Genomic DNA, 52700 nt, shown 5'->3' on the forward strand with positions numbered 1-52700 from the left:
TCACTACGTCGACCTGCACCGTCATGACCAGAAGGACGTGCAGCACTGGATGGAGAAGCAGACCTACCTGGCATTGGGTACTGCATTGCTGGGGGCTGCGGCACATGGCCTGGACGCCACGCCCATCGAGGGCTTCGACAGCAAGATCCTGGATGCCGAGCTGGGGCTGCGTGAACGTGGCTTCACCAGCGTGGTGATCCTTAGCCTGGGCTATCGTGCTGAAACGGACTTTAACGCCGGGCTGAACAAGTCACGCTTGCCGGCGTCGCAGGTGTTCACCTTCCTGTGAGGTTACCGGGCGCTGGGTGCCCCGGTGACGCCGTGCGGCAGGCCGCGCCAGGGCGCGGCTTACCACAACGCTGCGGATGCTGTTGTCAGTACCCGGGCAAATACGTCGATCGCTTTGTCCACTTCGGCCTCGGTGCTGAAGCGCCCGATGCTCAAGCGCACACTGTTGCGTGCCTGGTGCTCGTCCAGCCCCAGCGCCATCAGCACATGTGAGGCTGCATGGCTGGCCGAGTTGCAGGCCGAGGTGGTCGATAACGCCAACTCATTGGCCAGCGCCGCACTGTTGAAGCCCTTGCTGTCGATGCACAGGTTCAGGGTATGGGGAATGCGTTGGCTGGCGCAGCCGTTCAGGCTGACGCCGGGCAAGGCCAGCAGGCCTTCGCGCAGACGCTTTGCCAGTTGTTCCAGGTGCTGGTACTCACTGTCACCGGGTTGGCCGGCCAAGGCAAAAGCGCTACCCATGCCGGCGATCTGGTGGGTCGCCAGGGTGCCGGAGCGCAGGCCCTGTTCATGGCCGCCGCCGTGCATCTGCGCACGCATCAGCGCACGGGCGCGTGGCCCGACGTATAGCGCGCCGATGCCTTTTGGCCCGTAAACCTTGTGTGCCGAAAACGACATCAGGTCCACGGCCATCGTGTTCAGGTCGATGGCCAGCTTGCCCACGGCCTGCGCTGCGTCCACGTGCAGCAAGGCACCGTGGGCACGCACCTGCTCACCAATGGCGGCAAAGTCGGTGACCGTGCCCAGCTCATTGTTGACCGCCATCAACGATACCAGGCGGGTATCGGGGCGCAGTGCGGCCTGTACGCTGGCGGGCTGGATCAGGCCGGCGGCATCCGGGGCCAGGCGGGTAACGGCCCAGCCTTGGCGCTCCAGTTCGGCCACGGTGTCGAGCACGGCTTTGTGTTCAAGTTGGCTGGTGATCAGGTGCCCAGGCTGGCCGGCGCCTTGAGCAATGCCTTTTAGCGCCAGGTTGTTGGACTCGGTCGCGCCCGAGGTCCAGACCAGGCGCTCGACGTGTGCGCCGACACGCTCGGCCACTTGCTGGCGGGCTTGCTCCACGGCTTGTCGGGCAGCCTGGCCGAAGGCATGACCACTGGACGCCGGGTTGCCGAAGTTGGCTTGGCTGCCAAGGCTGGCGAGCATGGTTTCGATGACCCGGTCGTCGACTGGAGTGGTGGCGGCGTAATCAAAGTAGAGCGGGGCGCTAGGCATTGAGGCAGGTCCATGTCTGTCGCCGTGAAATCGGCGATTGATGGAGTAAGCGTATCCGCCATCCGAGAGAAATTTTTTACTTCCCACAGTGCATTTTTGGGTGCCTCCACATAGATTTCCTATTTATTTGTAGATTTGTAGGATTTTTTTCTCCTTGGTGGCCATGAGCGATCCCTTGTGCGTATCTTCAGGCGGGCTCCGAGGCTCTTTCTTCCTCAGCCACCACGCGTTCGCACAGTTCGGTGATTTGCTCACGCATCCACCGGTTGGCCGGGTCTTGGTCGGTGCTTTCATGCCAGTACAGGTGCGTTTCGAGCGCGGGTACTTCTACCGGCAGGGGGTGATAGCGCAGCTGATGGCGGCGGGCGAAGCGCTCGGGCACGGTCATCGCCATGTCGGTTTGCTGCAATACCTGCGAAGCCATCAGGTAGTGCTGCGAGCGCAAGGCCACTTTGCGCTGTACGCCCATCTTGCCCAGCGCCAGGTCGACATAGCCCAGGCCGTTACGGCGGCTGGAGATATGGATGTGGGTCATGCCCAGGTAGCTGTCGAGGGTCAGCTTGCTGTCGGCCAGCGGGTGGCCCTGGCGCAAGGCACAGACATAATGGTCTTGCATCAGCTTGACGTGGCGTACCTGCGGGTCGGTGTTCAGGGGGGCATCGATGGCGAAGTCCAGGCGGCCGGCGGCGAGCTCCTTGGTGGTTTCGCGGCGCTTGCACAGGAAACTCTCGATCAGCACCGCCGGCGCCAGGCGGCGCAGGCGCTGGAACAGTGGGGGCAGGATTACCGCCTCGGTCAGGTCGGTCATGCTGATGCGGAAGGTCTTGTTGGCTTGTTGCGGGTTGAAGATACGGCTTTCCTGCACCGACGTACGCAACAGCGCCAGGGCGTTGCGCACCGGGCCGATGATGTTCTGTGCCATGGGCGTGGGCACCATGCCCTGCGCGGTGCGCACGAACAGCGGGTCGTTGAAGGTTTCGCGCAACCGCGAAAGGGCGTTGGACACCGCTGGCTGCGTGATACCTACAATCTGCCCGGCGCGGGTCAGGTTGGCTTCGGTGTAGATCGCATCGAACACGATGAACAGGTTGAGGTCGACCTTGCTGAGGTTCATGGGCGCCGCTCTTTGTTGGAGTTATTGGCGGATCATATATCGGTTATGAATGTTTATACACGCGGAAAATAGACTAGATGGATGGGCGCATGCTGCTCTAGGCTCTGGCCCATGTACCCCGAACCGTGAAGGTAGCCCCGATGGATTTCGCCTATTCGCCCAAGGTCCAGGCACTGCGCGAGCGCGTTACTGCGTTCATGGACGCCTATGTCTACCCCGCCGAAGCGGTGTTCGAGCGCCAGGTCGCCGAGGGCGACCGCTGGCAGCCCACTGCAATCATGGAAGAGCTCAAGGCCAAGGCCCGCGCCGAAGGGCTATGGAACCTGTTCTTGCCTGAATCGGAATACGGCGCCGGCCTGAGCAACCTGGAATACGCCCCGCTGGCGGAAATCATGGGCCGCTCGTTGCTTGGCCCGGAGCCGTTCAACTGCTCGGCGCCGGATACCGGCAACATGGAAGTGCTGGTGCGTTACGGCAGTGAAGCGCAGAAACGCCAATGGCTGGAGCCGCTGCTGCGTGGCGAGATCCGCTCGGCGTTCGCCATGACCGAGCCGGACGTGGCCTCCTCGGACGCCACCAACATGGCCGCCACGGCCGTGCGTGACGGTGACGAGTGGGTGATCAACGGCCGCAAGTGGTGGACCTCCGGCGCCTGCGACCCGCGTTGCAAGGTGATGATCTTCATGGGCCTGTCCGACCCCGAAGGCCCGCGCCACCAGCAGCATTCGATGGTGCTGGTGCCCACCGATGCGCCCGGTGTGAAGATCGTCCGCCCGCTGCCGGTGTTCGGCTATGACGATGCCCCGCATGGTCACGCCGAAGTGCTCTTCGAAAACGTGCGCGTGCCGTATGAAAACGTAATCCTTGGTGAGGGCCGCGGTTTCGAGATTGCCCAGGGTCGCCTTGGCCCGGGCCGTATCCACCACTGCATGCGTTCGATCGGCATGGCCGAACGTGCGTTGGAACTGATGTGCAAGCGCTCGGTGGAACGCACCGCCTTTGGTCGGCCGCTGGCACGGCTGGGTGGCAACGTCGACAAGATTGCCGACTCGCGTATGGAGATCGACATGGCCCGGCTGCTGACGCTGAAAGCGGCCTACATGATGGACACCGTCGGCAACAAAGTGGCCCGCAGCGAGATCGCGCAGATCAAGGTGGTGGCGCCGAACGTGGCCTTGAAAGTGATCGACCGGGCGATCCAGATACATGGCGGGGCAGGGGTGAGCGGCGATTTCCCACTGGCCTACATGTACGCCATGCAACGCACCCTGCGCCTGGCTGACGGGCCGGATGAAGTGCACCGGGCGGCAATTGGCAAGTATGAGATTGGCAAGTATGTGCCGGTGGAGATGTTGCGTACCAGCGGGCGGTGACAGGCGTTGATTGTTGTTAGCCTGTACCGGCCTCTTCGCGGCTTTAGCCGCGAAGAGGCCGGTGAGGGCTTACTTGGTTTTCAGGTCAATCACCAGATCTTTGGCGGCCTTCGTAGCCAGTACACTCATGAGCTTGCTCATTTCATCCTGCCGCCCAACGCCTGATTCGGGTCCCCCCATCATCACGCTCGGCACTGGCGCCCTTGCAGCAGCCTCTGCCCAGGCCCGGTTGATCTTCACCATCGCATCCAGTTTGGTTTGCAGGGCACCATCCGCCTTGAGCGTGGCCTCACGGGCGTAGGCTTCGGCATCGGCCGTGATCTTGGTCGCTTCTGCAGTGACACGGGCCTTGTCCCGAAGCAACTCGGCCGTCTGTTTGTCGATCTCGGCGCGCCGCTTCTCCCGTTCCGCGTTGATTAGCGCAAGCTGCTTTTCGGTCTCGGCTTCGGTGGTACGTTCAATCTGCTGGCGCAGGCTTTCCTGACGTTTGGCCTCGACGTCCTTGGCACCACGAGCAGAGACCAGTTCCTTCTCTTCTTCTTCCTTGAGCCGGTTTTGACGAGCCACGGCCAGTTCGGCCAGCGCCTGTTGTACGCGGACCATACGTTGCTGATACTGCGGGTTGGGGTCGATATGAGTGACCCGCGCGTCGACTACTTCAACGCCAAACAGGCGGAATTGCTGTTGCTTGCGCAACTCCCGACCATCTTTGTCGAGCTTCTTTTCGATGACGAAACGCGTAGCGCTGTTGTCCCCAAAACTACCCTGTTCGGTGCCAGCCTGCAGAATCGCGGTTTGGGCCGGATGATTATCACGTTGAACGCGGATCTCCTTGCGGCTGGTCAAGTACAGGCCGTTGCGCAGCTGATTCTCGAACTCGGCACCGAAGTGACTACGGTTACCCGCATAGTAATCGTCGGCACTCATCAGTGAGGCCGTGGCTTGCAGTGTTTCCTTTACCGCCGGCAATAATGCACGTTGCAGGAAGTTGTCTGGCGTGCGGTATTCTTGGGCGATTTTCAAGAAGGCTTCACCCGAAGGCAGGCGAAACTGGGTACTGAATTCTGCCTTCGCATCGACATTGCCCAGAAACACGATGGGCAGATTGTCCAGTGTGATGGACGGATGGCCGCCGCGAGTGTCTTCCGGGTTGTCCATGCGCAAGGAAGATTGGACGCCGATGGTACGGCGCCAGGCTGTACTGCGGCCGAACCATTTTGTGGCGTAGCCAACGTCTTCAACCACTTTCTCTTCGCCAAAGATCGTACGTACGTGGGTCATCTGACCCGCTTCGTTATAGAAAAACACTTCATTGAACATTCCTGCGAGTACGCCAGCGGCCAGGATCGGGATGCCAACGACTGTAACCAGCTTGCGGTTGATACGAAATTGGGAAAGGTCAGGAATAGACAGCTTTTGCATGGAGCACTCCTTGTGCGGAAAGTCACCATGCTGGCGAAGCTGTGCCTGTGTTCACAATCAGACCACTCGCATACCTTGCTTAGGAAAAATCGTTGGATTGATTAGGAAAAAATCCACCCTGGTTAGGCTGCATCACAGCAACTCAGACCCGCAGTTGCGGGTCTTCGTCTTTTTCTCGTGCCATGGTCGCATTCGAAACAGGATTCGGTTGCTCAGACTCGGCCGCCACTTTCTGTCCTCTGGTCTTGACCAACGAAACCACCACCCCACCCAGCAGCAACCCGAATGTCACCCCTAACGACAGCAACGCCGGCACCTTGCCCACCATGCCGTGGTAGAAAATCTTGCAGCCAATAAAGATCAACACCAACGCCAGCGCGTACTTGAGGTAAACGAACCGGTGCATCAGCGCCGACAGCGCGAAGTACAGCGAGCGCAGCCCAAGGATGGCGAAGATGTTGGAGGTGTAGACAATGAACGGGTCCTGGGTAATGGCGAAGATCGCCGGCACGCTGTCGACGGCGAACACCAGGTCGGCCAGTTCGATCAGCACCAGCGCCAGAAACAACGGGGTGGCATAGCGCAGGGCTTTACTGTGCCCAGGCGGGGTCTTGCGCACGAAGAAGTGCGAGCCGTGGATCTGGTCGGTGACCCGCATGTGCCGGCGTACGAACTTGATGATCGGGTTGTTGGCCAGGTCCGGGCGGCTGTCTTCTTTTGACAGCGCCATCTTCACCCCGGTGAACAGCAGGAAGGCGCCGAACAGGTACAGCACCCAGGCAAAGTTCTGCACCAGCGCCGCGCCCACGCCGATCATGATCGCCCGCAGGAACACCACCCCCAGGATGCCCCAGAACAGTACGCGGTGCTGGTAGCGGCGGGGGATGGCGAAGTAGCTGAAGATCATCGCCATGACGAACACGTTGTCCATCGACAGCGACTGCTCGACCAGGAAGCCGGTGTAGAACTCCAGCGCCGACTGGGCGCCCAGCTGGTACCAGACGCCGGCGCCGAACAGTACACCGACGCTGAAATAGCCCGAATACAGCAGCAGGCTTTCGCGCATTTCGATTTCCCGGTCGTGCCGGTGCAGCACGCCCAGGTCGAGCACCAGCAAACCGATGACGATGGCCATGAACACCAGCCACAACCAGGCGCTGGTACCGAGAACGGGGGTGGTGAGGAATGCGTGCAGAGCTGTCATGAGCCCCTCCTTGAATGTCGACGTTGCAAGGCAACAGTGATCCGACATGGCGGCTTGGCAGCCGTCAGAGGGGCCCGGTATCACATGAACTTGAGCCTAGACCCGTTTGCCATGGGTGCCGAATGGGGAGCTGTTACATTTCTTTGCCAAGGCCGCAATCACACCTTCAATACACCCACACCTCTACCCGACGGTTACGCAGGCGCCCTTGCTCCAGTTCATTGCCGGCCACTGGCAGTTCATCGCCCATGCCCGTTACCTCAAGCACCTCGACACCATCGCGTGCCAGCTCGCGGCGCACGGCCTGGGCGCGAAGGCGGGAGAGCAGGGCAGCGCGCCCGGGCGTTTCCTTGGGGTCGCCAAACCCTACCAGCACGGCCTTGCTCTGCAACTTGCCGGCCTGGCGCAGGTATTCGACCACCCGCTGCACATCGCGCAGTGCCTTGTTGTCGAGGCTGGCACTGCCTTCCTGAAAGCGGAAGTTCACGCTCAGCCGCTGCGCTTTCTGGGCCAGGGTGCGATAGCGTGGCGGCATGTCGGCCAGGGGCGGAACCGGCTGAGCCTTGATCTGCTGTGACACGAAACCCTGCTGGGCAACGATCGCCTGGCCAGCCGGGCTTTGGGCGAAATCGGCCAGGGCCTTGGCCTGTGGCTTGGGGTTGGCCGGCAGGTAGAAGTACAGGCGCCGTGACAGCGGGTAGTCTTCGCTGGCCACCAGCGCGCGCTCTGGCAGCATGGCGGGTGCGTCGCCTTCGGCCACCGCTAGCACCTTGGCACCGTGCACTGCGGCCAGGCTACTGAAGCCGATGGCCTGACGGTCGGTGGCTACTTGCGAAGCCAGCTCGTCGCTGGACTCGAAGCGCCGCGCCTTGGCTGATAGTTCGTCGTGCAGCGGCTCCAGCACAAGCGCCTTGAACGTCTCGTACGTGCCGGACCGGTCGTCACGGGCATAGAGGTGGATGGCGCCGCCAGCAATGCCCAATTGTTCCCAGCGCTGGATCTGCCCGGAAAAAATCTGCGCCAGTTGCTGGGTGTTCAGTTGTGGCAGCGGGTTGTCAGGGTGGACGATGACCGCCACGCCGTCCAGGCCGATGACTTGTTCGGCGCTGGCAGCGCGCAGGTCGCCCAGAGCACGTAACTGATGCAATTCGCTGTCGTTGATCGGCCGCGAGGCGGCCGCCAGGTCGGCGTCGCCACGGCCGAGGGCGATGAAACCGGTGCTGGACCCGTGAGCGGCAACATCGATGCGTATTGGCTGGCCATGATCGTCCTGCGCGGTGATTACGGTCTCGTTGGCGACGTTGCCCGGTTGCTGTTGGATGGCGGTGGCTTGCTGCGCACGCAATTGCCCCTGCACCAGTGCCGGCAGCAAGGCGGCGCCGATGGTGTTGGAGCCCTGGACGCGCAGGTGAGCGGGCTCGGCCGGGGTCGCTAGCGGTAGCAGGGTGAGCAGCAAGACAAGCAGGCGCAGCATGCCGGGTGGCCTATGGCATAGAGTTGGCCGGCAGATTACGACAGTGGCGTGATGATAATGTGACAGTGGTAGGGGCCGCAAAGCGGCCCCCGCGATCTCAATGCGCCCCGGCCGACTTGCTCAAATCACTTTCGGCCCACTCGGTATAGATACATGCATCCGCCACCGCCCAGCGCACTTTCACGCTGTCGCCAGGTTGCATAGGCATACCCGCAGCCGACAGCGCCTTCACTGTCAGTTCGGTACCACCCGCCGTCACCACATGGCAGGTCTGGCTCTCACCCAGGAACAGCACTTCGCCAACCTTGGCACTGACTTCGTTCCAGCCCGCCGGCAGCGGCTCGCGTGCAGCCTGTTCGGCGGTCAAGGCCAGGGCTTTTTCCGGGCGCACCATGATCAGGGCATCCTGCGAGGCAGTGAGGCCCGGGGTCAGGCGAATGGCCACCGGCTGGCCCTCGAAACTGCCCGCGCCATTGCTGCTGGCCTTGATACGCAGGAAGTTGGAGTTGCCCAGGAACGACGCGACAAAGGCATTCGGCGGGTTCTGGTACAGGTCGTAACCGGTGCCCAGGCCGACGATCTTGCCATGGCTGAAAATGGCGATGCGCTGGGACAGGCGCATGGCTTCTTCCTGGTCGTGGGTGACGTAGACGATGGTGATGCCGAGCCGACGGTGCAGCTGGCGCAGCTCGTCCTGCAGGTCTTCGCGCAGTTTCTTGTCCAGCGCACCGAGCGGTTCGTCCATCAACAGGATGCGCGGCTCGTACACCAGCGCCCGGGCAATGGCCACACGCTGTTGCTGGCCTCCGGACATTTGCGAAGGCTTGCGGTGGGCGAACTTTTCCAGCTGTACCAGCTTGAGCATGGCATCGACGCGCTTGGCGGTTTCGGTCGCGTCGAGCTTGCGAATGGCCAGCGGGAAGGCAATGTTGTCGCGCACGTTCAGGTGTGGGAACAGCGAATAGCGCTGGAACACCATGCCGATATCACGCTTGTGTGGCGGCACGTTCACCAGCGACTGGCCATCGACCAGGATCTCGCCACTGCTGGGCGTTTCGAAGCCGGCCAGCATCGACAGGGTGGTGGATTTGCCCGAGCCGCTGGAGCCGAGGAAGGTCAGGAACTCGCCGTCCTGGATTTCCAGGTCGAGGTTGTCCACGGCGGTGAAATCGCCGTAGTGCTTGTTCAGGCCGCGCAGGCTGACCAGGGTCTTGCCGGGCGCGTTGTCTTTGATCACTGCACTCATTGTTGTTTTCTCCGCGCGCTCAGGCGTTTATTTCGGTGCGCCGGCGCAAGGCGGCGGCAATGAACATCACAAGCAGCGACAAGCCGATCAGCAGGGTCGAGGCCACGGCGATGACCGGGCTGAGGTCCTGGCGCAGGGTGGTCCACATCTTCACTGGCAGGGTCTGCAGGTCGGGGCTGGCCATCATCACACTCAGCACCACTTCATCCCACGACACCAGGAAGGCGAACAGGCCGCCGGCGATCATCCCCGGGCGAATGGCCGGGAAGGTGACCTTGAAGATGGCCTGCAGGCGCGAGGCGCCGCAGATCACCGCGGCATCCTCGATCGACTGGTCGAACAGTTTCAGCGAGTTGATGATCGAGATGATGGTGAAGGGCAGGGCAACGATCACATGGCTGACCACGAACGCGAACAGCGTGCCGGTGTAGCCGAGCTTGAGGAACAGGGCGTACACCGCCACGGCGATGATCACCAGTGGCACGATCATCGGCATGGTGAACAGCCCGTACAGCAGCTCGCGGCCCGGGAAGCGGCCCCGTACCAAAGCGAATGCACTGGGCAGGCCCAGCAGCACGGCGGCAATGGTGGTCAGCACGGCCACCTTGAGGCTGGCCAGCGCGGCGTCCATCCACTCCGGGTTGGAGAAGAACTGGCCGTACCACTTGAAGGTCCAGCCCGGTGGCGGAAACACCAGCCACTGGGACGAGCCGAACGACAGCAACACGATGAACACCACCGGCAGCAGCAGGAAGGCCGCAATGACCCCGGTGGTCAGGTACAGGCCCGTGCGCAGCGGGCGGCCCATGGCATTGGGAGACAGGAGCATGGCGGTTACCTCGCGTTGCCAACCGGGGATTCCGGCTGCAGCTTCAGGTACAGGTAGAAGAGCACCAGGGTGATCACCACCAGCAGTGCGGCGGCGGCGCTGGCCAGGCCCCAGTTGAGGAACGACTGCACCTGCTGGATGATGAATTCGGGCAGCATCATGTTCTGTGCCCCGCCCAGCAGCGCCGGGGTGACGTAGTAACCGAGCGACATCACGAACACCATCAGCGCCCCGGAGAACAACCCCGAGCGGCACAGCGGCAGGAACACCTTCCAGAAGTTGGTCCATGGGCTGGCGCCGCAGATGGAACCGGCCTGCAGCACCATCGGGTCGATGGCGTGCATGGTCGCCTGCAGCGGTAGCACGATGAACGGGATCATGATGTAGCTCATGCCGATCACCACGCCGGTGAGGTTGTGCACCATTTCCAGCGGGGTATCGATGATACCCATGGCCATCAACGCCTTGTTGATCACCCCCGAGCTTTGCAGCAGCACCAGCCACGAGTAGGTACGTGCCAGCAGGCTGGTCCACATCGACAGCAGCACGATGTTCAGCAACCAGCGGCCCCAGCCCTTGGGCACCAGAGTGATTGCCCAGGCCAGCGGGAAGCCCAGCAGCACGCTGATCAGGGTGACCACGCCGGCCACCGAGAAGGTGTTGAACAGCACCCGTGCGTAGGCCGAGTTGGCGAACAACTGCTCGTAGTTGCCCAGCCCCGGCGTTGGCTCCAGCACCCCGCGCAGCAACAGGCCGACCAGCGGGGCGAAGAAGAACAGGCCAAGGAACAGCAGGGCCGGCAGCAGGTTGCGGCTGCCCTTCCAGCGCTGGCTCAGGCTGGCGCGGCGTGGGGCGGTACCCGAGGCGCCGGTACCCGTGGGGGCACCTTGCGCGTTATGCAGGGCGTTGATGGCGACTTTCATTTGACCAACCACTCATTCCAGCGCGCGGCGATGGCCTGACCGTTCTTGGCCCAGTAGGCGAAGTCCAGGGTGACCTGGTCCTGGGCGTAGGCGGTCGGCAGGTTGGGTGCCAGGTCTTTGTCGAGCTTGGACACGCTGTCGACATTCACCGGTGCGTAGGCAGTCTTGTTGGCAAACTCGGCCTGGCCTTCGGCGCTGCTGGCGTTGGCCAGGAACTTCATGGCCGCGTCCTTGTTCTTGGCGCCTTTGGGGATGACCAGGAAGTCGGCCATGACCAGGTTCTGTTTCCAGCTCACGCCCACTGGCGCGCCATCTTGCTGCAGGGCGTAGACGCGGCCGTTCCAGAACTGGCCGAGCGAAGCCTCACCCGAGGCCAGCAGCTGTTGCGACTGGGCGCCACCGCCCCACCAGACGATGTCTTTCTTGATGGTGTCGAGTTTCTTGAAGGCGCGGTCCAGGTCCAGCGGGTACAGCTTGTCGGGCGCTACGCCGTCGGCCAGCAGGGCCAGTTCCAGCACGCCGGGGCTCGGCCATTTGTACAGGGCGCGTTTGCCGGGGTAGGTCTTGGTGTCGAACAGCGCGGTCCAGTCAACCGGCTTGTTGGCACCGAGCTTGCCTTCGTTGTAGCCCAGCACGAAGGAGAAGAAGAACGAGCCAACGCCGTGGTCGGAAACGAAACGCGGGTCGATCTTGTCACGTTTTATCTGGTTGAAGTCGAGGGGTTCCAGCAGGCCTTCGCTGGCGGCACGCAGGGCAAAGTCGGCTTCGACATCGACCACGTCCCACTGCACGTTGCCGCTTTCGACCATGGCCTTGAGCTTGCCGTAGTCGGTTGGGCCGTCCTGGACGACTTTGATGTCGGTGGCTTTGGTGAAGGGGACGGCCCACGCTTCTTTCTGGGCGTCCTGGGTGGTACCGCCCCAGCTGACGAAATTCAGGCTGTCAGCGGCCACGGCGGCTTGACAGGCCAGGGTCAGCAGGCTGGCGGACAGCACTGCGGTTACACGTTTGCTCAACAGCATGGTTACGCCCTCGTTGCTTTTGTTATTCGAGGCGGGGCTTGTGGTGCGCCCGCCAACAGTGTTCGGGGAGCAGCTAAAACAAAGTGTCTGGGTGGCCGTTTGTAATTGTAGGTGCCGGCCTGCAGATTCAAGGTCTACGGGATATCATATTATGGTATTCCAAACTTTTGGCAAGAGGTATGAGGCGACCGGCCATCACTCCGCCCGTTCAGAAACGCTGCGGGGCCCCGCAGGGCCCCGCCAAATCAGATGCTTATGTGTTTTCAGCCGAGCATCCCGGGCTCGAAGGGAATGCTCTGCACCACCTCCAGTTCATATCCCGCCAGCCCGGCATACTTCAGCGGAGGCCCCAGATGGCGCAGCTTGCCCACGCCCAGGTCCTGCAGAATCTGTGCCCCGGTGCCCACTTCGGAGTACACCTTCGATTGCCCGCGCTGATAAGGGCGCAACGGCTGGGTCAGCTGCGGTACGCGCTCCAGCAGGGCTTGGGAGGATTCATGGTTGGCCAGGATCACCACTACACCAGCCCCTTCCTCGGCCACCTTCTGCAAGGCCGCCCATAACGTCCAGTTGGCTGGCCCGGCGTATTCGGCACCTACGAGGTCGCGCAGCGGGTCGATCACATGCACTCGCACCAAGGTCGGCTGCTCGCGGCGGATATCACCCATGACCATGGCCATGTGCACGCCGCCTTCGATGCGGTCTTCATAGGTGACCAGGCGGAAGGTGCCATGCACGGTCGGCAGCTCGCGTTCACCGATGCGCTTGATGGTCTGCTCGGTGCTCAGGCGGTAGTGGATCAGGTCGGCGATGGTGCCGATCTTGATGCCATGCTGCGCGGCGAATACTTCAAGGTCCGGGCGGCGGGCCATGGTACCGTCGTCGTTGAGCACTTCGACAATCACCGAGGCCGGGCTGAAGCCGGCCAGGCGGGCCAGGTCGCAGCCGGCTTCGGTGTGGCCGGCACGGGTCAGCACGCCGCCTTCGCGGGCGCGCAGGGGGAAAATGTGGCCGGGTTGCACCAGGTCTTCCGGGCGAGCGTCAGGGGCCATGGCCGCGGCCACGGTGCGTGCCCGGTCGGCGGCGGAGATGCCGGTAGTGACGCCAGTGGCCGCTTCGATCGACACGGTAAACGCCGTGCTGAACACGCTGCCGTTGGCGGGCACCATCTGTTCCAGCCCCAGGCGTTGGCAATGTTCATCGGTCAGGGTGAGGCAGATCAGGCCACGCGCTTCGCGGGCCATGAAATTGATGGCCTGGGCGTCGCAACGCTCGGCGGCGATCAGCAGGTCGCCTTCGTTTTCCCGGTCCTCGTCATCCACCAGCAGGACCATCTTGCCTTGCCGGTAGTCCTCGAGAAGTTCCTCGATGGTGTTGAAAGCCATGTTGCACGCTCACTGTGGTGGGGTGATTTTTATGGTATACCATCATACACAAATATCGCCGTAACAGGAGAGCAGCGCATGAAGGCCTATTGGATCGCCCATGTGGACGTGACCGACCCCGAGCAATACCAGCAGTACACCCAGCGCGCCCCGGCTGCCTTCAAGGCGTTCGGCGGCCGCTTCCTGGCCCGTGGCGGGCGCAGCGAGGCGATGGAAGGGCGGCATACCCCTCAGCGTAGCGTGGTGATCGAGTTCGATTCGTACGAGCAGGCGGTGGCGTGCTACCGGTCTGAGCTGTATCAGGAGGCCTGCAGCCATCGCCAGGGCGTGGCCAAGGCCGAGGTGATCATTGTGGAGGGGTTCGAGGCTTGAGTTGCATTTGTCGGCCCTTTCGCAGTTTTACCCGCGAAAGGGCTGACTCGGTTCAAGGCATACCTGGCAATTCATGCGGACGCAGGTCAAACACCAGCACCTCGGCATCTACCCCATTGCCCAGCTCAAGTACCTGTTCCTGCCTGACCCGCACGCCATCCCCTTCATTCAGCAGTTGCCCATTGAGCTCGATGCTGCCCCGGGCCACATGCACATAGGCATGGCGGTTTTCCGGCAAGGTCAGCGTGGCGCGTTCGTCGCCGTCGAACAAACCGGCATACACCCGCGCATTCTGCCTGACCTGCAACGACCCCTCGGCACCGTCCGGCGAGATGATCAGGCGTAGCTTGCCGCGCTTTTCCTCCGCACTGAAATGCTGTTGCTGGTAACGCGGTGTTGCGCCTTGCACGTTCGGCACGATCCAGATCTGCAGAAAGTGCACCGGTTGCGCCTGGCTGTGGTTGAACTCGCTATGGGCCACGCCGTGGCCTGCGCTCATCAGTTGCACATCGCCCGGGCGTATCACCGAGCCGGTACCCAGCGTGTCCTTGTGCTCCAACGCGCCTTCCAGCACGTAGCTGAAAATTTCCATGTCGCGGTGAGGGTGTTGGCCAAAGCCCTTGCCAGCGATGACGCGGTCGTCGTTGATCACCAGCAGGTCGGAGAAACCTTGCTCGTCCGGGTTGCGGTAATGGCCGAACGAGAAGGTGTGGAAGGACTTCAGCCAGCCGTGGAAGGCCAGGCCACGGTCTTGGGCGTTGCGTAGGGTGAGCATGGTGATTCTCCTTGAAAGCCGGGGCCGGGAGGGCTGCCGTGCTGTTGATGGAGATAACTTTACTGTCACCTGAATGTTGGAAAAACGGTGTTGGTGTTGAATTACTGTCTCGTGACAAGTGACAGTCGGACATGGCCTTTTGTAGGACATTTCTGTTTTGGGGACTGATCGGTTCCCGTCCATTGCATGGGTGATAGCTTCCAGACTTTCCATGCAGGGAGCTACTTATGACACGTGTATCGATACACGGCAAAGGACAGGCACTCGATGGCGACCTCACCACCACCGGTGCGGTGTGCATTGCCAGCAGCACCCACTACCGCGCGAACAACCAGCGGGCGCTGAGGCTGGGAGATATCACCACTGAGTGCCCGAATTGCAAGAGGCCCGGCGTCATTGTTGAGGGAGTCCCGTTCTTCAACATCGAAGGAAAACCAGCTGTGGTAGATGGGGCGCTGGTCAAGTGTGGCTGTCCAGAGGGTAGTAACCGTGTCGTGGCCATGGGGGGACGTGGCTTGGCGGCAAGCCCCTCGGCGGCACAGCAGACAAGCCAGGCGGCAACATCAGGCCAAGCCGGCTCCACTTCCCCCTTGAAAGCTTCGCTATCAGAAGCAAAACCGCAGCCCGTAATCTGCAAACATCCTGACATGATGGAGCAGGTTGCCAGCTACATTGCTGGCGAAATGAATCGCAACATCACACACCCATCCGTGCTGAAAATGCGGAAGCTAACCAGCTTTGACGCGACAGAGGAACATGCAAAATTTCAAAAGCTGCCTTGGTATGCACGTCTTTTGCCGCCTGACTTTCAAGCAATGATGGTGGGTAACACTGCTGCCGCGATGGCGCTTTGGACAGAGAGGGTTGGTCAGAACAGGCCCTGGGATCACAAGGTGGCGATCGCACACCGGTTTGGTAGGGTTTGGCATAAACACGGTGAAGTCGACTACTACTACGACATCTGGTCGAACATCCACTATGGCTATGTAGGGCGGGCGGGGGGCCTTTCAGAAAGTGTTCTTCTGGATGGTGCCGGGCTTGAGCAGATTGCATCAGACAGCATTCGGAAGGTTCAAGATTGGGATGAACAAGATGGGCCTCGTCGCTACGCAGACATCGACGGGATGCGGGCTTGGGATGATATAGGCGATCGTGTTTCCATCAGTATTGGCATCAAACTGTATACGCAGCACCCAAACGGTGGGATTACGGCAAAGGTGCTCATGGAAGAGGTATTAGCATTGCCACTGTCAAGCTGGGGAGGTAGCGTACGTGATCATGTCTGCAACTAAACCGAAACGGCATCTCTGGCGCTGGGTGGTTGCGATAATGCTCGCCCCAATCGTCTTTTGGTATGTCGCCACACCCTGGGTAAGTTTTCATTTTTCTGACAAAGGCCAGGGTCGCCTTGGCTATATCTTGAATGTTCAGCACGACATATCAAAAGGTGAGATCTACCCAGGTGAAACCACCGGCGGCCCCGGCCACATCTTCCCGAACGACCAATTTTTCATGCAGCTCGATTGGAACAACGGTGGAAAGTGGCACTGCATTCGGGCCAAACCCAAGTGGCCCAGGATCGATATCTACATCGGGGCGGACGGTGCCATAGATAGCCGCACCGATGGCAGATTCATTGAAGCCTGCGGGCCATTTCCGCAATAGAAGCAAAAGACCCGCCTAGGCGGGTCTTTTGCTTATCGACTCACTGCAGATGCACTTTAAGTTCGGTACCCGCCTGCCTCATCGCCGCCTTCACCGCCGGCACCTGGCTCAACGGGTTCAACAGCCCATAGTCATGAATCATCCCGTTGTAGCGCACCGAAGTCACGGTCACGCCGGCCGCATTCAGCTTGCGGGCATACGCTTCACCCTCATCGCGCAGCACATCGAATTCGGCGGTCTGCACCAGTGCTGGCGGCAACCCTTTCAGCTGTTCACTGCTGGCCCGCAGCGGCGAGGCGTAGATCTGGTCCCGTGCCTTGGCATCGGTGGTGTAGTTGTCCCAGAACCACTTCATCATCCCGGTGGTCAGGAAGTGCCCTTCGGCAAACTGTTTGTACGATGCCGTCTCGAAGCTGGCATCGGTCACCGGCCACAGCAGCAACTGGAAGCGCAGGGCAGGGGTGCCGGCTTCTTTGGCCTTGAGTGCTACCACCGCGGCCATGTTGCCGCCCACGCTGTTGCCGGCCACGGCCAGGCGCTTGCCGTCAACGCCGATTTCCTTGCCATGCTCGGCCACCCAACGGGTAGCGGCATAGGCCTGGTTGATCGCCGTCGGGTAGTGCGCTTCTGGCGATGGGGTGTAGTCCACATAGACCGCCACCGCACCTGAGCCGACCACCAGGTCGCGGATCAGCCGCTGGTGGGTCGGGAAATCGCCTAGCACCCAGCCGCCGCCGTGGAAGAACATGAACACCGGCAGGTCGCCCTTGACGTTGGCCGGGCGTACCACTTGCAGCTTGATCGACTCGCCGTTGGCCTGGATGGTGCGCTCTTTTACCTCGATACCGGAAAGGTCGACTTTGACCGAAGCCTGGGCGCCGGTGAGCACTGCGCGGGCGTCTTTCGGGCTGAGTTGCTCCAGTGGCTTGCCGCCGCCTTGTTCCAGGGCCTGGAGGAAGGCCTGGGTGTGTTGCTCGACACCTGGGCTACCAGCGGCGAAGGCGCTGGAGACGGACAGGGCCAGAAGGGAAGCGGTGAGGGCTTTGTGGACAATGTTCATGAGCGAATCCTTTTCTATGCAAGTGTTGGTAATGGGCGTCTTGCCTGGCCTGCCGGGCCATCGCTGCGACTTGTGCGTAGATTAGGCAGATGCACTCGCGGGAAAAAGCCGCTATAAAGCGTTTGACTGTCACTATGAGCGAGACAATGAACCCCTACGAAGACATGCGCATTTTTGCCCAGGTCATGGAAGCCGGCAGTTTCACCGCCGCCGCCGACCGGCTGGGGATGTCCAAGCAATCGGTCAGCCGGCGCCTGATGCAGCTTGAAGAGCGCCTTGGCGTGCGCCTGCTGAACCGCTCTACCCGGCGGTTGGACGCCACGCCGCTGGGCCAGCACTACTACCAGTCGGCGCTGCGCCTGCTGGGTGAAGTGCAGCAGGTGGAGCACGACATCAGCGGCCAGGCCCAGGCTTTGCGTGGCACCTTGCGCCTGAGCGCGCCGCTGTCGTTCGCCATGGCGCACCTGGGTTGCCTGCTGACCGAGTTCCTGCAATTGCACCCTCAGGTGGATGTGGAGGTAGACCTGAGTGACCGGGCCGTGGACTTGATCGGCGAGGGTTACGACCTGGCACTGCGCATTGGCGCGCTGGAGGATTCCAGCCTGATTGCGCGGCGCATCGCCAGTGTCGAGCGGGTGTACTGCGCGAGCCCGGATTACCTGCGAGCGCGGGGCGTGCCGACAGCACCGGACGAGCTGGCAGGGCATGACTGCCTGCCTTATGGGCATTCGCGTCAGGTGCAGTGGCAGTTCCGCCAGGGCGGCAAGGCGCAGGCGATTCAGGTGGCCGGGCGGATGCGTGCGAACAACGGCGAGTTGCTCCGTGATGCAGCCATCGCCGGGATGGGGGTTACCTATCTGCCGACCTTCATCGTTGGGCAGGCGTTGGCGGACGGGCGGCTGCTCAGTGTGCTTGAAACGTGGACGCCTCCGTCATTGCAGCTGTCGGCGGTGTACCCGCAGCACCGGCAGGTGGCGCGGCCGGTGCAGGGGTTTGTCGACTTCCTGCGTGAACGGTTGGTGCAGCTTTAGGCTTGCGCCAGCACTTCGCCCAGCAACGCGCCCAACTCGATCAGCCCACCCTCGAATTCATCCATCGCATCCAGGACTGCCTCACGGAAATACGCCAACGACGCCCGGTCAAACAACAGCTGCAACCCCGGCCGCTCTTCACTCCCCACATTCACCACGATCACATTGAGCCGCGCCGCCGAGGTCTGCGCCACGGCGCCGATAGGAAATGCCTGTAAACGCAGATCAACGCCGCACAACTTGGCCATCACCGCACTGCCATGTGGCCCTGACAGCTGCAGCCAGGCATGGCTGTCCTGACGCGGCAGCAGGTAGTTGCGCTGGCCATCCTGCACCCACTCGGCCTCTATGGCAGCCACTTGCGCGCCTTCGTCAGCCAGGCTGCCCAGCAGCAGGTACTCGGTCTGCGACAACCGCGCTACCCAGCCGCCGTCGTCCTGGCGCACGGCCTGGTTCGGTTGCTGTGGCAACCGGTAGCCACGTTGCTGCAGGTAGGCGGCGCTGTCGACGCCGCGAAAGCCGACCCGCGCCACCTCGGTCAGGTCGGTCAACGCGCAGGCGTGCAACAGCTCGGCCCGCGGGCTGCGAGGGATAAACGCTTTGGCTTGCAAACGGGTCATGGTTCAGAGCTCCTGGCGCAGGTTGTCGGGGTCGTGGAACGGCAGTTGCACCACCTTGGCATGCACCGTCGCGCCGCCCTCCACGCGGATCGGGATGTGCATGCCGGGGGTGGCCTGGTGGGCGCCGGCATAGGCCAGGCCGATGATCTGTCCCAGGGTTTGCGAATACTCGCAGGAGGTGACGTTGCCGCTGATGTCCGGCCCGTCCAGCACCAGGTGCCCCTCCAGCGGCTGTGGGCTGCCTTTGGGCAGGGTGAAGCCGACCAGCTTGCGCTTGAGCGGCTGTGCTTCGAGGATTTCGATGGAGCGCTTGCCGACGAAGAACGGTTTCTTGCGGCCAATGGCCCACTGCATGTCGATCTCTGCGGGGTGGGTCATGCCGTCGGTGTCCTGGCTGATGATCACATGGCCTTTTTCCAGGCGCAGCAGGCGTTGGGTCTCGACGCCGAACGGGCGAATGCCCAGGCCCGCGCCGGCCTGCATCAGGGCGTCCCACAGGCGCTCGGCATGGCGAGCCGGCACATGCACTTCATAGCCCAGCTCACCGACGAAACCGACCCGCAGGATGCGCGCCGGGATGCCAGCCACTTTGCCCTGCCGGACGCCCAGGTACGGGAAAGCCTCGGCCGACAGCTCGACATCGTCACACACCTTGGCCAGCACCTGGCGCGATAGCGGCCCGGCCAGGTTGACGGCAGCCAGGGCGGCGGTGACGTTGGTGATGTCCACGTCCAGGCGCCACTGCGCATTCCACTTCAGCATCTGCTGGTAGATGCGGTCGACGCCGCTGGTGGTGGCGGTGACATAGAAGTGCTGCTCGCCCAGGCGCGCACAAACGCCATCGTCGATCACCACACCGTGCTCGTTGGTCATCAGCGCGTAACGGGTGCGACCGATGGGCAGCTTGGCAAAGCCAAACGTGTACAGGCGCTCCAGCAGCTCGGCGGCGTCCGGGCCGCGCACGTCCAGGCCACCCAGGGTGGACACGTCGATCAGGCCGACCTTTTCGCGCACATGGCGGGCTTCTTCCTGCATGCACCGCTCGCGGTCTTCGGGTTTGCCGTAATAAGCCGGGCGCTGCCAGATGCCGGCCGGCATCATCTTCGCCCCGGCTTGCAGGTGACGGCGGTGCATGGGCGTTTGCCGATAGGGGTCGAAGGCACGGCCGGCGACATGTGCCAGCTTTTCTGCCTGGAACGGTGGCCGGGCGGTAGTCACTCCGGTCTCGCTGATGCTGCGGCCGGTAGCCTGGGCCACCAGGCGCGCCGTGGGCAGCGCCGAGTGGCGGCCCTGGGAAGGGCCCATGCCGACCGTGGAAAAACGCTTGACCAGTTGCACGTCACGGTAGCCGCTGCGGGTAGCGTTGACGATGTCGCGCACTTGCAGGTCTTCGTCGAAGTCGACGAAATCCTTGCCTTTGGGGTGGGGGAAGATCGGCCAAGGGAAGTTGACCTTGGCTTCGGCGCCGAACGCCGACAGGGCTGGTGCTTGCAGGCCCAGCGCTGTCACTGCGTCGGCGGCCCCGCGTATGGCATCGGCCAGCACGTTGGCCAGCGCGTGGCGGCCGTTCACGGAGCCGGCGATATCCAGCCCGGCCGGCAAATGGCTGATGGCGAATTCGTCGCGGTTGACGTCATAGGCCAGCTTGCCACCGGCCTGGCACAGCAACTGGTATACCGGCATGTAGCCCGCCGACATGCACAGCAGGTCGCACGCCAGGCGCAGCCCGTGCGGGCCGACCTTGCCCTGGCCGGTGATCGGGCGAATGTCCACGCCACTGACATGGCGCATGCCCGCTTCATGCAGGGCTTCATACACGGTGCTGCCCAGGTGTACGGGGATATCGCGGCGCTTCAGCTCGGCAGCCAGTGCGTCATCGGCCGGCGCGGCGCGCATGTCGACTACGGCGGCTACGGCCACGCCTTGCTCCTGCAGGTCGAGGGCGGCGAGGTAGCCGTCATCGTGGCCGGTGAGGATGACCGCGCGCTGGCCCGGCTTGACCGCGTACAGCTTCATCAGCCGCTGGGCAGCGCTGGTCAGCATCACGCCCGGCAGGTCGTTGTTGCGAAACACCACCGGCTGTTCGAACGAGCCGGCTGCCACCAGGCAACGGGTGGCGCGCACCTTGTACAGACGCTTGTGCTGGATTATCGGCAGGTAGTTGTCGGTGAACCAGCCGTTGCAGGTAGCCTCCAGCAGCACCTGAATGTTCGGGTGGCCCTCGACGGCGGCCAGCAGCTCTTGACGCAGGTTGGCGGCGCGGGTGCCGGCGATGTCGAAGCGGGCGTAGGTGAGCGAGCCGCCAAGCACCGGTTGTTGTTCGATCAGCAGCACTTTGGCCCCGGCGTTGGCCGCGTCCAGGGCCGCACGCAGGCCAGCAGGGCCGGCGCCGATAACGGCCACGTCAACGAACAGATAGGCTTTGTCGTAGTAGTGCGGTTTGAAACCCAGGTCGAGCACGCCCAAGCCGGCTTTCTTGCGGATCAGCGGCTCCCACACTTTCCACATGCCCTTGGGCTTGTAGAACGAGCGGTAGTAGAAGCCCACCGGCATGAAGCGCGAGAACTTGCCCAGGTAGGCGTCGCGGTCATGCTGCAGGCTGCCGTTGAAGTTCTGCCCTTCGACCACCTGGCCTTCGCGGACGGCCTCCAGGTCGGCCAGTACGTTGGGTTCTTCAGGCAACTGCACCAACGTGTTGGCATCCTGCCCGGCCATGCTCAGCGGGCCGCGTGGGCGATGGTATTTGAACGAGCGCGACAGCAGCCAGCGGCCATTGCCGAGCAGGGCGCTGGCAATGGTGTCACCGGCAAAGCCCTCGCAGGCCTGGCCGTCGAACTGGAAGCGCACGGGCCGCTCGCGGTCGATCAGCAGGCCCATGGGCGCGGGGAGGCGAGTGTGGCTGTTCATCCGGTAATCTCCGGGCTGGCGGCGGGGGTGAAGTCGACGCGGCGGTCGAACAGTGCTTTCGGGTCGAAGGTGCGCAGCACCTGGTCGCTAACCGTGTGACGCTCGGCCAGGAACCAGTAGCTGGAGGCGTTGTGCAGCCACCACTCGGTCACCACCCCGGCCAGGTTGTCACTGTTGAACACATAGTCGGCCCACTCGGCATCGCTGCAACTGGCCGGGTCGGGCATGTGCTTGAACTCGCCGCCGTAGGTGAACTCGCTGATGTTGCGCGGGCCGTTCAAGGGGCAGGTCAGGATCTTCATCGTCGTGTGCTCCTAATGGCTGGCCGCCGTGGCGCCCATTTCGTTCACTTGCTGGAAGCGGCTGAAGCGCTCCAGGGCGAAGGGCGCGATCATTTCGGGTACTTTGCCGCCGCTGGCGACCAGCTCGGCCATGGTCTTGCCGCAGATGGGCGTGGCCTTGAAACCCCAGGTGCCCCAACCGGCGTCCAGGTAGTAGTTGTCGACCGGCGACAGGCCCATGATCGGGCTGTAGTCCGGGGTCATGTCGGTCATCCCGGCCCACTGGCGCATCAGCTTGGCGTTGGCCATGAACGGGAACATCTCGATGGCGTGGGCCAGCAGGCTTTCCTTGAGGTCGAGGGTGGAGCGGGTGTTGTACAGCGGGTACGGGTCGGAGCCACCGCCGAAGACGATCTCGCCACGGCTGGTCTGCTGCACGTAGCAGTGCAATGCCGAGGAGCTCACCAACGGATCGAGGAACGGCTTGAAGGGCTGGGTGACCATGGCTTGCAACGGGTAGGTGTGGATCGGTGCGCGGATGCCGGCCTTGGCCATCAACAGCGAGCTGGCGCCGGCCACGGCCTGGACCACGCAGCCGCACTGCACGGTGCCACGGTTGGTCTTCACCGCTTCGATGCGGCCATTGCGAATCAGCAGGTCCTGTACTTCGGTCAACTGGTGGATTTCCACGCCGCGCTTGGCCGCCTGCTTGGCGTAGCCCCAGGCCACCGCGTCGTGGCGTGCGGTGGCGCCGTCGATGTGCCATAGGCCCGCCAGCACCGGCAAGTGACCGGGGTCGAGGTTGAGGTTGGGCACCAGTTCACGAATCTGTTGGCGGTCGATCATTTCGGTCCGGCCGCCAAAGTGCTTGTTGACCTCGGCGCGCTGGCGGAAGGCGCGCACGGTAGCGTCGGTGTGCGCCAGGGTGAGCTGGCCGCGCTCGGAATACATGATGTTGAAATCGAACTCGTTCGACAGGTTCTGGAACATGCGCACCGATTCTGCATAAAAGCGCACGCCCTCGCTGGTGAGGTAGTTGGAGCGGATTACCGCCGTGTTGCGCGCGGTATTGCCGCCGCCCAGGTAGGCCTTTTCCAGCACGGCGACATTGGTGATGCCGTGATACTTGGCCAGGTAGTAGGCGATGGCCAGGCCGTGGCCGCCGCCGCCGATGATCACCACGTCATAGCGCGGTTTGAGTTCGCACGGTGGCGGCAGGTCGACCTCCACCGGGTAGTCGGCGCTCAGGCCGTATTTCAGCAGGGCGAAAGGCATACGGTGCGCTCCTGGTGGGCGGCCTGTTGCTGCAGGTCGAGGGCGAGCAGGGTGTTTTTCATCAAATAGGCGATGGTCATCGGGCCGACGCCACCGGGCACCGGGGTAATGCCGGCCACCTGTGGCAGGGCGGCAGCGAAGTCGACATCGCCGACCAGGCGGCTGTGGCCGCCTTCATCGATGCGGTTGATACCGACGTCGATCACCACTGCGCCGGGTTTCAGCCAGTCGGCACCGATCAAGCGCGGTTTGCCTACGGCTGCCACCAGAATGTCGGCCTGGCGGCACAGCGCTGGCAGGTCGTGGCTGCGCGAATGCACCACCGTCACCGTGCAGTCGGCCTGCAGCAGCAGGGCAGCCATGGGTTTGCCGACGATGTTCGAGCGGCCCACCACCACCGCGTGCTTGCCGCGCAGTTCGCCACAGGTGTCACGCAGCAGTCGCATGCAGCCGCTGGGTGTGCACGGGGTGAGCACATCGCGGCCCTGGGCCAGGCCACCGACGTTTTCGCTGTGGAACCCGTCCACGTCTTTCAGCGGGTTGATGGCCTGCAGCACGCGGTGCGCGTCGATGTGCGCGGGCAGCGGCAGTTGCACGAGAATGCCGTTCACCTCGGTATCGCGGTTCAGGCGATCGATCAGGGTCAGCAGTTCGCCCTGGGTGGTGTCGGCGGGCAGGCGATGCTCCAGCGAGCGGATGCCTACTTCGTCGGCGCGCAGCACTTTATTGCGCACGTACACCTGGCTGGCGGCATCGGCGCCCACCAGCACCACAGCCAAGCCGGGTTGCACGCCGCCCTGACGCAGCTCCTGCACCTGCTCGCACACCTCGGCCAGTACACGCGCGGCAGTGGCCTTGCCGTCGATCAGCTTGAGGCTGGGGATGGCGTTCATTTGAAGATCACCGTGCGGTCGTGGTTAAGGAACACCCGGTGCTCAAGGTGGTATTTCACCGCGCGGGACAGGGCAATGGTTTCGGTGTCGCGGCCGATGGCCACCAGGTCGTCCGGGGCATAGGCGTGGTCCACGCGCTGCACTTCCTGCTCGATGATCGGGCCTTCGTCCAGGTCGCTGGTCACGTAGTGGGCGGTGGCGCCGATCAGCTTGACCCCGCGCTGGTAGGCCTGGTGGTAGGGCTTGGCACCTTTGAAACCGGGCAGGAACGAGTGATGGATGTTGATCGCCCGGCCTGACAGTTGGCGGCACAGGTCGTCGGACAGAATTTGCATGTAGCGCGCCAGCACCACGAGCTCAGTGCCGGTGTCTTCGACAATGCGCAACAGTGCGGCTTCCTGTTCGGCCTTGGTTTCCTTGGTAACGGGCAGGTAGACGAAGCGGATGCCCTGGCGCTCGGCCATGGGGCGCAGGTCCAGGTGGTTGGACACCACGGCGGTGATCTGCATGTCGAGCTCGCCCTTGGCATGCCGGTACAGCAGGTCGGACAGGCAGTGGTCGAACTTGCTCACCATCAGCAGCACGCGCATCGGCCGGGCGCTGCTGTGCAGGCTCCACTGCATGTCGAAGCGTTGGGCCACGTCGGCAAAGCCCGCCTCCAACTGCGGTGTGTCCCCTGTGGTACCGGTGTTGTAGCGGAACACTGCGCGCATGAAAAAGCGCCCATTGTCCTCGTCGTCGAACTGCGCCATCTCGCTGATGTAGCAACCGTGCTCGGCCAGGTAGGTGGTCACCGCAGCGACGATGCCGGACACGGCCGGGCAACTGACGCGCAGGATGAAGTGATCGGGAGCGGGGTGCATGTCGGATAGGCCTCGTGAGTGGGGGGCAGGTCGGGCACAAGGGCAAAAGAAGCTTCGCGAGCAGGCGAAGTGGTGTTTCTTGGCAGGAATATAAATTTCCTTTAGGCGATTTATAGGCGAAGTGAGGGGTGTCGGTCTAGGGGGGTTGTGAAATTTTTTATCCTGACAGGAAAGTTTTTTGAGGGCGCTTTGTAGGTCTATGCTTGCACCATGACCACACCACCCCCCTTGCGCCAACCATGCCCCCCTGGTGCCTGCGACTGCGGCCGCGAACATCTGGGCGAGCATCCGCAGGCCGCACAGCGCATCCTGCTACTGACCCGTCAGGAAGAGAAACGCCTGCTCGAACGCCTGGAAAACCTCAAGGACCTGGAGGACCTGCAACGCCTGCAGCAACGGATGTACGACAATCTCGGCATCCGCGTGCACATCGCCCCCGGGTTCAACGAAGTGCGCACCATGCGCGGCATTGTCATCGAGCTGGATGACCAGCCAGGATTGTGCGGCAGGACCCGGCAATCGATCCCGGCGGCCATCCGGCGCGGGCTGGAGCGTAATCCGCAGGTGGCGTTCCGCCTGCTCGATGCACACGACCTGTTGCGTGATGCCTGAAACGTTAATTTTTCAGCGGCCGGTTACGTCTACTTGAAAGCCCCCCTGCGCCACGCGCATAGCGGCATTCATCATTCAAGGAGACAGGCAATGACTTCCGTATTCGACCGCGACGATATCCAGTTCCAGGTAGTGGTCAACCACGAAGAGCAATACTCGATCTGGCCCGACTACAAGGCCATCCCCAACGGTTGGCGTGCCGTGGGCAAGAGCGGCCTGAAGAAGGAATGCCTGGCCTATATCGATGAGGTCTGGACCGACATGCGCCCACTGAGCCTGCGCCAGAAAATGGCCGAAGCCGCCGCCCAGTGACCGCACTGAACCTGCTGTGCCTGCCGTATTCCGGAGCCAGCGCCATGGTCTACAGCCGCTGGCGGCGCAAGCTGCCGGCGTGGCTGCAGGTGCGCCCGGTAGAGCTGCCCGGGCGTGGCGCACGCATGGCCGAGCCGTTGCACACCGACATGCAGGCGCTGGCCCGGCAACTGGCCGCCGAGCAACGCCTGGCGGCCAATGGGCCCTATGCGTTGCTCGGCCATAGCCTGGGGGCGTTGCTGGCCTTCGAGCTGGCCCATGAACTGCAGGCGCTGGGCTGCCCGTCGCCACTGGCATTGTTTGCCTGCGGTACCGCAGCGCCAACCCGGCGCGAGGATTACGATGGCAAGGACTGGCGCGAGCCCAAAAGCGACGCCGAGCTGATCAGCGAGTTGCGCGAGCTTCAGGGCACGCCTGAAGAAGTGCTGGCCAACGCCGAGCTGATGAGCCTGACCTTGCCGACCTTGCGCGCGGATTTTCTGCTCTGTGGCACTTACGCCTACCGTCAGCGGCCGGCCCTGCAGTGCCCGCTGCACGTGCTGGGCGGCGTGGACGACCGGGCCAGCGAAGAGCAGTTGCAGGCCTGGCGCAAGGAAACCCAGGGTGACTTCTCGCTGCAGATGTTCCCGGGTGGCCACTTCTTCATCCATGAGCACGAAGACGCCGTGCTCGATGCGCTGACCGCATCATTGCAGCCGCTTCGGCTGTCTGCCTGATTGACGTCACCCCTTGCCTGAGGGAGGCTAGGCCTTTTTCCAGGCAAGGGGCAGACAATGCTGATCGATCCACACGAGGCCGCACTGCTGGTCGGTGAACAGCCCTGAACGGCCGGTTACTGGCTGTCGGGTTGATGGCGTTGGCGCTGCTGCAAGGCTGCGTCGGGCACCGTGACGAAGCACCCGAGGCGGACCCGGCCAAGGTCCGTGCGCAACTGTTGCGGCTATTGCCGGCCCAGACCAAGGACCGCGAGGGCTGGGCCAGGGACATTCAGGTGGCGTTCGAAACCCAGCGCATTACCCCAAGCAAAAGCAACCTGTGCGCGGTGCTGGCCGTGACTGAACAGGAATCCACTTTCAGCGCCGACCCGCAGGTACCCAACCTGGGGCGGATCGCCCGCGAGGAAATCGACCGGCGTGCGGCACGTCTGCATATCCCCAGGCTGTTGGTTGACGGTGCGCTGAAGACGCCTTCGGGCAACGGCCAGAGCTACCAGCAGCGCTTGCAGGCGGTGCGCAGCGAGAAGCAGTTGAGCGCGTTGTACGACGAAGTGATAGCCCGCGTGCCACTGGGCAAGACCTTGCTGGACGGGCTCAACCCGGTGCACACCGGCGGGCCGATGCAGGTCAGCATCGACTTTGCCGAAAAGCATGCGCAGGGTTACCCCTACAGCCACGATGGCAGCATTCGCCAGGAGGTATTCAGCCGGCGCGGCGGCATGTACTTCGGTATTGCCCACCTGTTGGGCTACCCGGTCAACTACGAGCGCCAGCTGTACCGCTTTGCCGATTTCAATGCTGGTTGGTACGCCAGCCGCAACGCCGCATTCCAGGCCGCACTGAACAAGGCGACTGGTGTGACGCTTGCCTTGGATGGCGACCTGATTGCACCGGGTGCGATCATGCCCGGGGCCACTGAACTGGCCGCGCGCAAGCTGGGCGGGAAGCTGGGGCTGCGTAACCCGCAGATTCGCAGCCAGCTGGAGGAGGGCGACAGTTTGGCGTTCGAGGACAGCAAGCTGTACAGCGGGGTGTTTGCCTTGGCAGATGCCAAGGCTGGCAAGCCGGTGCCACGGGCGGTGCTGCCGGGGATCGAGCTGAAGAGCCCGAAGATCACCCGAAAGCTGACCACGGCGTGGTTTGCCGGGCGGGTGGATGAGCGCTACCAGCGGTGCATGAAGCGGTAGCCGGTACAGGCAACATCAGCTTTCGCCCAAGGCCCCAACCACTTGGTCGACGCTGGCCTTCAACCCGGCAAACGCATCCTCAGGGTCGCTCTCCACCACCACCAGTTTCGCTCCGGCTGCCTTGATCACCTCGGCTACCGCCGCGTCCGGCTGCCGATGGTCCAGCACCAGTGCCACATCCTGCGCTTTCAGGTTTTCCTCCAGCGCCTTGAGCGCGGCAGCGTCCCATTCGGTCGGCAGCGGCTGCTCCACCACATCCAGGTTCAAGCCGCTGGCCAGGTAACCCAACCGCCCGGACAAGCTCACCACCGTCAGGTTGTCGACCTTGGCCAGACGTGTCTGGCTGCTGGCCGATAGCTCAAGCAACTGGCGCTTGAGCCCTGCCAGGTTGCCCTGGATCTTCGCTTTGTCATCCGGTGCCAGCCGCTCGAGATCATTGGCCACTACATCGGCCATGCGCCCGAGGTTGGTCGGGTTGAGCCAGGGGTAGGCGCCGTAGGCATCGTCACCTGTGACCGCAATGCCGGGCAGCGCGCCATCCACCGGCCGTGCGGCATCGATTTCGACGATGCGGATGTTGCTGCGTCGGGCCATCGGGTACAGCGGGTCGTCACGCCAGATCGAGCGTACACCGATCACCGCGTCGGCCTGCTGTGCGGCTTTCTCCAGGCTGGGGCCACCGCGCGAGCTGAAATACGACGGCTGGCGGCTGGCCGGCAGGTTGGCCGGTGCCGCACGTTTGAGTTGCACCGCCGTGCCGTCGAGCAGGGCGCTGGCCAGGCTGTGGGTGATGGGCAGGGTGGTCAGCACTTGCGTGGCAAAAGACAGCGACGGCAGGCCGGCCAAGGCCAGCGCCAGAGTCAGGCGTTTCAGGTTCATGCCGGGTTTCCTTGCAGGCGTGGGACGAGGGCGCGGGCCAGGGCGGCCAGGGCAAAGCAGATGCCGGCGACCAGGATGATCGCGGCGCCCGACGGCACGGGCAGGTCGAAGACGATTGGCAGCAGAATGCCAAGCAGGGTGCTCAAGGTGGCGATCAGTACCGAGACGAAGAAGAACCCCTTGAGCGACTGGCTGACCAGGCGTGCAGCCGCAGCGGGGATGACCAGTAGTGCTCCGACCAGGATGGCGCCGATTACCTTCACGGCAGCCACGGTTACCAGGGTTACCAGCACCACGAACAGGTAATCCAGGGTTTTCACGGCCACCCCGCGCACGGCTGCCAGTTGCGGGTTGAAACTGGCCAGCATGATGCGGTTGTACAGCGGCACAGCCAGGGCCAGCACCAGCACCGCGACGATACCCAGCACCACCAGGTCCTGGCCGCTGACGGTCAGCACCGAGCCGAACAGCACGTTTTCGAGGATGTGCACATTGATCTTGCCGGCCAGCATCAGCAGCAGGCTGGCACCCAGCGCCAGCGACACCGACAGGAACACGCCGATCAGCGTGTCCGGTGAAAGGCCCGTGCGGTTGCGCAGGAAGTTGAGCAAGATGCCGAACAGCAGGCAGTAGCCGAACAGGCTGCCATAAGGGCCGGTGTAGGGCTCACCGAGCAGGATGCCGATGGCTACCCCGGTCAGTGCAGCATGGCCCACAGCTTCGGAAAAGAACGCAAAGCGCTTGACCACCACCAGGGTGCCCAGGCCGCCCAGTACCGGGCCAATCATCAGGCCAGCCAGCAAGGCATTGACCACGAAGCCGTAGGCCAGTGCCTCAGGCAAGTAGCCAGCCGTGGCCCAGTCCTGGACCAGTTGGCGGAATGCTTCAAAACTCATGAGGCAAGGCTCTCGCTACGCGGGTGAACAGAGAACAGGCCAAGCAGGCGCTCTGGTGTGAGGGCCTGGGCCGGTGGGGCGTCGAACAGCACCTGGCGGCTCAGGCCAGTGACCCGGTCGGCCAGGCGCAGCACGGCCTCCAGGTCGTGTTCTATCCACAGCACCGTGGTGCCGGCCTGGCGCCAGCCCTGCAGTAACTGCTCGAACACCTGGATACCAGCTTCATCGAGGGCCGACATGGGCTCGTCCAGTACCAGTAACTGCGGCTCGGGGATCAGGCCTTGGGCCAACAGCACGCGCTGGCGTTCGCCGCCAGACAATGCGCCCATGCGCCGTTTGCGCTTGTCGAGCATGCCGACCCGCGCCAAGGCCGCATCGATGGCCGGCTGCACGCGGCGCGACAAGCCGAGAAAAGCCGGGCGCCGCTGGCACATGGCAGCCATGAAGTCATCTACGGTCATTGGCAACCCACGGTCGAACTCCAGCGCTTGTGGCACATAACCGATCACCTCACGCTCGCCTGACCAATGCAGGGTCAGCTGGCCCTGGTGTGGCATTTGCCCGAGCAGAGTCTTGATCAGCGAACTCTTGCCACCACCGTTAGGGCCGACGATGGCATGCACGCTGCCAGCAGCAACGCCGAAGCTGACGTGTTCAAGGATGCGGGTACGGCCCAGGGTAAGGTCGACCTCGGCGAACTCGATGCGTGGCCCACAGGCCTTCACCAGGTTGGCGGCGGCGGTCATGCGCGGTTCTCCTGGATGGCGCGCACCACGGTGTCGAGGTTGCGCTTCATCTCCACCTCGTACTTCTCTTTGGTGTATTCACCGTAGGAAATGTGCGTCAGCGGGTACAGGCGCACGCCGGATTCACGCTGGATGGTTTCGACATAGGCGGACGGGAAGTCCATTTCCGAGAAGATCACCTTCACATCCAGGGCTTTGAGCTGGTCGATGGTCTTTTTCAGCTGGGCCGGGCTGGGCTCGATGCCGTGGGCCGGTTCGACCACGGCGGTCACCTCCAGGCCGAAGTCGCGCACCAGGTAGTCGTAGGCAGCATGGATGGTGGCAACCCGAAAGGTGGCGCTGGGTGCTTCGGTTACCTTGGCCAGCGCCTCGGCACGCAGGGCGCGCAGGCGCTTGGCGTAGGCACGGGCGTTTTGCGTGTACAACTTGGCGTTGTCCGGGTCGAGCTTGCCCAGTTCGCGGGCGATGTTGTTGACCTGGGCGATGGTGGTGCTGATCGACAGGAAGGTGTGCGGGTTGACCACCTTGCCGGCGCCGCGCGCTGCAATGCCCGTGGCCGCCAGCAACGGCACGTTCTGGTTGGCCTCGATGGTGGCGATGCCGGGCTTTTCGCTGGCGGCGATCATGCGGTCGGCGAAGTCGTCATGGCCGACACCGTTGAGCACCACCACGTCCAGCGTGCCGATGCGCTTGATGTCCTCGGCCCGTGGCTCGTAGGCATGCGGGTTGAAACCCGCGGGAATCAGCGGCACCACTTCGGCCTTGTCGCCGACGATGTTGGTCACATAGCTGTAGTAGGGGTGCAGGGTGATGCCAATACGCAGCGGCTTGCCGTTATCGGCCAGGGCCAGTGCCGGCAGGGCAAAGGCCAGGAGCAGGGCGAGGGCGGAGCGGAACATGGGCGGGAGTCCTTGGGTTCAGTGACGGTGTTCGCGGGTAACCCCAGCGTCGTAGTGGCTGACCACCTGTTGCCAACCCGCAGCGATCAAGGCCGCCTGGCCGAGATCGTCCGGGATGACGGCAGCGCTGTCGCGGCGCAACCAGACATCGGCCTGGCCGGTGCTGTCCGCTGTCAGGATCAGCAGCAGGCTGCCGGCGACTTCAGGGGCCTGACTTCGGCCCAGGTAGGCACCGGATTTCAGCCACGACCACTGATGACTGCCACGGCTCTGGCTGCCGGCATCCACCACGAATGGCGGCAGGCCTTCTTCGGCCAGTGCCTGCACGCTCGGCACGGTAGCGTTTTCTTCACGCAGCGCCTGGATCTCGTCGAGGGCCACCCGCAGGTCGGTGTACAGGCCTTGCTCGGCAGCGGTAAGGTCGCGGCGGGCGTCAATCTGGTGGCTGGCGATGGCCTGTTCGTCTTCGCGCTCGCCCCGCAACAGCACCACACTGGCGGCGAGCACCACGATCAGCAGGCTGGCCAGCAGCACGTACAGGGTTTCGTGCCCGGCGCCGGCCGGGCGTATCACTTGAGCGCGGCTCATGGCTGGACGATATCGGCGTGGTCGACTTCCACCACGTGTCCGGGGCCGGCATCGAACAGCACGTAGAATTCGCCTTCCGGGCGCTTGAAGGTGAGCGTGGAGTCGTCGCCCAGCTTGCCGCCGACCAGTACTTGCTCGTCATAGCCGATCACGTCCAGGGTCACCCCGGCGGCACCGCTGCCGTCCGAGAAGCCACCGGTGCATTTGACCTGGCCGCTGGCCAGTTCTTCGCATTCGCACATCGGGTTGTGTGCCAGGGCAGGGCCAGCGGCCAGTACCAGCAAGGGCAGGGAGAGGATGCGCATCAGGTGTTTCATTTCTTGCCTCCTTGTTTCTCGAGCCAGGCCACGGTGGCAGGCGATGCCTTGGCCAGGGGGACGGATGCCTGGTGCATGCTGCCGTCCCAACCTTCCAGAGTGATCCAGATTTGCGCGTCGGGTTTGGTACGCGGCGGGATGGGCAGGTTGGTGCCCATGCGGTAGGGGGCGCCAAAGAAGATGGTGCCGGCAGCGCGCAGGCTGCGGGGTTTGCCGATGCGCAGGTAAACGGCCTTGACGTCTTTCATGCAGGCTTTGCACAGGGACGCGCTGAAGGACTTGAAGTGGCCGGCGGGGCCGTCTTCGCGTGGTGCTTCGTCACGCAATTCAGCCAAGTCCAGCGTGTAAGGGCCGGCCTGGATGCCACTGACCACGTTCGCCCCCAGGCCGGCGTCGCCACGAAACAGCTTGGCGTCGCTGAAATACTTGGGCATGAAGCCCAGCGGGACGAGGATCAGCAGGATGTTCAGATGAAAGCGCCACTTCAGCCACCACTGCTTCAGCGGGCTGGCGGGCACGGCCTGGGCGTGGCTCATGGTTGGGTCTCCAGTGTGGTCTGGCTGCGTGCGGCACGGGGAGCACGGTCGCTGCGCTTGAGGGCGGCTGCGGTGGCCTGGGCGGTACGCTTGGTCCAGATCAGCAAGCCGCTGAGCACCATCAAGGTGAGTACCAGGCCGAAGAAGAACCAGATCAGCTTGATGGGCAAACCGCCAAAGTCACCGGTGTGCAAGGGGCGCATGGACTCGGTGACGAATTCCAGCGTGGAGCGGTCGCTGAGCAGGAACTGGCTGTCGACGTTGCTTGTGTAAGGATTGACCGCTGCACTCTGGAACATCAGCGGATACCAGCCGCGCCCGCCCATGGAGACGTGGCTGTAGGCGGTCGCCGGCAACGAAATGAAGGTAATGTCCAGGCCTGGAATCGCCAGGCCGGCGATACGTGCCGCCTCATCGAGGTCAATGCGCGGGGCAGGCGTGCCATCCGGCATTTGCGGCACATCTTCACGGGCGATCACCGGCACGATAGGCCGGCTGGAAATGGTGATGTGGTTGTCCGAAAGCAGCGCCTGGATCAGGAACCAGGTGCCGGTGATGGAAATGACCGCGATGAACCAGATCGACCACACCCCCGCCAGGCGATGCAGGTCGCCCCAGAAAATACGTGAGCCGTGCCCGGTGCGCACCGGTTTGAAGAAGCCTTTCCAGAACTTCTTGTACACCACCAGCCCGGTGACCAGAGAGGCCAGCATGGGCAGGCCGAGAAGCGAAACCAGGTACCAGCCCCAGCTGAAACCATTGGTGAACGGCACCAGCCACCAGCCATGCAATGCACGGGTAAAGGCTTCGAAGTTGAAGTCAGGGGACTTGCCCTGGATGACGCCGGTGTAGGGATTGACGTACAGCGTCGGGCTGGTCCCGTCGGGGTATGTGACATCGGCCAGCAGGGCAAAGTGCGAGCCGTCAGGCTGCCTGAGCGACTCCACGAACATGTCTGGCTCGGCTTTGCGCATGGCGTCCAGTACCTGCTGGAAGCTCAGGCGCTCGGCATCACCGTCGGGCTTGCTCGCGCGTACGTCCGGGTTGGCCAGCCAGACGATTTCCTGGCTGACCACGGCGAGCATGCCGGTGAAGCACACGATCAGCACAAAGAACCAGATTGGCAAGGCGAGCCAGCTATGCACCAGGAACCACAGCCTGGATTTGGATTTTTTCGGTGATTTGGCCATCAGACGGTCTTCTGCAATGGGTGGTCGAGCGTGTGCCCAACCAAAGAGGGCTGTACTGATAAGGACGAATGAGAATCGAAAACCTGCCGTTTTAAATGCAAGCAAATGTTTCAGGCAGCACAAGGCCGACCTGCGCGAGAAGCGACAGGCCGGCCTTGAGGGTGCTTAGCACAGGGGTCAGGCGCGGGTCAGGGCCGCAGCGGGTTGTGCTTTGCCGTGCAATTGCGCCAGGTCCTGATACAGGGCGCGGCCAATTTCTGCGGCACGGGCCGGCAGTACCGAGAGCAGGGTGTCACTCAGGCCGTGGCTGTTTTCGCAGAAGCCCTGCAAGTACACCGAGGCCTGCAGGTCGGGGCTGGCCAGCACGCGGTAGTTGCGGTCGACGCTGAAGTCGTCCAGGTAACCGGCCAATGGCGCCAGCAGGTCACGGTGCGAGCGGCGCTCGTAGCCGGTGGCGAGGATCACGGCGTCGTAGCGGTGGGTTTGCTGCTGGCCAGTAGCGAGGTCGCGCAGGGTCAGCTCCAGGCCTTCGCGAGTGGCCACCACGGCTTCCACCTGGCGCCGGCACAGCACGTTGTGGCGGTGCTGGTGGGCGACTTTCTGCCGGTAGAGGATGCCGTAGATGCGTTCGATCAGGTTGAGGTCGACCACTGAATAGTTGGTGTTGTGGTACTCGCCCAGCAACTTGCTGCGCTGGTCGGCGGGTTCGTTGTAGACCAGGTCGGTGTAGTCCGGCGAGAAAATCTCGTTGACGAACGGGCTATCGTCGGCCGGTTTGAGGGCCGAACCGCGCAGGACCATGTCGACCTTGACAGTCGGGTAGCTGTCGTTCAGGTCGATAAACGCCTCGGCGGCGCTCTGGCCCGAGCCGATCACAGCGATGCGCATCGGTTTGCCGTCGGCGCACGGCAGCTTGTTCAGGCTGCTCAGGTATTGGGAGTGGTGGAACACCCGTGGGTCATCCTTGAAGGCGCCGAACTTTTCCGGAATTTTCGGCGTGCCGCCGCTGGCGACCACCACCGAGCGGGTGCGGCGGCTGTATTCGCGGCCCTGTGCGTCGCGTGCGATTACGCGCAGGTGGTTTACCCGGCCATCCTGCAGTTCCGGTTCGATACGCAGCACTTCCTGGCCATACACGGCCTGGGTGGCGAAGTGTTCGGCGGCCCAGCGCAGGTAGTCGTTGTACTCCAGGCGGCAGGGGTAGAAGGTGCCGAGGTTGATGAAGTCGGCCAGGCGCTGCTTCTGGTGCAGGTAGTTGACGAAACTGTAGGGGCTGGTGGGGTTGCGCAGCGACACCAGGTCTTTCAGGAACGAGATCTGCAGCTCACTCTGGGTGGCCAGGGTTTCGCCGTGCCAGCGGTAGTCCTGTTGCTTGTCGATGAACTGCGCATCGAGGGCATGGCCCTGGGACTCGGCGAGTTCTTCCAGGGCGATGGCCAGGGCCAGGTTGGAAGGGCCGAAGCCCACGCCGATCAGGTCCTTGATAGTTTCCGGGTTTGCAGACTGGCTCATGGCTGCGGTTCCATAATGGTCGAATGTGGACGCCGCCGGGAGGGGCCGGCGCTTGCGTTTGTACATTGGGTGGAACGAGCCACATGATGGGGAATTTACTGGCGGGCGGCCGACCCACTGCTACACGGGCTAAAGACCTGCGCGCTGCGGCCGATAGGCAGAACCATGCAAGGACCCATTTTGCAACGCAGGGAGACAGACATGACAGGATTTGCAGCAGTCAGCATCAGCACCACGGCCCAGGCGTTGAGCACGACTCAGGCTGCCGACATCCAGGACGCGCAAAAGGCTGAAGAGGGTGGAACAGTCGCTCAGACCGACGCCTCCAGGGCGAACGGTGGCGGCCAGGCCCAAGGCGCCCAGGGCAGCAGTGAAAGCTCGGAGCCTGCGCACATCAAGCAATTGCGCGAGATGATCAAGAAGCTGCAAAAGCAATTGGCCGACGAACAGAAACAACTGGCCCAGCTGATGGCGCAGAAGATGGAAGAAACCGCCAAGATGGCCGCTGTGAGTGCCAAGCAGGCGAGCATCGCGACCATCAATGGTGAGATCCTGCAGGCAACCGCACAGTTGCTCGAAGCGCTGCAGACGTCAGGTGGCAGCAGTGCAGGGGGGATGGTCAATACGCAGGCCTGATGCGACTGGGGCCCGCAAAGGCCCCAGCGAGACCGTTAGAGTTTACTCGGAAACCAGGCGCCCCTTGTTCTGCCGGTCCGCCTTGTACTGCATGGCCACTGCAGGTGCCGGTTTGGCGGCACCGGTTTCCAGCCACTGACGCATGCGGCTGGCATCGGCGAAGTGGGTGTACTTGCCGAACGCATCCAGGATGACCATGGCCACCGGGCGGTTGTCCATGCGGGTCAGCAGCACCAGGCAGTGCCCGGCTTCGTTGGTGAAGCCGGTCTTGGTCAGCTTGATGTCCCAGTTGCTCTTGTTCACCAGGTGGTCGGTGTTACGGAAGCCCAGTGTGTAGTTGGGCTTGCGGAAGGCCACGGTTTTTTCGCGGGTGGTCGACAGCTCGCTCAGCATCGGGTACTTGCGCGAGGCCATCAGCAGCTTGGCCAGGTCACGGGCGGTGGACACGTTCTGCGTCGACAGGCCGGTCGGCTCGACATACCGGGTATGTGCCATGCCGAGGCTGCGGGCCTTGGCATTCATCGCCTTGATGAACGCCGGATAGCCACCTGGGTAGGCGTTGGCCAAGGAGTTGGCGGCACGGTTTTCCGATGACATCAGGGTAATCAGCAGGGTTTCGCGGCGGTCAAGCTGGCTGCCCAGGCGCACGCGCGAATACACGCCTTTCATTTCCGGGTTGTTGGCAATGGTCATGGTGAGCATCTCATCCATGGGCAGTCTGGCATCCAGCACCACCATCGCGGTCATCAGTTTAGTCACCGAGGCAATCGGCACCACGCGGTCGGCATGGCTGGCGTACAGCTCCTGGTTGGTGTTCAGGTCGATCAGCAAGGCGCTGCCTGAAGCCAGGTGCAGCTTGGACGGGTCGCGTTGAACCTGGGCCGGGGGTTGTGCAGCAGCGGTCGACGGAAGGGTCGCGGTTCCTGTGAGCAACAGCAGCAGGCTGAGGATAGACAGGGATGTTTTCACGTTGAGGCTCACTAAAAGTTGGTATGTCGTTGGCTGTGCAAGGGTTTTCCCCCTAAACCGCTGCATTGTGGAGTATGGCCCAAACGCTGTCGAATGCCTTATGACTAAAGGGCGCAAGGTGAACGATATTTAATGCTGTACCAATTCTGTACCAATTACGTTCGTTTCCAGCTTCGCCAGTTCTGCCCAGTCGTTGGCTGAATTCAACCACTTCGCGTAGGTCGTGAGCAGCACCTGGACGGAGTGCCCCAGCTGGCCAGCGATGAAAGCAGGGTTCATGCCCGACATAAGGCACATCGTGGCATAGGTATGCCTGCAGTTGTACTGCGGTCGGGCAGGAATTTTCAGGGCCTTGATCGCCTCATTGAAGTGGTGCGCAGGCGTTTCAGGCCTCATCATGTGGAGTGACTTCCCCGCAGGCTGAAAGATGAATGGCGATTCGGTAGACACCCGACGCGTTTGCTTGGACCGGTAATGCGCCACCTCTTGCGCTCTGGCCAGGGCGCCAAGGGCTCGGCTGTTAAGCATCACGGTTCGGGTGTACTTGGTCTTGGTGCGATCAACTACCTGATTCTCGACCACGATCCGACAGACGTGGGCCGTCTTTTTCTCAAAGTCGATCTCATCCCAGCGCAGCGCCATGATTTCCCCGGTACGCATGCCGGTAAACAGCGCGAACTCGTAGAAAGCCGCGAACACCTGGTTGCTTCGGGAGAAGTTCGCGTACATCCACTGGATAAGCGCGTCAGCCTCTTCAACAGTGAAGGGGTCAATCTGCTTTCTGTTTTTCTGCGGCAACTGGATTGATGCCGCCGGGTTCCTGTCCACTACTTCGTCATAGACCGCCGCGCGAAACATCGCCTTAACCCGGGCAATCGCGGCGCGCTTGACTGTCGAACTCTTCCACTTGGTCTTTGCGACCACCTCCCTCAGCACCATCGGCGTGACCGCTTTGATCGGCAGTGTCGCCAGATGTGGCATCCAGTAGTTGTTCATCAAGCCCTTGTAGTTGACCCGGGTGTCGTGCACCACTTCTAGGCTGTTCAACCAGCTTTGCGCATACTCGCCAAACATGAGCTCATTAGTTGGAGCGTTGTAGCTCGAAGTCGGGAACAGTTCGGCGTACCGCTTTTCGTCCAGAACCCCGTGTTTGGCCAGGCTAATTACTTGAGCGCGTAGATCGGCTGCCGCTTTGATCCCCTTGGCGGTCTGGGGGTATGCGAGAGTTTCGGTCCGACGTTCACCGTTGCAAGTAAAACGGATCCGGATTGATTTGCCGATGAATTCGACTCCAGTGGGTAACCCCAGCTTCCTTCCAGCCACGCTTCGTATCTCCTGATGCTGTAAAAAATCCGGCCGTCGATTTTCTTCCAGACCCCCTCGGGGATCACGCCGCGGCTTCGCTTGCCTTCCAGGGCCCGCTTGGTCGTACCGACCAGCTCGGCCATTTTTTCCTCAGGGACCTTGTCGGACACATAGGTCACCGGCTGGCGCTCTTCGTCTTGCATGATGGTCTCCACGCCGCCGGTGGCGGCAGGTTGGTGGTCAGGTGGGGGTCTTTTCGAGCACCGTGTCGGCGACTTTGAGTGCGGCCTTGGCGTTGTTGACATAGGCTGGATCGAAGCCCCCGGCGTAGTGGATAACGCGCTGGCAGGTGTCCAGTTCTTTGCGCGCCAGGCGCAGCGCCTGGGTCAGTTCTTCCTGCAGCGCACCCTCGGCGCGTCCGATATCCCAGAACTCTTTGCCCCAATGGCCTTCCGGCGGTGGATTACTGTTCTGCCTGCCGAAGGCCATGGCGCCGATGATGGCGTCACAGAGCAGCCGCTTGTAGGTGTTCTCGCCATCAAGTCCCAGGCCGCCGCGCCGCCGCAGGGTGCTCACGACCTCGTCAACGTTCAGGCCGCTGTCCTTGAGCACGATGTCGAGCTCGGGCTTGTCCTGGGTGTAGATGACCAAAGCCAGCTTGGCGCCTGGTCAGAGGTCAGCCGCGATACGCTCCAGGCAGTCGTTCGCGGTTTGGTGAAATCGTTCTGTTGCGGACATAGGGAATCCTCGCCTGCGCCTGTCGGCGGGCTCATGTGGTTTAATCGGGGTTCAAGAGGAGGAACGATATGGCCAAGGAAACTAGAAAGCCGTGGGGCTATGCAGCAGTCACCCTGATACCAACTGGTATCGGGTTCGCTTTCAGTGGGCTGATGACAGAGCAGCCTGCATTCATCTACAGCGGCCTTGGCATGGCCATACCGGGTGTATTGCTGGCCGTGACGCATTTCTGTTCGGCGCGCCGGCGGGCTTGAGTGGTGGTTGGGTGTGACCATCTCGGCGGGGTCACCGATATGGTTCCGCCTGGCTGGCGGGTTTGAGTAGTAGTGGGCGGGGTTAGGCTGCTGGGCGCTTCATGAAGGTGATCCAGTGCGTCTTTTCGCGTTTACCGGACTTGTGGCCAAACAGGGGTTTCTCATCAGTCAGGGCCAGCAGCTCGCTGACCAGCACCTGGGTTTCGTTCCATTTAAAGATCAGGATCCCCTCGGGTTCCAGCACGCGGAAGCACTCGGCAAAGCCTTGGCGGATGTCCTTTCGCCAGTCGCTGGTGAGCAGCCCGTACTTAGCCCGCATCCAGCTATCCACGCCGGCTCGGGTCAGGTGCGGTGGGTCGAACACGACCAGGCGGAAGGTGGAGGCCTCGAAGGGCAGGCTCCGAAAGTCCATAAGCACATCGGGCTCAACCTTCAGCACCCGGCCATCGCAGAGCAGGTGTTCCTCGTCGCGGATGTCACCGAACAGGGCGCGCTGGTCCTCCTTGTCGAACCACATCATGCGGCTGGCGCTGCAGGGGTCGAGAACCTTTGCTGCTGCGCTCATCGCGGCCCCCTGTAGATCAGGTAGGCCATGTACATCAGGGGTAGGGTCATAGAAGGTGTCCTCCGGCATCCAGCAGGGCGTCTCGATCTTGCCGAAGCTGATCGCGCTCTCTGATCAGGGCCTTGATTGCGGTTGAAATGTTGCGGTGCCCCAGCTCGATGGTGATGGCAACGCATACAATGCGTTAGGAATCACCTCAGCCCGGCTTTTGGCCGAGCCAAACCCGCCTGGAACGGCACCACGCCGGACGGGCTATCACTCAGGGAAATGAGAACAATGAAGACCGCTATCAAGGCCGGTATCGCAGGAGCGGTGCTGGTAGTAGTGGGCGCAGCCCACGCTGAGCTGCATGGGGAAGAAGCAGAGATTGCAGCACGGGATGCAGCGGTGCGTCAGTACGCGGCGAAGCTGGAGGCCGATTTGCAGCAGTGCTTGAGGAAGCCGGAGACCAAAACCACCCAGGATTCAGGTCTTTGCGCATATGCAATGCGGGAGGCGGCTAAGGATGCGGTGAAAGAGAAGTACCAGAAGGCCCTGGCCACCGCAAAGGAGTACGCCGATGAAGGCCGGCTCCCTAAAAATCTACCGGCCATGATGCCCCAGGCGCAGGCAGCGTGGGAGCAGTTCGTAGAGGCAGATTGCGGTGTGGTAGGTGCTCTCATCACTGGGACCGCGAGCGCTACCTATCAGACAGTGTGCGAGTACAAGCACCAGATACAACGTCTCCACGACCTAGACCAATGGTGATTTTGATGGTGATTGATAGGCGCAGGTCGTCTTAGTCAGGCCGGTCGCCCGATTTCGCCGCCTCGATGATTCCGCCAACGGTCTTCATGGCATCAGTTCCTTCGGCACCTGGACGGTATCGCCGAGCTTCAACGCAACCACCACCCCGCAGGCCGCTATGGTTTCAGTGGCCCCGCCCATGAGCACGTCGTTATCATCGATCGTCTTCCAGGCTGCCCAGCAATCCGAACCGTGCTGAGGGGCGTGGAGGCTGATGTTGTGCTTGCGTATCAGGGCGCCGGCCAGCGACCAGTTCTCGTGCGGGTCAAACCGCACATCGCGGATGGTGACCTCGCCGGTGTAGCGGACGAACACCCTCCACGGGTTGCCATAGATGGGCGGGGCGAGGAGCACGTCCAGGCCTTCCGCTTTGCCGACGGCCCATGCCAGCTGCTCGCCGACCAGGTCGGCCGTCTTCACTTCGATCAGGTCGGTCATGACTGCACCTGCTGCGCGGCGAGTCGCTTCCTTCGTTGTTCCTGGCCCTGTCGCTCGCGCGCCGCATAGACCCGCAGGCACTTCTTGCAGGTCACCTCTTTCGGGCGGTCAGAGCCGTCCATGTCTTCGCCGGCCTGGTTGCATGCGATCTGGCAATCGTGATCGTCGAAGCAGCCAAAGTGCGAGACTAAGTGAATTACCTTGCTCACAGCTGATACCTCTCATCAATCCAGCGCCCAGGCGCCAGAGCGGGTGTAGGTTCGGGTTGGGTTTCGTGCGGGGAGAGCTGGCGCTCGTTGCCGGCCTGCAGCTGGCTGTCGGGGATGCAGCTGCTGCCGCCGGCATAGCCACGCTTGAACGCGTAGCAGGTGACGCCGCGCTGGTTATCACGAACGACCTCGATGTCGTCGCTGAGTTGTTCTGCGCTGGCGCCGGTGGCCAGCAGCAGGAGGCAGAGGGCGAGGCGGGTCATTTGCTCACCTCGCCGCTGTAGCGCTCGAAGCCTTCGCCGTACTCATGGCAATAGGTTGCCGGCCAGCACCCACGGGTGCCCTCGGGAACCATGTTGTACATGCAGTCGTAGGTCCCGCGACCTGGAGTCGTCTTGATCCAGACGTGGACTGGGCCGCCAAGCGCCCAGCCTGGATACCGCTTGATGGCGGCGGCCATGAACTGATCGAGGTCGTGATGCCCCTTACTCATGACGATGTAGGTGTCTTCACCAACGCTCTGCACGTCGAGCGGATGCTGTTTTGCAGGCATGCAGGTTCCTTGGCCGCCATATTGCGGCAGTGAATAGAGGGAAGAGGGGTTGCCGATTGTCCGATTCAGCTCTCAGATCGGCTCGGCGGATTTGCGTAAAACTGGGTGTTCGCTATGGTGGCAATACAACACCTAACTACAACTAAAGTCGTAGGAGAGCTTCATGAGAATACGCGGTGATGTTTTCTGGGCCTGGGCTGACCCGACGCTTCACCACCGCACTCATGACGAGACACTCGACGATGGGACATACATCGATGTCCAGGTGCGACTGTCGCGGACAGGCACTACACAGATGTTCATTGGTGTGTATGCGTCGTCCGGCATGGCGATACACGAAGAGGCTTTCGATTCGCGTCCCGGTGAGTCGATGACCAGGGCTTTGGCCTGGGGTGTGGGCCGGGCCCGTAGAGTCGCCACCGATACCATCCCTCAGTTCGACCAGTTCGCCTGCTCAAAATAGAGGGGAGAGGGGTTACAGCGATAGGGGCACGGATGTACTCCCGCTGGGAAAGGCGCTGCGTTGTTTGGTCAGAAGCGCATTCGGTTTCGTGCTAAAGAAGTCGGATGATATCTTTGTGCCATTCATGTCGATGGAGTTGCAAGGATGTCTGATCCCAAAACAATGGCTGTAGGTCAGTCAATGCTTGTCTCATCCGATTTCTATTTCGAAGACCGGGAAGGGCGAGCGATTCGTCCAATTTTTCAACTGGATGCTGCGACTGGTGAGCGCTCCTATCGAGCCTATCCAGATGGAGGAAACGAGAAGGCGTTCGATCTCAAGATTTATAGCCATGAGGATCTAGTCGACCAGGTATTGCTAGGAATACCAATCCGCTGCCTGCTTCCCGACGGTAAGAGTAGTAATCGTTCATCTACGTCGAAGGACATTGTGCGGTATGTGATCAACGGTGAGGTTCCGCGCAGATTTTGGTGGGTGAATCACAAGCAAACCTACAAAGATGAGCACGCCGGCGGGTACATCTGGTCTCCAAAAACGAAGAAAAATAATACATACAATCTTGGTTACGACAGTCTTACACGTGTGAGGGCTGGGGATATTGTCATTTCTTTTGCCTGGCAGGAGATTAAAGCGATTGGTGTTGCATCTGGTGAGCACCGGGAAGAACCGATTCCAGCTAGCCATTCTCAAGCTGGCGAGTACTGGGACGATCTCGGCTGGATGGTACCAATCGAGTGGTTACCTTTAGATCACCCACTTGTGCTTAAACCACATATTAGCTCTTTGATTGAATTGCTCCCGAGGAAGTATTCACCTGTACAAGAAAATGGAGATGCGAATCAGGGTTCGTATCTGGCGAGTGTATCCCCAATGCTTGCTCGAAAGATTTTGAGTCTACTATCCGTCACCAATCCTGAGGTCGAAGCCACGCAACGGTTATCGAACTCATTACTGGGCACTCATGGTCCCCTCGAAGGACGGTTGCCAGCAAATCAGTTGCGTAAGGTGACCTCGGAGCATATCTGGCAAGCCGTACAGGTACTACTTGAGGGAGGGACCGCTGAAAATTTCGGGCCTTCAACCGATTACGACCTTCTAGTGGACGAGGGAGTTCGCCTCGCCCCTAAACAGGTATTTGGACTCGCGGCAACCGCCGCTCTGGGATTCACCGTTAGACCAGTACACTTCACCGCGGGCGTTGGGACTGTTTGCTTCGACCTCTTAGAGGAAGCTGGTTATAGAGTGGTGTCGAAAGGGGTCGAAGTTAAGCCAGTGGATCTACTTCCCGATAGCGAAGACCAGGTGTGGGCAGAGGGCTATCGTGGCCTGGTGCATCACCTTCGAAGAGAGCGGGCCACTGGTCTTTCCAATGCCAAAAAAGCTGAGTTTCGTCGTAAGCACGGAAAGTTGTTTTGCGAGAGTTGCCACGTCGATCCTGTTGAGATTTATGGAGAGTTTGGCGAGGCGTGCATTGAGGTTCATCACCACGCAGTTCATGTTGCTGAAATGGGGGATAACCACAAAACAACTCTCGAAGACCTTCGCTGTCTTTGTGCGAACTGCCATCGAATAGAGCACCGTCGATTGAGGACTCTGTCATGAAACGGCTCAATAGCACCATTGTCAGGTAGCACTATTCTGTACCGGTACCCGCGAGGTCAGCCTCTGCCAACTCGCAGAAGAATGAGCAAGAGGGAATCGTCTCGTTACGCCGTACGGGGCCATCGCCAAGATCGCGAAGGGAATAGCGAACGTTGGTGTTGCGGTTGCGGAAGAGGTAGGAGCCTTCGCCCAAGTCGTCCTGAATGGCGCACAAGGCCTCGAATTGCTCCGGGAAGTCCTGACGGATGGCTCGGAAGTAGCCTTCCCCTCCCTTAACGCAGCCGATGCAATTGGCGTTGTCGTAGCCCATCCGGTACATCAGCGGCAGTTCGATGCCTGCTCGCAGCAGGATGGCTTTGCAGTCATCCTTGCCCAGGCCTCGGTCGATCAGCGGTGCGATCACCGGGCGGTCAGGGTTTCGCTCCCTGAGGTCTTCCAGGCGATCGGCCTCCTCGGCGGTATAACCGAACACCATCACGTCGCCAGGCTGTTTCCATGTGTCGAGCAAGCGCCGCTTGAGGATCTTGGTGCACGGCGCTCCGGTACGGCCTTTCATATAGCGCTCGCGCCGGAACACCTCAAGGGCGTCGGCGCCGTACTTCTCGTCACGCAGGACGGTGATTTGCTGGCCGAACCAGGCTTCGCAGTCCTGGGCGAACCGTCGGTTGTCTACTTCCTCGTTGGCAATGAATGCGTTGATGATCTGCACGTCATGCGTGCTGCCGTACTCGGCCAAGGCCAGCTTGGTGGCCACCGCCGAAGCGGCGCCGCAACTGAACTGGCAGACGATTCGATTGAGCATGGCGGCTCCTGGCCATTACTATGTTGGCCTGAAAAAGTAGGGAAGAGGTAGGGATGAGCTTAAGGACAAAGTTGGCCGTAATATTTTCGGTCATTTATATATGTGGATTCGCATTGATTTGCGTGTATCGATTCGATGATCTGATAGATTTAGGACTTAATGAACTAGGTGATTATCTTGCTGGAGCCTTCGGGCCGTTGGCTTTAGCTTGGCTAGTGTTTGGATATTTCCAGCAAGGCGATGAGTTGAGGCAGGGTACAGAAGCTCTTAGGCTTCAGGCGATTGAATTAAATAATGCTGTGGCTGAACAAGCGAAGATGGCTTCGGCGAATGAAGTTGCTCTCCGAAATCATGAGAATTCTCTTGAGCCCCTTTTTAAGGTGGTGGCATCTGGTAGCGGCTGGGATGATGATGGGGAATTCTACTTTGCCTTTAGCTTGCATAATTTTGGAGAGTATTGCGAGGACGTTAAAGTCGTCGCTGAGCTTGGGGGCAGAGAACATCCAAGTAAAAGAATAGGTACGATGTTTTCGGGTGACTGTGAGACTCTCCGGAGAAGTGGGATGAACGAATGGGAGGACTTTGTCTTATCAGTTGAGTACAGAAGCCGGATCGGCCGCCTTGGAAGACAATCTTTCTCTGTTGTAAGTTACCAAGATGAGGACGAGCCTCACCCAATATACTATGCTGAAAAGCATCCCTTCCTCAGTTCGTGAGCTATTAATGCTAGCTCCTTGTTTCTCCCATGGTCCTTGCGTGCAGGCGCCGCCCTCGCCGGGGAGGCGTTATCGTTGAATAGGGGAAGGCGCTGGCGGGCAGCGCCGAGTGATATGCTTTGCCGCTTACCAGCCAAGGAGAGTGGTGATGCATTTGCGCGAAAGGCTTCGAGCGTTCCAGCTGTGGTTTAACCCCAAGCGCAGACGGTGGGCTGGCGTTGCGCTGATCGCGCTTGGCGTGGCCGGGATGTTTCTGAACCCTGAAAGCCGTTGGACCTTGGTGTTAGGAACTGGGATCTACTGGTTCTTCACAGCCTTGCCACCCGTCCTCGGCGGAAAGTGTTAAGGCGCTGGCGGGCAGCGCCGGAGGCTCAGGCTCGATTCAGGAATTCCTGACACCTGCAGTTGAGGTCCTGGCAATGGCTTTGACCAACCCAGTCAGGCAGCTGGTCGCCTTCATATCGGACCTGCGTGGAGTGGATGAATCCGCTTCGATGCACATCCCTGATGAATCTCTGGCGGTCAGCCTCGTTATCCGACCGCTCAGGCTGATCCCAGCGGCTCATGACGATGCGTCCGCACGTTGTCTTTCCGTGGTCCATGCGGCCCATGGGCGTCTGGTTATCGATCATGGCTTTCTCCATGCATGCGCCGCCCTCCGTGGCCGGATGCGGCATGGTGATCTGAGAAGTGCGCAGTAATGCGTCACGCATTTGTGTTTGGAGGCGTCGGTGCGGTACTACTTGTAAGCAGGCATAGGGCCTGATCAAGGAGTTGCTATGGGATTTGAAGCTAGGCCGCTCAGCGAGTTGAAAGAACTGATCGCCTCAGGCGTTTCGATTGAGATGTCGGTTACTGGAAGAACCTTAAGCGATCTGTGCCAACTGGCAACGCATGCGAGCATGGGGTCGGGCAGATTGATACTTAAAGGCGCATCAACGCTTAGCACAAGTGAGCTTCTATCGATTGGCGCTTATGCCAGTGGCCGAGTGTTATTCAAGGACTAGCAGGACAACGGATTTCGTCACCTGGGTATCTTCGAAGTTCGGCCTTGCTTGCTTCTTCGAACTGACGCGCTAGTTTTGGCGATATGTAAAAAGCTGGCGCGTCAGGCCGCTCAAGGCGACGCGCCCGCTCTTCAGGATCCTGCGCAATCCACGACAAGGCCAGGTCCTGCCACAGCTCTTGGATCTGCTTGTATCCGCAACGCTTGATCTCGGCAGCCATTGCCTTTTTGATGCCCTCCGGCATGTTGAAGAACACCTTCTCGATGCCCAGCCTCTCGGCTTCTTCCTTCTGGCGATCCCGGTAGTCCGAAGAGTGCTTCGCGGCTCCGGTCTTCTGCTTGGCCATGGCCGATACCTCCCAAGCCGCTGGGCGGCAAATTGATGTGCTGCTGGCGCCGGCCGTGCCGGACGCGTGCGGTGATGCGTTTCATGCTGCTTTCTGCTGATTCCAGGCGCCGACGGCAGCAAAGATCTTGGCGGCCTCTGCTTCGTCGAGCGTTGTGTCGGTGGGTATGGCGATCCAGCCGGCCGCGACCAAGTGGTTAGGGTTGGCCGTGGCCCGCAGGTCGGTGTAGGTAGTCTCGATTACGTCGGTCAGGTGGTCGGCCCGGTAGTTGCCTTGTGGCGCGACCTCAATCGACTTGTGGTACCGCTCGCCGAGCTCTGTTCGGCACAGCACGCTCAAGTAGATGGTCCATCGGTGCGGGATGTCGCACACGGCATCGACCACCTGGCGCACGCAGATCTGCTTGAGGTTTTTCCAGTTGATCAACACCTGCTGGCCGCTGGGGTCGATGTTCACGACGGCCGCGTGGTTGGCGGAGACCAAAGCCCGGCAGGTCCGCTCCAGTCGGGAGCGCATGTTGTGCGGCTTGCGCTTGCTCATTGCCGCGTGCCTGTCTTGTTAGCCGCCCCGGCTTCCATTGCATCCACGAATCGCAGCGCGGCTCGATAGCTGAAGGCGAAGCCCTGAACGGCGCCCGTGGCGATTTCTACCACATCCCAGGTGTTACCCTTGCCCGAGGCCTGGTAGCGCGGCGTTCCTGCGCTGACTTTTGCCATGGCTTCCGCCCTTACCAACTTGCTGTGCTCGAGCAGGGCTTTGAGCCCTTCCACCTTCTCTTGGAAGGCCGGGTGCATTGCTGTCTGCATGGGTTGATCCTCGGTAGGGTCAGGCGTGGAGCTCGAAGGCCTCGGCCTTGCGAACGATTCGAACTTGGGCGGTGCGGCGTTCCGGCGCACGGCGGTCGCGGCGCATTGGGTCGCTGTCGTCGATCACCGCATGCATGGCGATGAGGCCGGCGAGGGCGATGCAGAGCGGGCTGATGATCTGTTGGCGCATGGCCTTGGTGACCGCCTCGATGCGGCGGCCGGCCTCAAGCTTGAACAGCGCGGCCTCGATGCGGTTGGCCACGGTGCCGGGGCTGACTGCCATCTCGCGGGCGATTTCTTTGGTGGTGAGCCCTTGGGCCACCCACAGCAATGCTTCGAGCTCACGCGGAGCCAGCGCCTTGCCGAGCTGGCCAATCCATGAGCCGCAAGTGATCGTGTCCATGAGCTGTTATCTCGGTTTGGCGCCGTCCAAGGCTTCGCGCAGTTGCAGGACAAGCGCAGTGGGAATGGTGAGGGAGCGGCTGTCCTCATCGATCGAGTCCAGCGATGCAATTAAATTGCGTGATGCGGTGTGCACTGCTTCAAGCCTGGGCTTCGGTATCGAAGGGCCTTTCATCGAACCGGCAGTCACTCGCTTCTTGCCGCTTGCCTGTGCTTTCTCCAGTTCGGCTCCCAGCACCTTGCCAGCACCGTCTCCGTGTTCCCGGACGACTTGTGCAGCTGTCGTAGCTGAAACGTGGCCGGCAGCTACCAGGTTCTGCACATCAGTGTTTGCGTTACCGACAGTGAGCACCTGCTCGACGTGTTGCCGTGTCTTGCCGACTTTGGTGGCTATCTGCTCCACCGACCAGCCGAAAGCCCGGAGGCGCTTGTAGCCTTCAGCCAGCTCCAAGGGGGAGAGCTTTTCGTTTTCCTGACTGGTGATGATGCGTGCCACTCGATCGGCATCGCTGCCTTCGAAAGCGATCACTGGCACCCAGGCTTCCAGTACGTGTGGCCTATCTTTGTTGGGCGTCCGTGGCAGACGGCCCTCGGCATCGAGCTTCAACAGCGCCCGGCGCCTGCGGTGGCCATCAACCAGCCAAACACCACCTTCGGCCCGTGGGCGAACTTCCAGCGGAGGGATTTGACCGCCCGCTGCGATGAACTCTGCGAGAGCGTTGATGCTCGCTTCGAGTGCATCGCCTTCGGTGCGGAGGTTGAAACCTGGCTCTTCGTGCAGATCCTCCAGTTGAACCTTCATGGCATCGGCGCGCCGCACCTCGCCATCCTTGATCATTTGCTTGAACGACTTCGCCATTTGAGTTCACTTCCGTTGGGCTGCATTGGTCGTGACGCTCGCTGCCGTGTACCTCCCGGACCAGGGGAGGGCGAACGCCACGACCGATGCAGCCTGGTGATGGGGAACCAGGTGAACCGGGCAGTTTCCGTCAGGCTGACGTAGCGCAGGGTGACTGGCTCAGGACTTTCTTCTGCTGCTCGATCAATCTGTCGATTAGCTGCTGTCCACCGCCAACAGAAAGGCTCCAGGCGCCGTAATACAGCCCTTCAGCGATGCTCCCGTCGAACTCAGTCGAGCTGTCTTCGCCCCAGATCTTGTACTTGATGCGGTTTGTTGGCCGCTTCGCCATCGTCTTGCCCTCCAGGGCGGTTGATTTCCCGTCTGGCCCTGTCGCCAAGGCCAGCCAGTGAAATCTGTTTTCCGCACCATGCGTATTGCCGCGGCTATCCCCACCTGGCCGGGTCACACATTTCGTGTTCGGTGTTCTTCCCGGCTGGCTGCATGGTTTGGCGTCCTCCCATTGGGGAGTCCGGCAGCTGTCCAGAGGCTGCGTGGTCGACGACTTAGCTTGTCCCGACCCAGGTGATTGCCTGGGTGCGTCGAGGTGGTCACGTCTGGTTGTGTAAAGAGCGGTGGCCGGTGAGGGCTTCGGCAGCCCTAGTAAGTGACTGCTTGAAAAGAAAGATAAGCCAATGCCTAACCCATGTAAATAGGTAATGCCTAATTTATTCTTGAATGCCTTATCCGTCATCCGTGCTTGCATCATTCGATGACTCAGGTAATCTCCGCCTAATACTGGATGTATGTACAGCTGATGAGGAAGGTATGGCCAAGCAGAAGAATTCGAGCCCGCAAGCGCGCCAAGAGATGACGGCCTTGGAACGCCTGGGCCTGCGAGTCTCATCGATGATCAATCACCCGATTGCGCAGTCGCAGCGTTGGGTGACGATCCATCGCCTAGACACGGATGGAGACATGGAGTGGGAGGAGGTGATGGGGCTGCTGGCCGAAACGCCTGAGCTGGACCTGACATTCAACGACGACGAGAGCGTGACGGTAAGGTGGGAGCCGCTGAGCGCAGCTGATCGTGACGACCTGGTGGTGGACAGGGCCTGGGAGGAGGAAAAGCTTGAGGAGGAGGCGCCTTTCTGACAGCCATCAAAAAGCCCGCTCAAGGCGGGCTCATCGTGCGATGAAGGCATTAGCGGGTGAGCATGATCTTGGTAGTCTTACCGTTTGTTACGGTAATCCGATCCGTGATTTGCCCGCCCTGGTTGGTAAGGCCCCATTGGGTAGGGGCTTGCCAGCGGACATCCGAGGTCAAGAAATACCGCCCAGGAGGAACGTCGTTGAACTGGAAGGCGCCACTGCCGTCGGCTTGAGTGATTTTTACATAGTTCGACTGCTGCGGATCAGCTGGCTGGATTGGAGCACGAACCTCGTAGATCGTGCGATACCAGTGCTCCGAGTAAGACGTGACAGGGTTAAGGTATACCTGCGAACCAGCTCCATATTTGACATCGCCGCCAACTGTTTTCATGAAGACTTGCCCTTCAACCGTGCCGGTCCCGGTGGCGGGTAAAGCCTTGTACTCCTCGACCGGAAATGATGGCCGAGGCTGCGGGGCAGGCTGTGAAACGCATCCGCCTATCACCAGTGACGTTAAGAGCAGAGCGGAAATTTTTTGAGCGGACGAAAGCATAGATAACTCCCTGTGATTTGGGCGTCATCCTACCACTATGGCCATCCGCCATCACGCGTCCAAAGAAAAGCCCGCACTGCAATGCGGGCTAACGTAGGGAAGCGGATGAGCCCTCACTGTGCAGGGTAGGGCGTGAAAAAAGCGTGAAGGCATGAAAAAGCCCGCCGAGGCGGGCTTGGTGCAACGAGGCGCTCAAGAAACTCTGTCTAGAATTTTGTCCTTAATGGCCTGAACATCAGTCACAACCGGGACAATGTCGTTGGCAGCAGTCATGAGGCGCGATGCATCTTGCTTTGGCAGTTCAGTAAAATCGCTGCACACGATCATTGAGTCAAATTTCAGACCCATATGCTTAAGGTGAAGCAGTGTTATCGTGGTAAGCCGAGCTTTATCCTTCCCGTTTACCCCGAAAAGGTACAATGGACGACCTTGAGTTCTGATCTGGTAGTCAACCAGATAATCCTCCCCGCCACTGATGGCAGGGGCGTAGGACTCGTCGACCATCTCGCTGGGAACGATCGAGTAAAGAATTTCGCGCAGGTCGTGGTAAAAGGTTGACTCAACCCGACTACGTGACCATAGGGCAATATCCTCCACTCTGCTGAGTCCTTGCCCGAGCTGAAATAGGCCTCTGACCAACCTGTCAGCTGGGACCTCCAAGAAAATTTCACCATCATCTTCTTGCAAGCCATTCTCGGAGAGTATCGTCTCAAAGAGTTTAGCTCGAGGACCGGTGAGAAGCTTTCCTAGGTCATTCTCGTAGCTGAGGCGCATCATGGTGTTAGCGGCGTCAGAGATGCGCCACCCAGCGGAGGTCCTGGTCAAGTAGCTCGTAAATGAGTCGCCATCCCTCGCGGTGAGAGGCAGAGATACCGTCAGCAAATCGCCGCGCGCAGACACCGCCACATCCTCGCAGAATGCGTGGCACAGGGTCTCCTTGATGGCGGCAATGTCGTTCATAAGTCAAAGCTCAGTTGCGAATATACTTCCACCCCAAAATCTTGGCTTGGGAGGTCGAGCCCAGAGATGTTGCAGTCACTCAGCATACATTTTATCGCTCCCGCCAAATCATGGTACCGATCGGTGGTTTCTGCGAATTTCTCGGCCTTGTCACCCATTTCCATGTACCGCTCTGTCGCGCGATGGATATGGCACTTATGCTTTATGAGCTCTCCATCCTCAAGCGGGTTCCGATGGACGTGGTTGCTCCCATTGTAGCGGACCAGCGTGACCTTCTCCCCGTTGCGAGGGTGATAGATCAAGCCGCACGAGTAGGCATCTGGGTCAATTTGGTTCTGGCGGGTGTACATCTCAAAAGACTTGTCACTATCAGAGGCGTAAACTTGATAGTTGATTCGCTCTGATTTCTTTTGGACCTTGGCCTTAGCGCCAGGATTCTTGATGACCTTTGGGATTGCGAGCAATTCCGCGATCAGGGTGTCACTTATCACCATGCAGGGTCCCTCCCCAGGGAAAATCCATCAACTCGACGAGTCTTCGCTCGCTGATCGTAACCCACCGGGTTACAGCTCCTTCGACCTCTCTATCAGTCGATCCTCCTCAGCCTGTATTGCCAGGTAGACCCCGATCACTGCCTGGGCTTCATGCTCGTTTCCGGCCCGGATAGACCTATGAACCTCATCAGATCACCCCGTACCAGTGGCTCAGCACCATCAGCTCAAGGACCACTACGAACACGCATAGGAAGATAAAGCCGGGACTGAAGACCCGCTTTCGATTGGAGCCTCCGCCCAGGCAAGAAAGGTCAGCGCCGTCGGTTGCAACGACGAGGAGCCCTAGAAGGGCGAAAATCCACGCTTTACCCCAGAAACCACGCTCTCGCCACTGACTCATCCCATTCCGTCCGCACTTTCAATCCGTTGTCTTGCTTCGCCTCTAGCTCCAGTAATCTGAGTGCTGCCCTGGCAAAATA

63 protein-coding genes and 1 pseudogene (1 of these 64 cut by a window edge) are annotated in these 52700 nt (G+C 61.3%); 17 read left to right on the forward strand and 47 right to left on the reverse strand.

The genetic code is table 11. From position 1 onward, the window contains the following. On the forward strand, window positions 1-289 hold the final stretch of the coding sequence (locus B9A31_RS06590) for an oxygen-insensitive NAD(P)H nitroreductase (RefSeq protein WP_019099499.1). 365 nt of this gene lie to the left of the window's left edge; 289 of the gene's 654 nt are visible here — the last part of the coding sequence; its start codon lies beyond the left edge, outside the window; it ends in the stop codon at window positions 287-289. Window positions 290-348: 59 nt separating this feature from the next. Here the strand turns inward: B9A31_RS06590 and B9A31_RS06595 are convergent, their stop codons facing one another. Together B9A31_RS06595 and B9A31_RS06600 are read right to left on the reverse strand one after the other, a co-directional pair. Then, on the reverse strand, window positions 349-1503 hold the full coding sequence (locus B9A31_RS06595) for a cysteine desulfurase family protein (protein ID WP_084296751.1): 1155 nt from the start codon (window positions 1501-1503) through the stop codon (window positions 349-351). A gap of 187 nt (window positions 1504-1690) precedes the next feature. After that, window positions 1691-2617: a LysR family transcriptional regulator gene (locus B9A31_RS06600; RefSeq protein ID WP_019099497.1), complete on the reverse strand. Its 927-nt coding sequence runs from the start codon at window positions 2615-2617 to the stop codon at window positions 1691-1693. Between the two features lie 140 nt (window positions 2618-2757). Here B9A31_RS06600 and B9A31_RS06605 point away from each other — a divergent pair, with 140 nt between their 5' ends. Next, on the forward strand, window positions 2758-3990 hold the full coding sequence (locus tag B9A31_RS06605) for an acyl-CoA dehydrogenase (RefSeq protein WP_019099496.1): 1233 nt from the start codon (window positions 2758-2760) through the stop codon (window positions 3988-3990). 69 nt (window positions 3991-4059) lie between these two features. On the opposite strand, the gene B9A31_RS06610 is transcribed toward B9A31_RS06605, so the two are convergent. From B9A31_RS06610 to ribBA, 8 genes are all read right to left on the reverse strand, one after another. Continuing rightward, window positions 4060-5412: an SPFH domain-containing protein gene (locus tag B9A31_RS06610; RefSeq protein ID WP_019099495.1), complete on the reverse strand. Its 1353-nt coding sequence runs from the start codon at window positions 5410-5412 to the stop codon at window positions 4060-4062. A gap of 142 nt (window positions 5413-5554) precedes the next feature. Beyond that, window positions 5555-6616, reverse strand: a complete 1062-nt coding sequence (locus tag B9A31_RS06615) for a TerC family protein (RefSeq protein WP_019099494.1) — start codon at window positions 6614-6616, stop codon at window positions 5555-5557. Window positions 6617-6782: 166 nt separating this feature from the next. Continuing rightward, on the reverse strand, window positions 6783-8090 hold the full coding sequence (locus B9A31_RS06620; RefSeq protein WP_027608875.1) for a substrate-binding domain-containing protein: 1308 nt from the start codon (window positions 8088-8090) through the stop codon (window positions 6783-6785). Window positions 8091-8187: 97 nt separating this feature from the next. After that, window positions 8188-9336: an ABC transporter ATP-binding protein gene (locus B9A31_RS06625; protein ID WP_019099492.1), complete on the reverse strand. Its 1149-nt coding sequence runs from the start codon at window positions 9334-9336 to the stop codon at window positions 8188-8190. A gap of 19 nt (window positions 9337-9355) precedes the next feature. Then, window positions 9356-10165 carry an ABC transporter permease gene (locus B9A31_RS06630; RefSeq protein ID WP_084296752.1) on the reverse strand — a complete coding sequence of 270 codons (810 nt, stop codon included), beginning with the start codon at window positions 10163-10165 and terminating at the stop codon, window positions 9356-9358. A gap of 5 nt (window positions 10166-10170) precedes the next feature. Continuing rightward, complete coding sequence (locus tag B9A31_RS06635) at window positions 10171-11088, reverse strand: ABC transporter permease (protein WP_016711177.1); 918 nt, start codon at window positions 11086-11088, stop codon at window positions 10171-10173. Next, window positions 11085-12110 carry an ABC transporter substrate-binding protein gene (locus B9A31_RS06640; protein ID WP_019099490.1) on the reverse strand — a complete coding sequence of 342 codons (1026 nt, stop codon included), beginning with the start codon at window positions 12108-12110 and terminating at the stop codon, window positions 11085-11087. The genes B9A31_RS06635 and B9A31_RS06640 overlap by 4 nt, the downstream gene beginning before the upstream one ends. 263 nt (window positions 12111-12373) lie before the next feature. Further along, a complete protein-coding gene (ribBA, locus tag B9A31_RS06645; protein ID WP_016711175.1) occupies window positions 12374-13495 on the reverse strand; it encodes a bifunctional 3,4-dihydroxy-2-butanone-4-phosphate synthase/GTP cyclohydrolase II in 1122 nt (373 codons plus the stop codon). A 78-nt stretch (window positions 13496-13573) separates the two neighbouring features. On the opposite strand from ribBA, the gene B9A31_RS06650 reads away from it, so the two are divergent. Beyond that, window positions 13574-13867, forward strand: coding sequence for a DUF1330 domain-containing protein (locus tag B9A31_RS06650; RefSeq protein ID WP_019099489.1), 294 nt, complete (start codon window positions 13574-13576; stop codon window positions 13865-13867). 52 nt (window positions 13868-13919) lie between these two features. Here the strand turns inward: B9A31_RS06650 and B9A31_RS06655 are convergent, their stop codons facing one another. Then, on the reverse strand, window positions 13920-14642 hold the full coding sequence (locus B9A31_RS06655) for a pirin family protein (RefSeq protein ID WP_019099488.1): 723 nt from the start codon (window positions 14640-14642) through the stop codon (window positions 13920-13922). A 227-nt stretch (window positions 14643-14869) separates the two neighbouring features. Between B9A31_RS06655 and B9A31_RS06660 the strand changes: the two genes are divergently transcribed. Together B9A31_RS06660 and B9A31_RS06665 are read left to right on the forward strand one after the other, a co-directional pair. Continuing rightward, window positions 14870-15934, forward strand: a complete 1065-nt coding sequence (locus B9A31_RS06660; RefSeq protein ID WP_027614985.1) for a polymorphic toxin type 44 domain-containing protein — start codon at window positions 14870-14872, stop codon at window positions 15932-15934. Next, window positions 15921-16307, forward strand: a complete 387-nt coding sequence (locus B9A31_RS06665; RefSeq protein WP_102047651.1) for a hypothetical protein — start codon at window positions 15921-15923, stop codon at window positions 16305-16307. The genes B9A31_RS06660 and B9A31_RS06665 overlap by 14 nt, the downstream gene beginning before the upstream one ends. A gap of 40 nt (window positions 16308-16347) precedes the next feature. On the opposite strand, the gene B9A31_RS06670 is transcribed toward B9A31_RS06665, so the two are convergent. Continuing rightward, complete coding sequence (locus B9A31_RS06670) at window positions 16348-17367, reverse strand: alpha/beta hydrolase (RefSeq protein ID WP_019099485.1); 1020 nt, start codon at window positions 17365-17367, stop codon at window positions 16348-16350. Window positions 17368-17513: 146 nt separating this feature from the next. Here B9A31_RS06670 and B9A31_RS06675 point away from each other — a divergent pair, with 146 nt between their 5' ends. Then, window positions 17514-18398, forward strand: a complete 885-nt coding sequence (locus tag B9A31_RS06675) for a LysR family transcriptional regulator (RefSeq protein ID WP_025752695.1) — start codon at window positions 17514-17516, stop codon at window positions 18396-18398. Here the strand turns inward: B9A31_RS06675 and B9A31_RS06680 are convergent. The 6 genes from B9A31_RS06680 to purU are packed head-to-tail and all read right to left on the reverse strand — an operon-like array spanning window position 18395 to window position 25237. Next, a complete protein-coding gene (locus B9A31_RS06680) occupies window positions 18395-19018 on the reverse strand; it encodes an aminomethyltransferase family protein (protein WP_019099484.1) in 624 nt (207 codons plus the stop codon). The genes B9A31_RS06675 and B9A31_RS06680 overlap by 4 nt on opposite strands. A 3-nt stretch (window positions 19019-19021) precedes the next feature. Next, window positions 19022-21925: an FAD-dependent oxidoreductase gene (locus tag B9A31_RS06685; protein ID WP_084296753.1), complete on the reverse strand. Its 2904-nt coding sequence runs from the start codon at window positions 21923-21925 to the stop codon at window positions 19022-19024. Beyond that, window positions 21922-22227 (reverse strand): sarcosine oxidase subunit delta, encoded by a 306-nt coding sequence (locus tag B9A31_RS06690; RefSeq protein WP_027608877.1) that lies wholly within the window; start codon window positions 22225-22227, stop codon window positions 21922-21924. The genes B9A31_RS06685 and B9A31_RS06690 overlap by 4 nt, the downstream gene beginning before the upstream one ends. 12 nt (window positions 22228-22239) lie before the next feature. Next, window positions 22240-23481 carry an FAD-dependent oxidoreductase gene (locus B9A31_RS06695; protein ID WP_084296754.1) on the reverse strand — a complete coding sequence of 414 codons (1242 nt, stop codon included), beginning with the start codon at window positions 23479-23481 and terminating at the stop codon, window positions 22240-22242. Continuing rightward, window positions 23463-24374 (reverse strand): bifunctional methylenetetrahydrofolate dehydrogenase/methenyltetrahydrofolate cyclohydrolase FolD, encoded by a 912-nt coding sequence (gene folD, locus B9A31_RS06700; protein ID WP_019099480.1) that lies wholly within the window; start codon window positions 24372-24374, stop codon window positions 23463-23465. The genes B9A31_RS06695 and folD overlap by 19 nt, the downstream gene beginning before the upstream one ends. Beyond that, window positions 24371-25237 (reverse strand): formyltetrahydrofolate deformylase, encoded by an 867-nt coding sequence (gene purU / locus B9A31_RS06705; RefSeq protein ID WP_016711159.1) that lies wholly within the window; start codon window positions 25235-25237, stop codon window positions 24371-24373. Before purU ends, folD begins: the two co-directional genes overlap by 4 nt. Window positions 25238-25447: 210 nt before the next feature. On the opposite strand from purU, the gene B9A31_RS06710 reads away from it, so the two are divergent. The 4 genes from B9A31_RS06710 to B9A31_RS06725 all read left to right on the forward strand — a co-directional run bounded on the left by B9A31_RS06710 (window position 25448) and on the right by B9A31_RS06725 (window position 28064). Beyond that, window positions 25448-25849: a hypothetical protein gene (locus tag B9A31_RS06710; RefSeq protein ID WP_084296755.1), complete on the forward strand. Its 402-nt coding sequence runs from the start codon at window positions 25448-25450 to the stop codon at window positions 25847-25849. 90 nt (window positions 25850-25939) lie between these two features. Next, window positions 25940-26161: an MbtH family protein gene (locus B9A31_RS06715; protein WP_016711157.1), complete on the forward strand. Its 222-nt coding sequence runs from the start codon at window positions 25940-25942 to the stop codon at window positions 26159-26161. After that, window positions 26158-26877: a thioesterase II family protein gene (locus B9A31_RS06720; RefSeq protein ID WP_025752686.1), complete on the forward strand. Its 720-nt coding sequence runs from the start codon at window positions 26158-26160 to the stop codon at window positions 26875-26877. The genes B9A31_RS06715 and B9A31_RS06720 overlap by 4 nt, the downstream gene beginning before the upstream one ends. A 134-nt stretch (window positions 26878-27011) precedes the next feature. Continuing rightward, a complete protein-coding gene (locus B9A31_RS06725; RefSeq protein ID WP_084296756.1) occupies window positions 27012-28064 on the forward strand; it encodes a DUF1615 domain-containing protein in 1053 nt (350 codons plus the stop codon). A 15-nt stretch (window positions 28065-28079) separates the two neighbouring features. On the opposite strand, the gene B9A31_RS06730 is transcribed toward B9A31_RS06725, so the two are convergent. From B9A31_RS06730 to B9A31_RS06770, 9 genes are all read right to left on the reverse strand, one after another. Next, window positions 28080-28943, reverse strand: a complete 864-nt coding sequence (locus tag B9A31_RS06730; protein WP_016711154.1) for a metal ABC transporter substrate-binding protein — start codon at window positions 28941-28943, stop codon at window positions 28080-28082. Then, window positions 28940-29839: a metal ABC transporter permease gene (locus B9A31_RS06735; RefSeq protein WP_016711153.1), complete on the reverse strand. Its 900-nt coding sequence runs from the start codon at window positions 29837-29839 to the stop codon at window positions 28940-28942. The genes B9A31_RS06730 and B9A31_RS06735 overlap by 4 nt, the downstream gene beginning before the upstream one ends. Continuing rightward, on the reverse strand, window positions 29836-30585 hold the full coding sequence (locus B9A31_RS06740; protein ID WP_084296757.1) for a metal ABC transporter ATP-binding protein: 750 nt from the start codon (window positions 30583-30585) through the stop codon (window positions 29836-29838). Before B9A31_RS06740 ends, B9A31_RS06735 begins: the two co-directional genes overlap by 4 nt. Beyond that, the gene (locus tag B9A31_RS06745) at window positions 30582-31484 is read right to left on the reverse strand and encodes a metal ABC transporter substrate-binding protein (protein WP_019099837.1); all 903 of its coding nucleotides are present in this window, start codon (window positions 31482-31484) and stop codon (window positions 30582-30584) included. Before B9A31_RS06745 ends, B9A31_RS06740 begins: the two co-directional genes overlap by 4 nt. An 18-nt stretch (window positions 31485-31502) precedes the next feature. Next, window positions 31503-32072, reverse strand: a complete 570-nt coding sequence (locus tag B9A31_RS06750; RefSeq protein WP_019099838.1) for a DUF6162 family protein — start codon at window positions 32070-32072, stop codon at window positions 31503-31505. Further along, window positions 32069-32389: a hypothetical protein gene (locus B9A31_RS06755; RefSeq protein WP_025752682.1), complete on the reverse strand. Its 321-nt coding sequence runs from the start codon at window positions 32387-32389 to the stop codon at window positions 32069-32071. Before B9A31_RS06755 ends, B9A31_RS06750 begins: the two co-directional genes overlap by 4 nt. Beyond that, entirely contained in the window at window positions 32386-32925 is a 540-nt protein-coding gene (locus tag B9A31_RS06760) for a hypothetical protein (RefSeq protein WP_016711148.1), read from the reverse strand. The genes B9A31_RS06755 and B9A31_RS06760 overlap by 4 nt, the downstream gene beginning before the upstream one ends. Then, window positions 32922-34115: a PepSY-associated TM helix domain-containing protein gene (locus tag B9A31_RS06765; protein ID WP_019099840.1), complete on the reverse strand. Its 1194-nt coding sequence runs from the start codon at window positions 34113-34115 to the stop codon at window positions 32922-32924. The genes B9A31_RS06760 and B9A31_RS06765 overlap by 4 nt, the downstream gene beginning before the upstream one ends. Window positions 34116-34292: 177 nt before the next feature. After that, entirely contained in the window at window positions 34293-35627 is a 1335-nt protein-coding gene (locus B9A31_RS06770; RefSeq protein WP_019099841.1) for a lysine N(6)-hydroxylase/L-ornithine N(5)-oxygenase family protein, read from the reverse strand. A 201-nt stretch (window positions 35628-35828) separates the two neighbouring features. On the opposite strand from B9A31_RS06770, the gene B9A31_RS06775 reads away from it, so the two are divergent. Further along, entirely contained in the window at window positions 35829-36263 is a 435-nt protein-coding gene (locus tag B9A31_RS06775) for a hypothetical protein (RefSeq protein ID WP_027614981.1), read from the forward strand. Between the two features lie 42 nt (window positions 36264-36305). Here the strand turns inward: B9A31_RS06775 and pbpG are convergent, their stop codons facing one another. The 4 genes and pseudogenes from pbpG to B9A31_RS06790 form a co-directional block, all read right to left on the reverse strand. Further along, on the reverse strand, window positions 36306-37232 hold the full coding sequence (gene pbpG / locus B9A31_RS06780; RefSeq protein ID WP_019097780.1) for a D-alanyl-D-alanine endopeptidase: 927 nt from the start codon (window positions 37230-37232) through the stop codon (window positions 36306-36308). A gap of 129 nt (window positions 37233-37361) precedes the next feature. Next, window positions 37362-38306 carry a tyrosine-type recombinase/integrase gene (locus B9A31_RS06785; RefSeq protein WP_332880014.1) on the reverse strand — a complete coding sequence of 315 codons (945 nt, stop codon included), beginning with the start codon at window positions 38304-38306 and terminating at the stop codon, window positions 37362-37364. Window positions 38307-38390: 84 nt separating this feature from the next. Further along, window positions 38391-38555, reverse strand: a pseudogene (locus B9A31_RS27690) (Arm DNA-binding domain-containing protein); the annotation flags it as partial. Between the two features lie 222 nt (window positions 38556-38777). Beyond that, on the reverse strand, window positions 38778-39152 hold the full coding sequence (locus B9A31_RS06790; protein ID WP_371851086.1) for a hypothetical protein: 375 nt from the start codon (window positions 39150-39152) through the stop codon (window positions 38778-38780). 191 nt (window positions 39153-39343) lie between these two features. Between B9A31_RS06790 and B9A31_RS06795 the strand changes: the two genes are divergently transcribed. Further along, on the forward strand, window positions 39344-39529 hold the full coding sequence (locus tag B9A31_RS06795; RefSeq protein ID WP_084296759.1) for a hypothetical protein: 186 nt from the start codon (window positions 39344-39346) through the stop codon (window positions 39527-39529). Window positions 39530-39611: 82 nt separating this feature from the next. Here the strand turns inward: B9A31_RS06795 and B9A31_RS06800 are convergent, their stop codons facing one another. Then, on the reverse strand, window positions 39612-40094 hold the full coding sequence (locus tag B9A31_RS06800; protein WP_084296760.1) for a class I SAM-dependent methyltransferase: 483 nt from the start codon (window positions 40092-40094) through the stop codon (window positions 39612-39614). Window positions 40095-40370: 276 nt separating this feature from the next. On the opposite strand from B9A31_RS06800, the gene B9A31_RS06805 reads away from it, so the two are divergent. Continuing rightward, window positions 40371-40841 (forward strand): lysozyme inhibitor LprI family protein, encoded by a 471-nt coding sequence (locus tag B9A31_RS06805; protein ID WP_159453276.1) that lies wholly within the window; start codon window positions 40371-40373, stop codon window positions 40839-40841. 84 nt (window positions 40842-40925) lie between these two features. On the opposite strand, the gene B9A31_RS06810 is transcribed toward B9A31_RS06805, so the two are convergent. Genes B9A31_RS06810 through B9A31_RS06825 form a run of 4 tightly spaced genes read right to left on the reverse strand, consistent with a single transcriptional unit; the run spans window position 40926 to window position 42080 of the window. Beyond that, window positions 40926-41318, reverse strand: coding sequence for a phage protein NinX family protein (locus B9A31_RS06810; protein WP_084296762.1), 393 nt, complete (start codon window positions 41316-41318; stop codon window positions 40926-40928). Then, window positions 41315-41527, reverse strand: coding sequence for a hypothetical protein (locus B9A31_RS06815; RefSeq protein WP_084296763.1), 213 nt, complete (start codon window positions 41525-41527; stop codon window positions 41315-41317). Before B9A31_RS06815 ends, B9A31_RS06810 begins: the two co-directional genes overlap by 4 nt. Continuing rightward, window positions 41524-41790: a hypothetical protein gene (locus tag B9A31_RS06820; protein ID WP_084296764.1), complete on the reverse strand. Its 267-nt coding sequence runs from the start codon at window positions 41788-41790 to the stop codon at window positions 41524-41526. Before B9A31_RS06820 ends, B9A31_RS06815 begins: the two co-directional genes overlap by 4 nt. After that, window positions 41787-42080 (reverse strand): hypothetical protein, encoded by a 294-nt coding sequence (locus B9A31_RS06825; protein WP_049274154.1) that lies wholly within the window; start codon window positions 42078-42080, stop codon window positions 41787-41789. Before B9A31_RS06825 ends, B9A31_RS06820 begins: the two co-directional genes overlap by 4 nt. A gap of 163 nt (window positions 42081-42243) precedes the next feature. Here B9A31_RS06825 and B9A31_RS27410 point away from each other — a divergent pair, with 163 nt between their 5' ends. After that, the gene (locus B9A31_RS27410; protein WP_084296765.1) at window positions 42244-42543 is read left to right on the forward strand and encodes a hypothetical protein; all 300 of its coding nucleotides are present in this window, start codon (window positions 42244-42246) and stop codon (window positions 42541-42543) included. A gap of 144 nt (window positions 42544-42687) precedes the next feature. After that, the gene (locus B9A31_RS26945; protein ID WP_143512010.1) at window positions 42688-44145 is read left to right on the forward strand and encodes an HNH endonuclease; all 1458 of its coding nucleotides are present in this window, start codon (window positions 42688-42690) and stop codon (window positions 44143-44145) included. Between the two features lie 31 nt (window positions 44146-44176). Here B9A31_RS26945 and B9A31_RS06840 read toward each other — a convergent pair whose 3' ends face one another. After that, a complete protein-coding gene (locus B9A31_RS06840) occupies window positions 44177-44947 on the reverse strand; it encodes a hypothetical protein (protein WP_084296767.1) in 771 nt (256 codons plus the stop codon). A gap of 53 nt (window positions 44948-45000) precedes the next feature. Here B9A31_RS06840 and B9A31_RS06845 point away from each other — a divergent pair, with 53 nt between their 5' ends. Continuing rightward, window positions 45001-45663, forward strand: a complete 663-nt coding sequence (locus tag B9A31_RS06845; protein WP_084296768.1) for a hypothetical protein — start codon at window positions 45001-45003, stop codon at window positions 45661-45663. Between the two features lie 371 nt (window positions 45664-46034). Here B9A31_RS06845 and B9A31_RS06855 read toward each other — a convergent pair whose 3' ends face one another. From B9A31_RS06855 to B9A31_RS26950, 7 genes are all read right to left on the reverse strand, one after another. After that, on the reverse strand, window positions 46035-46295 hold the full coding sequence (locus tag B9A31_RS06855) for a hypothetical protein (protein WP_084296770.1): 261 nt from the start codon (window positions 46293-46295) through the stop codon (window positions 46035-46037). A 364-nt stretch (window positions 46296-46659) separates the two neighbouring features. Then, window positions 46660-47016: a hypothetical protein gene (locus B9A31_RS06865; RefSeq protein ID WP_084296772.1), complete on the reverse strand. Its 357-nt coding sequence runs from the start codon at window positions 47014-47016 to the stop codon at window positions 46660-46662. 81 nt (window positions 47017-47097) lie between these two features. Next, entirely contained in the window at window positions 47098-47556 is a 459-nt protein-coding gene (locus tag B9A31_RS06870; RefSeq protein WP_016712891.1) for a hypothetical protein, read from the reverse strand. Next, on the reverse strand, window positions 47553-47822 hold the full coding sequence (locus tag B9A31_RS06875; protein ID WP_084296773.1) for a hypothetical protein: 270 nt from the start codon (window positions 47820-47822) through the stop codon (window positions 47553-47555). Before B9A31_RS06875 ends, B9A31_RS06870 begins: the two co-directional genes overlap by 4 nt. A 19-nt stretch (window positions 47823-47841) precedes the next feature. Continuing rightward, window positions 47842-48225: a response regulator transcription factor gene (locus tag B9A31_RS06880; RefSeq protein WP_084296774.1), complete on the reverse strand. Its 384-nt coding sequence runs from the start codon at window positions 48223-48225 to the stop codon at window positions 47842-47844. A 6-nt stretch (window positions 48226-48231) separates the two neighbouring features. Then, window positions 48232-49083 (reverse strand): ParB/RepB/Spo0J family partition protein, encoded by an 852-nt coding sequence (locus tag B9A31_RS06885; protein ID WP_084296775.1) that lies wholly within the window; start codon window positions 49081-49083, stop codon window positions 48232-48234. A gap of 130 nt (window positions 49084-49213) precedes the next feature. Beyond that, window positions 49214-49831, reverse strand: a complete 618-nt coding sequence (locus B9A31_RS26950; RefSeq protein ID WP_143512012.1) for a hypothetical protein — start codon at window positions 49829-49831, stop codon at window positions 49214-49216. Between the two features lie 59 nt (window positions 49832-49890). Here B9A31_RS26950 and B9A31_RS06895 point away from each other — a divergent pair, with 59 nt between their 5' ends. Then, the gene (locus tag B9A31_RS06895; protein ID WP_084296777.1) at window positions 49891-50217 is read left to right on the forward strand and encodes a DUF1654 domain-containing protein; all 327 of its coding nucleotides are present in this window, start codon (window positions 49891-49893) and stop codon (window positions 50215-50217) included. Window positions 50218-50266: 49 nt separating this feature from the next. On the opposite strand, the gene B9A31_RS06900 is transcribed toward B9A31_RS06895, so the two are convergent. The 3 genes from B9A31_RS06900 to B9A31_RS06910 all read right to left on the reverse strand — a co-directional run bounded on the left by B9A31_RS06900 (window position 50267) and on the right by B9A31_RS06910 (window position 52221). After that, complete coding sequence (locus tag B9A31_RS06900) at window positions 50267-50767, reverse strand: peptidase associated/transthyretin-like domain-containing protein (RefSeq protein ID WP_084296778.1); 501 nt, start codon at window positions 50765-50767, stop codon at window positions 50267-50269. Between the two features lie 192 nt (window positions 50768-50959). Further along, window positions 50960-51727, reverse strand: coding sequence for a DUF1828 domain-containing protein (locus B9A31_RS06905; protein ID WP_084296779.1), 768 nt, complete (start codon window positions 51725-51727; stop codon window positions 50960-50962). Continuing rightward, a complete protein-coding gene (locus B9A31_RS06910; RefSeq protein ID WP_084296780.1) occupies window positions 51724-52221 on the reverse strand; it encodes a DUF6978 family protein in 498 nt (165 codons plus the stop codon). Before B9A31_RS06910 ends, B9A31_RS06905 begins: the two co-directional genes overlap by 4 nt. Between the last annotated feature and the right edge of the window lie 479 nt (window positions 52222-52700).

Source organism: Pseudomonas sp. URIL14HWK12:I5, assembly GCF_900176445.1.
Classification (GTDB): Bacteria; Pseudomonadota; Gammaproteobacteria; order Pseudomonadales; family Pseudomonadaceae; genus Aquipseudomonas; species Aquipseudomonas monteilii.

Bases quoted from the DNA above. Each gene is read 5' to 3' on its own strand.
- B9A31_RS06750 (WP_019099838.1), bottom strand. From the start codon at position 32,072: ATGAGCCGCGCTCAAGTGATACGCCCGGCCGGCGCCGGGCACGAAACC.
- B9A31_RS06625 (WP_019099492.1), bottom strand. From the start codon at position 9,336: ATGAGTGCAGTGATCAAAGACAACGCGCCCGGCAAGACCCTGGTCAGC.
- B9A31_RS27410 (WP_084296765.1), top strand. From the start codon at position 42,244: ATGAGAATACGCGGTGATGTTTTCTGGGCCTGGGCTGACCCGACGCTT.
- B9A31_RS06660 (WP_027614985.1), top strand. From the start codon at position 14,870: ATGACACGTGTATCGATACACGGCAAAGGACAGGCACTCGATGGCGAC.
- B9A31_RS06635 (WP_016711177.1), bottom strand. From the start codon at position 11,088: ATGAAAGTCGCCATCAACGCCCTGCATAACGCGCAAGGTGCCCCCACG.
- B9A31_RS06685 (WP_084296753.1), bottom strand. From the start codon at position 21,925: ATGAACAGCCACACTCGCCTCCCCGCGCCCATGGGCCTGCTGATCGAC.
- B9A31_RS06650 (WP_019099489.1), top strand. From the start codon at position 13,574: ATGAAGGCCTATTGGATCGCCCATGTGGACGTGACCGACCCCGAGCAA.
- B9A31_RS06820 (WP_084296764.1), bottom strand. From the start codon at position 41,790: ATGACCCGCCTCGCCCTCTGCCTCCTGCTGCTGGCCACCGGCGCCAGC.
- B9A31_RS06845 (WP_084296768.1), top strand. From the start codon at position 45,001: ATGAGCTTAAGGACAAAGTTGGCCGTAATATTTTCGGTCATTTATATA.
- B9A31_RS06655 (WP_019099488.1), bottom strand. From the start codon at position 14,642: ATGCTCACCCTACGCAACGCCCAAGACCGTGGCCTGGCCTTCCACGGC.
- B9A31_RS06710 (WP_084296755.1), top strand. From the start codon at position 25,448: ATGACCACACCACCCCCCTTGCGCCAACCATGCCCCCCTGGTGCCTGC.
- B9A31_RS06775 (WP_027614981.1), top strand. From the start codon at position 35,829: ATGACAGGATTTGCAGCAGTCAGCATCAGCACCACGGCCCAGGCGTTG.
- B9A31_RS26945 (WP_143512010.1), top strand. From the start codon at position 42,688: ATGTCTGATCCCAAAACAATGGCTGTAGGTCAGTCAATGCTTGTCTCA.
- B9A31_RS06665 (WP_102047651.1), top strand. From the start codon at position 15,921: ATGTCTGCAACTAAACCGAAACGGCATCTCTGGCGCTGGGTGGTTGCG.
- purU (WP_016711159.1), bottom strand. From the start codon at position 25,237: ATGCACCCCGCTCCCGATCACTTCATCCTGCGCGTCAGTTGCCCGGCC.
- B9A31_RS06885 (WP_084296775.1), bottom strand. From the start codon at position 49,083: ATGGCGAAGTCGTTCAAGCAAATGATCAAGGATGGCGAGGTGCGGCGC.
- B9A31_RS06880 (WP_084296774.1), bottom strand. From the start codon at position 48,225: ATGGACACGATCACTTGCGGCTCATGGATTGGCCAGCTCGGCAAGGCG.
- B9A31_RS06910 (WP_084296780.1), bottom strand. From the start codon at position 52,221: ATGGTGATAAGTGACACCCTGATCGCGGAATTGCTCGCAATCCCAAAG.
- B9A31_RS06605 (WP_019099496.1), top strand. From the start codon at position 2,758: ATGGATTTCGCCTATTCGCCCAAGGTCCAGGCACTGCGCGAGCGCGTT.
- B9A31_RS06670 (WP_019099485.1), bottom strand. From the start codon at position 17,367: ATGAACATTGTCCACAAAGCCCTCACCGCTTCCCTTCTGGCCCTGTCC.
- B9A31_RS06600 (WP_019099497.1), bottom strand. From the start codon at position 2,617: ATGAACCTCAGCAAGGTCGACCTCAACCTGTTCATCGTGTTCGATGCG.
- B9A31_RS06895 (WP_084296777.1), top strand. From the start codon at position 49,891: ATGGCCAAGCAGAAGAATTCGAGCCCGCAAGCGCGCCAAGAGATGACG.
- B9A31_RS06610 (WP_019099495.1), bottom strand. From the start codon at position 5,412: ATGCAAAAGCTGTCTATTCCTGACCTTTCCCAATTTCGTATCAACCGC.
- B9A31_RS06840 (WP_084296767.1), bottom strand. From the start codon at position 44,947: ATGCTCAATCGAATCGTCTGCCAGTTCAGTTGCGGCGCCGCTTCGGCG.
- B9A31_RS06865 (WP_084296772.1), bottom strand. From the start codon at position 47,016: ATGGCCAAGCAGAAGACCGGAGCCGCGAAGCACTCTTCGGACTACCGG.
- B9A31_RS06595 (WP_084296751.1), bottom strand. From the start codon at position 1,503: ATGCCTAGCGCCCCGCTCTACTTTGATTACGCCGCCACCACTCCAGTC.
- B9A31_RS06690 (WP_027608877.1), bottom strand. From the start codon at position 22,227: ATGAAGATCCTGACCTGCCCCTTGAACGGCCCGCGCAACATCAGCGAG.
- ribBA (WP_016711175.1), bottom strand. From the start codon at position 13,495: ATGGCTTTCAACACCATCGAGGAACTTCTCGAGGACTACCGGCAAGGC.
- B9A31_RS06795 (WP_084296759.1), top strand. From the start codon at position 39,344: ATGGCCAAGGAAACTAGAAAGCCGTGGGGCTATGCAGCAGTCACCCTG.
- folD (WP_019099480.1), bottom strand. From the start codon at position 24,374: ATGAACGCCATCCCCAGCCTCAAGCTGATCGACGGCAAGGCCACTGCC.
- B9A31_RS06715 (WP_016711157.1), top strand. From the start codon at position 25,940: ATGACTTCCGTATTCGACCGCGACGATATCCAGTTCCAGGTAGTGGTC.
- B9A31_RS06800 (WP_084296760.1), bottom strand. From the start codon at position 40,094: ATGAGCGCAGCAGCAAAGGTTCTCGACCCCTGCAGCGCCAGCCGCATG.
- B9A31_RS26950 (WP_143512012.1), bottom strand. From the start codon at position 49,831: ATGATGCAAGCACGGATGACGGATAAGGCATTCAAGAATAAATTAGGC.
- B9A31_RS06900 (WP_084296778.1), bottom strand. From the start codon at position 50,767: ATGCTTTCGTCCGCTCAAAAAATTTCCGCTCTGCTCTTAACGTCACTG.
- B9A31_RS06760 (WP_016711148.1), bottom strand. From the start codon at position 32,925: ATGAGCCACGCCCAGGCCGTGCCCGCCAGCCCGCTGAAGCAGTGGTGG.
- B9A31_RS06785 (WP_332880014.1), bottom strand. From the start codon at position 38,306: ATGTTTGGCGAGTATGCGCAAAGCTGGTTGAACAGCCTAGAAGTGGTG.
- B9A31_RS06680 (WP_019099484.1), bottom strand. From the start codon at position 19,018: ATGACCCGTTTGCAAGCCAAAGCGTTTATCCCTCGCAGCCCGCGGGCC.
- B9A31_RS06725 (WP_084296756.1), top strand. From the start codon at position 27,012: ATGGCGTTGGCGCTGCTGCAAGGCTGCGTCGGGCACCGTGACGAAGCA.
- B9A31_RS06855 (WP_084296770.1), bottom strand. From the start codon at position 46,295: ATGATCGATAACCAGACGCCCATGGGCCGCATGGACCACGGAAAGACA.
- B9A31_RS06770 (WP_019099841.1), bottom strand. From the start codon at position 35,627: ATGAGCCAGTCTGCAAACCCGGAAACTATCAAGGACCTGATCGGCGTG.
- B9A31_RS06730 (WP_016711154.1), bottom strand. From the start codon at position 28,943: ATGAACCTGAAACGCCTGACTCTGGCGCTGGCCTTGGCCGGCCTGCCG.
- B9A31_RS06735 (WP_016711153.1), bottom strand. From the start codon at position 29,839: ATGAGTTTTGAAGCATTCCGCCAACTGGTCCAGGACTGGGCCACGGCT.
- B9A31_RS06810 (WP_084296762.1), bottom strand. From the start codon at position 41,318: ATGACCGACCTGATCGAAGTGAAGACGGCCGACCTGGTCGGCGAGCAG.
- B9A31_RS06905 (WP_084296779.1), bottom strand. From the start codon at position 51,727: ATGAACGACATTGCCGCCATCAAGGAGACCCTGTGCCACGCATTCTGC.
- B9A31_RS06745 (WP_019099837.1), bottom strand. From the start codon at position 31,484: ATGTTCCGCTCCGCCCTCGCCCTGCTCCTGGCCTTTGCCCTGCCGGCA.
- B9A31_RS06675 (WP_025752695.1), top strand. From the start codon at position 17,514: ATGAACCCCTACGAAGACATGCGCATTTTTGCCCAGGTCATGGAAGCC.
- B9A31_RS06825 (WP_049274154.1), bottom strand. From the start codon at position 42,080: ATGCCTGCAAAACAGCATCCGCTCGACGTGCAGAGCGTTGGTGAAGAC.
- B9A31_RS06620 (WP_027608875.1), bottom strand. From the start codon at position 8,090: ATGCTGCGCCTGCTTGTCTTGCTGCTCACCCTGCTACCGCTAGCGACC.
- B9A31_RS06615 (WP_019099494.1), bottom strand. From the start codon at position 6,616: ATGACAGCTCTGCACGCATTCCTCACCACCCCCGTTCTCGGTACCAGC.
- B9A31_RS06630 (WP_084296752.1), bottom strand. From the start codon at position 10,165: ATGCTCCTGTCTCCCAATGCCATGGGCCGCCCGCTGCGCACGGGCCTG.
- B9A31_RS06755 (WP_025752682.1), bottom strand. From the start codon at position 32,389: ATGAAACACCTGATGCGCATCCTCTCCCTGCCCTTGCTGGTACTGGCC.
- B9A31_RS06640 (WP_019099490.1), bottom strand. From the start codon at position 12,110: ATGCTGTTGAGCAAACGTGTAACCGCAGTGCTGTCCGCCAGCCTGCTG.
- B9A31_RS06695 (WP_084296754.1), bottom strand. From the start codon at position 23,481: ATGCCTTTCGCCCTGCTGAAATACGGCCTGAGCGCCGACTACCCGGTG.
- B9A31_RS06740 (WP_084296757.1), bottom strand. From the start codon at position 30,585: ATGACCGCCGCCGCCAACCTGGTGAAGGCCTGTGGGCCACGCATCGAG.
- B9A31_RS06875 (WP_084296773.1), bottom strand. From the start codon at position 47,822: ATGCAGACAGCAATGCACCCGGCCTTCCAAGAGAAGGTGGAAGGGCTC.
- B9A31_RS06765 (WP_019099840.1), bottom strand. From the start codon at position 34,115: ATGGCCAAATCACCGAAAAAATCCAAATCCAGGCTGTGGTTCCTGGTG.
- B9A31_RS06870 (WP_016712891.1), bottom strand. From the start codon at position 47,556: ATGAGCAAGCGCAAGCCGCACAACATGCGCTCCCGACTGGAGCGGACC.
- B9A31_RS06805 (WP_159453276.1), top strand. From the start codon at position 40,371: ATGAAGACCGCTATCAAGGCCGGTATCGCAGGAGCGGTGCTGGTAGTA.